This window comes from Streptomyces sp. NPDC002867 (assembly GCF_053591895.1).
On the sequence record NZ_JBSFUR010000005.1, the window covers coordinates 171972 to 225696 of the forward strand.

The 53725-nt window shown below is 72.7% G+C and carries 61 protein-coding genes and 1 pseudogene (1 of these 62 running past the window's edge); 39 read left to right on the forward strand and 23 right to left on the reverse strand.

Annotation, left to right across the window (positions count from 1 at the left end; translation table 11 throughout):
* From ACWD0A_RS06885 to ACWD0A_RS06895, 3 genes are all read left to right on the forward strand, one after another.
* Positions 1–531 carry the final stretch of an acyl-CoA desaturase gene (locus ACWD0A_RS06885; protein WP_451295317.1) on the forward strand. Its footprint begins 582 nt before the window's first position, so only the last 531 of its 1113 coding nucleotides appear in the window; the start codon falls outside the window, past its left edge; its stop codon occupies positions 529–531.
* A gap of 89 nt (positions 532–620) precedes the next feature.
* The gene (locus ACWD0A_RS06890; protein WP_451295319.1) at positions 621–803 is read left to right on the forward strand and encodes a hypothetical protein; all 183 of its coding nucleotides are present in this window, start codon (positions 621–623) and stop codon (positions 801–803) included.
* Between the two features lie 143 nt (positions 804–946).
* Positions 947–1489, forward strand: a complete 543-nt coding sequence (locus ACWD0A_RS06895; protein ID WP_451295321.1) for an MOSC domain-containing protein — start codon at positions 947–949, stop codon at positions 1487–1489.
* 93 nt (positions 1490–1582) lie between these two features.
* Here ACWD0A_RS06895 and ACWD0A_RS06900 read toward each other — a convergent pair whose 3' ends face one another.
* The 3 genes from ACWD0A_RS06900 to ACWD0A_RS06910 all read right to left on the reverse strand — a co-directional run bounded on the left by ACWD0A_RS06900 (position 1583) and on the right by ACWD0A_RS06910 (position 3549).
* Positions 1583–2422 carry a hypothetical protein gene (locus ACWD0A_RS06900; RefSeq protein WP_451295323.1) on the reverse strand — a complete coding sequence of 280 codons (840 nt, stop codon included), beginning with the start codon at positions 2420–2422 and terminating at the stop codon, positions 1583–1585.
* Between the two features lie 74 nt (positions 2423–2496).
* Positions 2497–2817, reverse strand: coding sequence for a hypothetical protein (locus ACWD0A_RS06905; protein ID WP_373429230.1), 321 nt, complete (start codon positions 2815–2817; stop codon positions 2497–2499).
* Positions 2818–2943: 126 nt separating this feature from the next.
* Complete coding sequence (locus ACWD0A_RS06910) at positions 2944–3549, reverse strand: class I SAM-dependent methyltransferase (protein ID WP_451295325.1); 606 nt, start codon at positions 3547–3549, stop codon at positions 2944–2946.
* A gap of 159 nt (positions 3550–3708) precedes the next feature.
* On the opposite strand from ACWD0A_RS06910, the gene ACWD0A_RS06915 reads away from it, so the two are divergent.
* Genes ACWD0A_RS06915 through ACWD0A_RS06930 form a run of 4 tightly spaced genes read left to right on the forward strand, consistent with a single transcriptional unit; the run spans position 3709 to position 8175 of the window.
* The gene (locus ACWD0A_RS06915; RefSeq protein WP_451295327.1) at positions 3709–4575 is read left to right on the forward strand and encodes an MHYT domain-containing protein; all 867 of its coding nucleotides are present in this window, start codon (positions 3709–3711) and stop codon (positions 4573–4575) included.
* A gap of 47 nt (positions 4576–4622) precedes the next feature.
* Positions 4623–7358, forward strand: coding sequence for a nitrate- and nitrite sensing domain-containing protein (locus tag ACWD0A_RS06920; protein ID WP_451295329.1), 2736 nt, complete (start codon positions 4623–4625; stop codon positions 7356–7358).
* The gene (locus ACWD0A_RS06925) at positions 7355–7777 is read left to right on the forward strand and encodes a roadblock/LC7 domain-containing protein (RefSeq protein ID WP_451295331.1); all 423 of its coding nucleotides are present in this window, start codon (positions 7355–7357) and stop codon (positions 7775–7777) included. Before ACWD0A_RS06920 ends, ACWD0A_RS06925 begins: the two co-directional genes overlap by 4 nt.
* Positions 7774–8175 (forward strand): DUF742 domain-containing protein, encoded by a 402-nt coding sequence (locus tag ACWD0A_RS06930; protein WP_451295333.1) that lies wholly within the window; start codon positions 7774–7776, stop codon positions 8173–8175. The genes ACWD0A_RS06925 and ACWD0A_RS06930 overlap by 4 nt, the downstream gene beginning before the upstream one ends.
* Positions 8176–8209: 34 nt before the next feature.
* On the opposite strand, the gene ACWD0A_RS06935 is transcribed toward ACWD0A_RS06930, so the two are convergent.
* Positions 8210–8800 carry a GNAT family N-acetyltransferase gene (locus ACWD0A_RS06935; protein WP_451295335.1) on the reverse strand — a complete coding sequence of 197 codons (591 nt, stop codon included), beginning with the start codon at positions 8798–8800 and terminating at the stop codon, positions 8210–8212.
* A gap of 191 nt (positions 8801–8991) precedes the next feature.
* Between ACWD0A_RS06935 and ACWD0A_RS06940 the strand changes: the two genes are divergently transcribed.
* The 7 genes from ACWD0A_RS06940 to ACWD0A_RS06970 all read left to right on the forward strand — a co-directional run bounded on the left by ACWD0A_RS06940 (position 8992) and on the right by ACWD0A_RS06970 (position 14917).
* Complete coding sequence (locus tag ACWD0A_RS06940) at positions 8992–9597, forward strand: GTP-binding protein (protein ID WP_451295337.1); 606 nt, start codon at positions 8992–8994, stop codon at positions 9595–9597.
* A gap of 135 nt (positions 9598–9732) precedes the next feature.
* A complete protein-coding gene (locus ACWD0A_RS06945) occupies positions 9733–10134 on the forward strand; it encodes a roadblock/LC7 domain-containing protein (RefSeq protein ID WP_451295339.1) in 402 nt (133 codons plus the stop codon).
* Positions 10135–10231: 97 nt separating this feature from the next.
* Entirely contained in the window at positions 10232–11290 is a 1059-nt protein-coding gene (locus tag ACWD0A_RS06950; protein WP_451295341.1) for a DUF6397 family protein, read from the forward strand.
* A 48-nt stretch (positions 11291–11338) separates the two neighbouring features.
* On the forward strand, positions 11339–11557 hold the full coding sequence (locus tag ACWD0A_RS06955; RefSeq protein WP_451295343.1) for a hypothetical protein: 219 nt from the start codon (positions 11339–11341) through the stop codon (positions 11555–11557).
* 136 nt (positions 11558–11693) lie between these two features.
* Complete coding sequence (gene tdh, locus ACWD0A_RS06960) at positions 11694–12722, forward strand: L-threonine 3-dehydrogenase (RefSeq protein ID WP_451295345.1); 1029 nt, start codon at positions 11694–11696, stop codon at positions 12720–12722.
* A 42-nt stretch (positions 12723–12764) separates the two neighbouring features.
* Positions 12765–13964 (forward strand): glycine C-acetyltransferase, encoded by a 1200-nt coding sequence (locus ACWD0A_RS06965; RefSeq protein WP_451295347.1) that lies wholly within the window; start codon positions 12765–12767, stop codon positions 13962–13964.
* 38 nt (positions 13965–14002) lie between these two features.
* Positions 14003–14917, forward strand: a complete 915-nt coding sequence (locus tag ACWD0A_RS06970; RefSeq protein ID WP_451295349.1) for a LysR substrate-binding domain-containing protein — start codon at positions 14003–14005, stop codon at positions 14915–14917.
* 29 nt (positions 14918–14946) lie between these two features.
* Here the strand turns inward: ACWD0A_RS06970 and ACWD0A_RS06975 are convergent, their stop codons facing one another.
* The 3 genes from ACWD0A_RS06975 to ACWD0A_RS06985 all read right to left on the reverse strand — a co-directional run bounded on the left by ACWD0A_RS06975 (position 14947) and on the right by ACWD0A_RS06985 (position 18438).
* Entirely contained in the window at positions 14947–15420 is a 474-nt protein-coding gene (locus ACWD0A_RS06975; RefSeq protein WP_451295351.1) for an EamA family transporter, read from the reverse strand.
* Positions 15421–15507: 87 nt separating this feature from the next.
* Positions 15508–17832 carry a protein translocase subunit SecD gene (gene secD, locus ACWD0A_RS06980; RefSeq protein WP_451295353.1) on the reverse strand — a complete coding sequence of 775 codons (2325 nt, stop codon included), beginning with the start codon at positions 17830–17832 and terminating at the stop codon, positions 15508–15510.
* A gap of 147 nt (positions 17833–17979) precedes the next feature.
* Positions 17980–18438, reverse strand: a complete 459-nt coding sequence (locus ACWD0A_RS06985; RefSeq protein ID WP_451295355.1) for a hypothetical protein — start codon at positions 18436–18438, stop codon at positions 17980–17982.
* Between the two features lie 277 nt (positions 18439–18715).
* Here ACWD0A_RS06985 and ACWD0A_RS06990 point away from each other — a divergent pair, with 277 nt between their 5' ends.
* Genes ACWD0A_RS06990 through ACWD0A_RS07000 form a run of 3 tightly spaced genes read left to right on the forward strand, consistent with a single transcriptional unit; the run spans position 18716 to position 21130 of the window.
* A complete protein-coding gene (locus ACWD0A_RS06990) occupies positions 18716–19483 on the forward strand; it encodes an ABC transporter substrate-binding protein (RefSeq protein ID WP_451295551.1) in 768 nt (255 codons plus the stop codon).
* Entirely contained in the window at positions 19450–20280 is an 831-nt protein-coding gene (locus ACWD0A_RS06995) for an amino acid ABC transporter permease (RefSeq protein ID WP_451295357.1), read from the forward strand. The genes ACWD0A_RS06990 and ACWD0A_RS06995 overlap by 34 nt, the downstream gene beginning before the upstream one ends.
* 43 nt (positions 20281–20323) lie before the next feature.
* Positions 20324–21130 carry an amino acid ABC transporter ATP-binding protein gene (locus ACWD0A_RS07000; protein WP_451295359.1) on the forward strand — a complete coding sequence of 269 codons (807 nt, stop codon included), beginning with the start codon at positions 20324–20326 and terminating at the stop codon, positions 21128–21130.
* Between the two features lie 80 nt (positions 21131–21210).
* Here ACWD0A_RS07000 and ACWD0A_RS07005 read toward each other — a convergent pair whose 3' ends face one another.
* From ACWD0A_RS07005 to ACWD0A_RS07015, 3 genes are all read right to left on the reverse strand, one after another.
* Positions 21211–21861 carry a DUF4360 domain-containing protein gene (locus ACWD0A_RS07005; protein ID WP_451295361.1) on the reverse strand — a complete coding sequence of 217 codons (651 nt, stop codon included), beginning with the start codon at positions 21859–21861 and terminating at the stop codon, positions 21211–21213.
* A gap of 342 nt (positions 21862–22203) precedes the next feature.
* Positions 22204–23103 carry a hypothetical protein gene (locus ACWD0A_RS07010; protein WP_451295363.1) on the reverse strand — a complete coding sequence of 300 codons (900 nt, stop codon included), beginning with the start codon at positions 23101–23103 and terminating at the stop codon, positions 22204–22206.
* Complete coding sequence (locus ACWD0A_RS07015; RefSeq protein ID WP_451295365.1) at positions 23100–24125, reverse strand: SPFH domain-containing protein; 1026 nt, start codon at positions 24123–24125, stop codon at positions 23100–23102. Before ACWD0A_RS07015 ends, ACWD0A_RS07010 begins: the two co-directional genes overlap by 4 nt.
* Before the next feature lie 134 nt (positions 24126–24259).
* Between ACWD0A_RS07015 and ACWD0A_RS07020 the strand changes: the two genes are divergently transcribed.
* Positions 24260–24988: a class I SAM-dependent methyltransferase gene (locus ACWD0A_RS07020; protein WP_451295367.1), complete on the forward strand. Its 729-nt coding sequence runs from the start codon at positions 24260–24262 to the stop codon at positions 24986–24988.
* 37 nt (positions 24989–25025) lie between these two features.
* On the opposite strand, the gene ACWD0A_RS07025 is transcribed toward ACWD0A_RS07020, so the two are convergent.
* A complete protein-coding gene (locus tag ACWD0A_RS07025) occupies positions 25026–25766 on the reverse strand; it encodes a carbonic anhydrase (protein ID WP_451295369.1) in 741 nt (246 codons plus the stop codon).
* A gap of 257 nt (positions 25767–26023) precedes the next feature.
* On the reverse strand, positions 26024–27142 hold the full coding sequence (gene dnaN / locus ACWD0A_RS07030) for a DNA polymerase III subunit beta (protein ID WP_451295371.1): 1119 nt from the start codon (positions 27140–27142) through the stop codon (positions 26024–26026).
* Between the two features lie 141 nt (positions 27143–27283).
* On the opposite strand from dnaN, the gene ACWD0A_RS07035 reads away from it, so the two are divergent.
* Together ACWD0A_RS07035 and ACWD0A_RS07040 are read left to right on the forward strand one after the other, a co-directional pair.
* Positions 27284–27919: a hypothetical protein gene (locus ACWD0A_RS07035; RefSeq protein WP_451295373.1), complete on the forward strand. Its 636-nt coding sequence runs from the start codon at positions 27284–27286 to the stop codon at positions 27917–27919.
* Complete coding sequence (locus ACWD0A_RS07040; protein WP_451295375.1) at positions 27912–28877, forward strand: endonuclease/exonuclease/phosphatase family protein; 966 nt, start codon at positions 27912–27914, stop codon at positions 28875–28877. Before ACWD0A_RS07035 ends, ACWD0A_RS07040 begins: the two co-directional genes overlap by 8 nt.
* On the opposite strand, the gene ACWD0A_RS07045 is transcribed toward ACWD0A_RS07040, so the two are convergent.
* The gene (locus ACWD0A_RS07045; protein ID WP_451295377.1) at positions 28867–29775 is read right to left on the reverse strand and encodes a LysR family transcriptional regulator; all 909 of its coding nucleotides are present in this window, start codon (positions 29773–29775) and stop codon (positions 28867–28869) included. The two genes, ACWD0A_RS07040 and ACWD0A_RS07045, sit on opposite strands and share 11 nt — an antisense overlap.
* 77 nt (positions 29776–29852) lie before the next feature.
* On the opposite strand from ACWD0A_RS07045, the gene ACWD0A_RS07050 reads away from it, so the two are divergent.
* The 3 genes from ACWD0A_RS07050 to ACWD0A_RS07060 all read left to right on the forward strand — a co-directional run bounded on the left by ACWD0A_RS07050 (position 29853) and on the right by ACWD0A_RS07060 (position 32183).
* Positions 29853–30581, forward strand: coding sequence for a CTP synthase C-terminal region-related (seleno)protein (locus ACWD0A_RS07050; protein ID WP_451295379.1), 729 nt, complete (start codon positions 29853–29855; stop codon positions 30579–30581).
* A 90-nt stretch (positions 30582–30671) separates the two neighbouring features.
* The gene (gene tpg, locus ACWD0A_RS07055) at positions 30672–31241 is read left to right on the forward strand and encodes a telomere-protecting terminal protein Tpg (RefSeq protein ID WP_451295381.1); all 570 of its coding nucleotides are present in this window, start codon (positions 30672–30674) and stop codon (positions 31239–31241) included.
* Positions 31242–31337: 96 nt separating this feature from the next.
* Complete coding sequence (locus ACWD0A_RS07060) at positions 31338–32183, forward strand: aldo/keto reductase (RefSeq protein ID WP_451295383.1); 846 nt, start codon at positions 31338–31340, stop codon at positions 32181–32183.
* 136 nt (positions 32184–32319) lie between these two features.
* On the opposite strand, the gene ACWD0A_RS07065 is transcribed toward ACWD0A_RS07060, so the two are convergent.
* Positions 32320–33072 (reverse strand): aquaporin, encoded by a 753-nt coding sequence (locus tag ACWD0A_RS07065; protein WP_451295385.1) that lies wholly within the window; start codon positions 33070–33072, stop codon positions 32320–32322.
* A 410-nt stretch (positions 33073–33482) separates the two neighbouring features.
* Here ACWD0A_RS07065 and ACWD0A_RS07070 point away from each other — a divergent pair, with 410 nt between their 5' ends.
* The gene (locus tag ACWD0A_RS07070) at positions 33483–34460 is read left to right on the forward strand and encodes a glycosyltransferase family 2 protein (RefSeq protein WP_451295387.1); all 978 of its coding nucleotides are present in this window, start codon (positions 33483–33485) and stop codon (positions 34458–34460) included.
* Here the strand turns inward: ACWD0A_RS07070 and ACWD0A_RS07075 are convergent.
* The 3 genes from ACWD0A_RS07075 to ACWD0A_RS07085 all read right to left on the reverse strand — a co-directional run bounded on the left by ACWD0A_RS07075 (position 34435) and on the right by ACWD0A_RS07085 (position 38404).
* Complete coding sequence (locus tag ACWD0A_RS07075; protein ID WP_451295389.1) at positions 34435–35940, reverse strand: DUF6056 family protein; 1506 nt, start codon at positions 35938–35940, stop codon at positions 34435–34437. The two genes, ACWD0A_RS07070 and ACWD0A_RS07075, sit on opposite strands and share 26 nt — an antisense overlap.
* 140 nt (positions 35941–36080) lie before the next feature.
* Complete coding sequence (locus tag ACWD0A_RS07080) at positions 36081–36782, reverse strand: hypothetical protein (RefSeq protein ID WP_451295390.1); 702 nt, start codon at positions 36780–36782, stop codon at positions 36081–36083.
* Entirely contained in the window at positions 36779–38404 is a 1626-nt protein-coding gene (locus ACWD0A_RS07085; protein ID WP_451295392.1) for a protein kinase domain-containing protein, read from the reverse strand. Before ACWD0A_RS07085 ends, ACWD0A_RS07080 begins: the two co-directional genes overlap by 4 nt.
* A 282-nt stretch (positions 38405–38686) precedes the next feature.
* On the opposite strand from ACWD0A_RS07085, the gene ACWD0A_RS07090 reads away from it, so the two are divergent.
* From ACWD0A_RS07090 to ACWD0A_RS07105, 4 genes are read left to right on the forward strand one after another with little or no spacing between them, the layout of a single operon-like run.
* Positions 38687–38818, forward strand: coding sequence for a hypothetical protein (locus ACWD0A_RS07090; RefSeq protein ID WP_451295394.1), 132 nt, complete (start codon positions 38687–38689; stop codon positions 38816–38818).
* A complete protein-coding gene (locus ACWD0A_RS07095; protein ID WP_451295396.1) occupies positions 38815–39255 on the forward strand; it encodes a carbohydrate ABC transporter permease in 441 nt (146 codons plus the stop codon). Before ACWD0A_RS07090 ends, ACWD0A_RS07095 begins: the two co-directional genes overlap by 4 nt.
* Before the next feature lie 12 nt (positions 39256–39267).
* Positions 39268–39651, forward strand: coding sequence for a carbohydrate ABC transporter permease (locus ACWD0A_RS07100; RefSeq protein WP_451295398.1), 384 nt, complete (start codon positions 39268–39270; stop codon positions 39649–39651).
* A gap of 44 nt (positions 39652–39695) precedes the next feature.
* Entirely contained in the window at positions 39696–41297 is a 1602-nt protein-coding gene (locus tag ACWD0A_RS07105) for an alpha-amylase family glycosyl hydrolase (RefSeq protein ID WP_451295400.1), read from the forward strand.
* A gap of 167 nt (positions 41298–41464) precedes the next feature.
* Here the strand turns inward: ACWD0A_RS07105 and ACWD0A_RS07110 are convergent.
* Positions 41465–41749 (reverse strand): annotated as a pseudogene (locus ACWD0A_RS07110) (Orn/Lys/Arg family decarboxylase); the annotation flags it as partial.
* Positions 41750–42066: 317 nt separating this feature from the next.
* Here ACWD0A_RS07110 and ACWD0A_RS07115 point away from each other — a divergent pair.
* Entirely contained in the window at positions 42067–42774 is a 708-nt protein-coding gene (locus ACWD0A_RS07115) for a dihydrofolate reductase family protein (protein WP_451295402.1), read from the forward strand.
* 80 nt (positions 42775–42854) lie between these two features.
* Positions 42855–44270, forward strand: coding sequence for a hypothetical protein (locus ACWD0A_RS07120; RefSeq protein ID WP_451295404.1), 1416 nt, complete (start codon positions 42855–42857; stop codon positions 44268–44270).
* 125 nt (positions 44271–44395) lie between these two features.
* Here ACWD0A_RS07120 and ACWD0A_RS07125 read toward each other — a convergent pair whose 3' ends face one another.
* Positions 44396–44713: a PRC-barrel domain-containing protein gene (locus tag ACWD0A_RS07125; RefSeq protein WP_451295406.1), complete on the reverse strand. Its 318-nt coding sequence runs from the start codon at positions 44711–44713 to the stop codon at positions 44396–44398.
* 174 nt (positions 44714–44887) lie between these two features.
* On the opposite strand from ACWD0A_RS07125, the gene ACWD0A_RS07130 reads away from it, so the two are divergent.
* Both ACWD0A_RS07130 and ACWD0A_RS07135 read left to right on the forward strand, forming a co-directional pair.
* Positions 44888–45274 carry a VOC family protein gene (locus tag ACWD0A_RS07130; RefSeq protein ID WP_365994088.1) on the forward strand — a complete coding sequence of 129 codons (387 nt, stop codon included), beginning with the start codon at positions 44888–44890 and terminating at the stop codon, positions 45272–45274.
* A complete protein-coding gene (locus ACWD0A_RS07135) occupies positions 45261–45902 on the forward strand; it encodes a TetR/AcrR family transcriptional regulator (RefSeq protein ID WP_451295408.1) in 642 nt (213 codons plus the stop codon). The genes ACWD0A_RS07130 and ACWD0A_RS07135 overlap by 14 nt, the downstream gene beginning before the upstream one ends.
* Before the next feature lie 32 nt (positions 45903–45934).
* Here ACWD0A_RS07135 and ACWD0A_RS07140 read toward each other — a convergent pair whose 3' ends face one another.
* Entirely contained in the window at positions 45935–46807 is an 873-nt protein-coding gene (locus ACWD0A_RS07140; protein WP_451295410.1) for an LLM class flavin-dependent oxidoreductase, read from the reverse strand.
* A 223-nt stretch (positions 46808–47030) separates the two neighbouring features.
* Between ACWD0A_RS07140 and ACWD0A_RS07145 the strand changes: the two genes are divergently transcribed.
* A complete protein-coding gene (locus ACWD0A_RS07145; protein WP_451295412.1) occupies positions 47031–47246 on the forward strand; it encodes a hypothetical protein in 216 nt (71 codons plus the stop codon).
* 85 nt (positions 47247–47331) lie between these two features.
* Here ACWD0A_RS07145 and ACWD0A_RS07150 read toward each other — a convergent pair whose 3' ends face one another.
* On the reverse strand, positions 47332–47622 hold the full coding sequence (locus tag ACWD0A_RS07150) for a DUF6355 family natural product biosynthesis protein (RefSeq protein ID WP_307711860.1): 291 nt from the start codon (positions 47620–47622) through the stop codon (positions 47332–47334).
* Positions 47623–47859: 237 nt separating this feature from the next.
* Between ACWD0A_RS07150 and ACWD0A_RS07155 the strand changes: the two genes are divergently transcribed.
* A complete protein-coding gene (locus ACWD0A_RS07155) occupies positions 47860–48588 on the forward strand; it encodes an SDR family NAD(P)-dependent oxidoreductase (protein ID WP_451295553.1) in 729 nt (242 codons plus the stop codon).
* A 33-nt stretch (positions 48589–48621) separates the two neighbouring features.
* On the opposite strand, the gene ACWD0A_RS07160 is transcribed toward ACWD0A_RS07155, so the two are convergent.
* Positions 48622–49374: a sortase domain-containing protein gene (locus ACWD0A_RS07160; RefSeq protein ID WP_451295414.1), complete on the reverse strand. Its 753-nt coding sequence runs from the start codon at positions 49372–49374 to the stop codon at positions 48622–48624.
* A gap of 238 nt (positions 49375–49612) precedes the next feature.
* On the opposite strand from ACWD0A_RS07160, the gene ACWD0A_RS07165 reads away from it, so the two are divergent.
* The 5 genes from ACWD0A_RS07165 to ACWD0A_RS07185 all read left to right on the forward strand — a co-directional run bounded on the left by ACWD0A_RS07165 (position 49613) and on the right by ACWD0A_RS07185 (position 52777).
* Positions 49613–50020 carry a helix-turn-helix transcriptional regulator gene (locus ACWD0A_RS07165; RefSeq protein WP_451295555.1) on the forward strand — a complete coding sequence of 136 codons (408 nt, stop codon included), beginning with the start codon at positions 49613–49615 and terminating at the stop codon, positions 50018–50020.
* Between the two features lie 56 nt (positions 50021–50076).
* A complete protein-coding gene (locus ACWD0A_RS07170; protein ID WP_451295416.1) occupies positions 50077–50523 on the forward strand; it encodes a VOC family protein in 447 nt (148 codons plus the stop codon).
* 63 nt (positions 50524–50586) lie between these two features.
* Positions 50587–51186, forward strand: coding sequence for a CAP domain-containing protein (locus ACWD0A_RS07175; protein WP_451295418.1), 600 nt, complete (start codon positions 50587–50589; stop codon positions 51184–51186).
* A 380-nt stretch (positions 51187–51566) separates the two neighbouring features.
* The gene (locus ACWD0A_RS07180; RefSeq protein ID WP_451295557.1) at positions 51567–51782 is read left to right on the forward strand and encodes a DUF397 domain-containing protein; all 216 of its coding nucleotides are present in this window, start codon (positions 51567–51569) and stop codon (positions 51780–51782) included.
* Between the two features lie 92 nt (positions 51783–51874).
* The gene (locus ACWD0A_RS07185; protein WP_451295420.1) at positions 51875–52777 is read left to right on the forward strand and encodes a helix-turn-helix domain-containing protein; all 903 of its coding nucleotides are present in this window, start codon (positions 51875–51877) and stop codon (positions 52775–52777) included.
* A gap of 31 nt (positions 52778–52808) precedes the next feature.
* Here the strand turns inward: ACWD0A_RS07185 and ACWD0A_RS07190 are convergent, their stop codons facing one another.
* Positions 52809–53621 carry an SAM-dependent methyltransferase gene (locus ACWD0A_RS07190; protein WP_451295422.1) on the reverse strand — a complete coding sequence of 271 codons (813 nt, stop codon included), beginning with the start codon at positions 53619–53621 and terminating at the stop codon, positions 52809–52811.
* Positions 53622–53725 lie beyond the last annotated feature (104 nt).

Below are 53725 nucleotides of genomic sequence, written 5' to 3' on the forward strand. Positions count from 1 at the left end.
GCACTCAAGACGTACGGATTCCGGGCAGTCCTCTCCCGCACGCCCTCGGTCCGCCAGAGCCCGCGTGAACGGGCCGTCGAAGCGGCCCTGCTCCTCGCCCATGTCGCCGCCTACGCGACCCTGCTGCTGACCACCATGCCGCTCGGCCAGGCCCTCGTCTTCGGCCTGCTGCACCAGATGGTCCTCGGGCTCCACCTGGGGATGGCGTTCGCCCCCAACCACAAGGGCATGGAGATGCCCGACGGTGAGCACGGCAAGGACTGGGGCCATCTGCGCCGCCAGGTCCTCACCTCGCGCAACATCCGGGGCGGCCCCGTCACCGACTGGTTCCTCGGCAGTCTCAACTACCAGATCGAGCACCATCTCTTCCCGAGCATGCCGCGGCCCCACCTCGCCCTCGCCCGGCCCCTGGTCCGTGCCCACTGCCGAGCCCTGGCCGTTCCGTACACGGAGACCGGGCTGATCGACTCGTACCGCCAGGCCCTGGGGCATCTGCACGACGTGGGCGAGCCCCTGCGCGCCGACGCGTGACCGCTGCGCACCGGCGCACAGGGAACCGGTGGCCGGGCGCGAACGTTCTTCCCACAGGAGCGGCCACAGCCGCGGAGGAGGCGACGGAAATGTCGACACGCACGAAGATCGTGATCGGGGGAGTGGCTGTCGGCCTGCTCCTGATGCCGCTGCTCGGATTCTGGCTGTCGCTGCTGGTGGTGCTCGGCGTGCCGGCCGTGGCGTATCTGATGCTGGACCCGGGGCAGCGCCGCAGGCTGCGCCGTGTGTCCCGGCGCGAGATCGGCCGCTGACCGGCGGACGAAGACCCCGAGGGGCGGGGCGGGCCGTATCCGTGCGGCCCGCTTCCGTGTGCGGATCCTCATGCTTCCCGGAGGGGCAGGGTCGTGGACGATCATTGACACGGGATCAGTGACAACGGGAGGGGAGCTCGACGATGGGTGCGGCAGTCGCAGCGGTCAGCAGCAACGGGGAGTACTCGTTCACCAAGCCGAACCGCGACAGCATCACGCTGCTCGCGGGGCTCGGGGTGGAGGGCGACGTCCACGCGGGCGTCACCGTCAAGCACCGGTCGCGCCTCGCACAGGACCCGACCCGGCCCAACCTCCGTCAGGTGCACCTGATCCACGAGGAGCTGCTCGCCGAGGTGGCCCGGTCCGGTTTCGAGGTGACCCCCGGCGATCTCGGGGAGAACGTGACCACCACGGGGATCGACCTGCTGTCGCTCCCCGTCGGCACACTGCTGAGGCTCGGCACGGAAGCGGTCGTCGAGGTGACCGGCCTGCGCAATCCCTGCCTGCAGATCGACGCCTTCCAGGACGGCCTGCTCAAGCAGGTCGTCGGCCGCGACGAGTCGGGCGCCGTCGTGCGCAAGGCCGGAATCATGGGCGTGGTCAGGACCGGCGGCGTGGTCCGGCCGGGCGACCCGATCGACGTCGAACTCCCCGAGGGCCCGCACCGCCCGCTCGAACGGGTCTGAGGCCGCCGCGCCCGACACGGGCCCGACACGGGCCCGGTGCCGGCCCGGTCGCGAGTCCGCGGCGCGCCGGTGAGGCCGGGGCCGTGACAGCGGTCACGCCGGGTGGACGGCGACCTTCTCCAACCCCTCGAGCAGCCCCGGCAGTTCGGGCCCGCGGCCCACCGGGATCACCTCGCCGGGCTCCTCGTCGAGCAGGACGAACGCGATGTCGTCCGTCCTCGCGACCATCGACCAGCCGGGACCGTCGGCCCGGATCGTCCGCGCCCCGCCGGGAGCGAACGACGACCGGACCCGTCCGGGCGCCGGGGCCGACTCGGTGTAGGCGCGGGCCTCGCCGAGCGCGCGGCGTACGCCCTCGCTCAGCCCGCCGGACGCCGTCCCGGCGCCTGCCTCCGCCGCGCGGGAGGGCCCTGGCGCCCCGGCGGAGCCAGCGCCGTCCGGTCCGACGAGGCCGGTCTGTTCGCGCCACTGCGCCCACTGCAGGGCGATCTCGTCCGCGCCCAGCCTGCGCTGGGCCGGACCCCAGCGGCGCGTGTCCGGCGGCGCCAGCGGCGGCCGGTCGCCCTCCTCGGGGGCAGGGTCGTGCGGCGAGGGCAGGTTGGGCGCGGCGACGGCCACGGCCAGGGGCCAGCCCGGCAGCGCGGCCACCATCGAGCGCTCGTCGGGGGACAGGTCGTACTCCATGCCGCAGTCCCACGAGGCGATGGCCACCGCGACGAGGGACACGTCGTCGACCACCACCGTCCACCGGGCGCCGTCCGCGTCCTGCCCGAGGACCAGCCCGTACCCCTCGGCGTACGGTTCGAGGCCCAGGGCCCCGCAGGCGGCGGGATAGTCGTCGCCGAGCATGCTGGGGAACTGCGCGGGTGTGAGCAGTACCGCGGTCAGCACATACAGCGCGTCGTCGTCGACGGCCTCTTCCGCCCCGGCCACGGCAACCTCCCCGTCCGATCGTTCGTCGGCGCACCTTAACCAGTGGGTAACCCGTGCGTCGAGGGTTCTCGGAACTAAATCGGCCGGGACGGTTCCGCTCCGGGCAGGCCGAGGAGACCGCGCGCGACGGCCTCCACGGGTTCGTTCCGCTCACGGGCGAGGGCGATGACCGCGCGGCAGGCGAGCTCGTTGATGCCGAAGACCAGCGCGTCGGGCGCGACCCAGCCCGCCGCCTCGTCGATCCGGTCCCAGTCGTCCTCGACGCTCGCCGCCACATAGGTCGCGGCGGCCTCGAACACGTTGTGCTGGGGAGGACGCCCGTGGCCGGACGGCGGGGCCGGGCGCGCGGGACGGGCGACGAACCACTTGCGGAACCGGTCGAACACTCGGACCACCTACCCCTGGGAGAGGGAGCGGCGGATGCCGCCGACCCCTCAAGTGTTCCACTTTCGCAAGCGGTTCGAACGGGATGGAGCGTGTGTCCGAACGGGGCGTTGTCGCCCGAGCCGCTCCCGCCGCCCTCAGGACCCGGCCTCGCGCACCGCCAGAGCCAGGAAGCGGTCGTCCCGGTCCGTGTACGAGGTCAGCCGCCAGCCCGAACCGGCCAGAAGCGGACGGAGGTTGGGCTCCGCCCGCAGGTCGTCGTCGGTGATCGTGCGGCCGTGGCGGGCGGCGAGCGCGGCGCGTCCGATGGGGTGGAAGAGGGCGAGCGCGCCACCCGGCCTCACGACCCGGCCGAGCTCGCGCAGGTTCTCCGCCGGGTCCGGCAGGTGAGAGATCAGTCCCGCGCCGAACACGGCGTCCAGCGATCCGGAGCGCACCGGAAGGCGGGCCACGTCACCGAGCACCAGCAGTCCGCTGCGCCCGCGTCCCGCCCGGGCGGCCTCGTGCAGCATCTCGGGCGTGAGATCGACGCCGATGACGCTGCCGCGCGGGCCCACGGCGGCGCGCAGCGGTTCCAGCGCACGCCCCGTGCCGCAGCCGGCGTCGAGCACCCGGTCGCCGGGGCGCAGGCCGAGGTCCGCGACGGCGGCGGCGTACGCGGGGCCGTCGTCGGGGAAACGGCTGTCCCAGCCCGCGGCACGTGCGCCGAAGAACTCCTGAACCTTTGTGTGGTCGTCGGCCATGCGTCCATGATCCGACACGAGGGGGCGGCGCGTCACCCGGCCGTTCTGTGCACATGTTCGGACGGTGCACGATCGTTCAGGAACATCTCTCCGTCATATTCCATCAGCTTGCGAAGTGCGCCCGGCGCACGCCTCCCGGAGGGCTAGCGTCCCTGGGCCATGGGACACCTGGACCACGCCTCCTTCGGCATGCTGACGCCCGCGCTGTCGTACCTGATGGCCGTCATCGGCGCCGCCCTCGGGCTGCGCTGCACCGTGCGTGCCCTGGGCACGACCGGCCGCTCCCGCCGGAACTGGCTGCTCACCGCCGCGTCCGCCATCGGCACCGGCATCTGGACGATGCACTTCGTCGCCATGCTCGGCTTCGCCGTCCGCGGCACCGACATCCGCTACGACGTGCTGCTGACCGTCCTCAGCCTGCTGGTCGCCATGCTCGTCGTCGGCGCCGGCGTCTTCTGCGTCGGCTACGGCCGCGACCGGCTACGGGCCCTGCTGGTCGGCGGTCTGTCGACCGGCCTCGGCGTGGCGAGCATGCACTACATGGGGATGGCCGCCCTGCGACTGCACGGGAGCGTGCACTACGACCCCCTGCTGGTCGCCCTGTCCGTCGCCATCGCCGTGTCCGCCGCGACGGCGGCCCTGTGGGCGGCCCTCAACATCAAGTCGCCCCTCGCCGTCGCGGTCGCCTCACTCGTCATGGGCGCCGCCGTCAGCAGCATGCACTACACCGGGATGCTCGCCGTCTCCGTGGAGGTGACGCCCGCCGCTGGGCGGCTCCCCGGCTCCGGAGCGATGCAGTTCATCTTCCCGCTCGCCGTGGGGCTCGGTTCCTACCTCTTCGTCACCTCGGCCTTCGTGGCGCTCACCCCGACTGCGGACGAACGCGCCGCCTACGCCTCGGCCGGCCGGTACGAGGAGTCCGACGAAGGCCAGGGCGCCCCGGCCCCGGGGACCACCGCGCACACCGCGGCGCCCGAACCCACCACCGAACCCCCTGCCGCCCCGACCACCACGGCGACCGCCTGACCGGCCGACGGCACAGCCGCCGGTCCCGCATCCGGAACGAGGAGGACATGCGCACACCCCGCAGGAGCCCGGGCGACGAGACCCGGCCCCCGACCCCGCCGCCCACCCGGCCGGCGGCCCGCCGACGGCGCGCACACGCCGGGGCGCCCGCGGTCGAGCACACCGGGCAACGGTCCGGGCAGCCGCGGCCTCCCGCCCGTCCCGCCGGCCGAAGACGCCTCCTCCCGCGGCCCCGTACCGTACGGGCCAAGGTCATCTCGTTGCTGATGGTGCCCGTGGTGTCCCTGCTGGCACTCTGGGGCTTCGCGACGGTGACGACCGCTCAGGACGTGGCGCGCCTGCGCCAGTCGCAGCGCATCGACGAGCAGATCGGTGAACCGGTCGCCGCCCTCGTCGCCGCCGTACAGGCCGAGCGCCGCGCCGCACTCCACCGCATCGCCGCCCGCTCCGCCGACCGCGACGCCGCACTCCGGTCGGCGTCCCGGCGCACCGACGACGCCGCGCGCCGGCTGCGCCTCGACGACGGGAACACGGTCGCCGCAGGCGGCGAGGCGCCGAGCGAAGTGGCCGCGCGCCTCGGTGCGTTCGTCGCACTCGCGGAGAAGCTGGGACCGGTGCGCAGGGCCGCCGAGGGCGACAGGAACGCCTGGAACACCGCGTACGAGACCTACAACGACGTCGTCACCGCCGGCCTCGCCGTCGGCGGTGCCGTCGCCGGCGTCCAGGACAGCGGCCGCGCGTCCGACGCCCGCGTCCTGCTCGAACTCGACCGGGCCGGCGAGATGCTCGCCCGCGAGGACGTTCTCGTGACCTCGGCCCGGCTCACCGGCTCCTTCGACGCGCAGCGACTGCGCCTGTTCACCGGCGCGGCGGCGGCCCGCACGGCACTCACCGACGGTGCGGCCGCCGACCTGCGGGGCCCCGCACGCGCGGCCTGGCACGCACTCTCCGGTCAGCCCGCCTACCGGCAACTGGCCGACGTGGAGCAGCGCGTGGCCGCGGCACGTCCCGGCCGTGCGGCGGCCACGGCCGTGTCCGCGGACGCCTGGGCGAAGGCACGCACCGCCGTCGGAGACGGGCTGCGCGGCATCGGGACCGACGCCCGCCGCAGCGCCACGAGCGACGCCGACCCCGTCGCGGCCGGGCTGCTGACCCCGGCGGGCGCGGCCGTGCTCCTCGGCCTCGCCGCCGTCGCCGCGTCCCTCGTCGTCTCCGTGCGCATCGGCCGGGCGCTCGTCGTCGAACTGGTCTCCCTGCGCAACAGCGCACTGGAGATCGCCCGGCGCAAACTGCCGCAGGCCATGAACCGACTGCGCACCGGCGCGCAGATCGACATCCGGGCCGAGGCACCGCCCGGCGCCGCGACCGACGACGAGATCGGACAGGTCGGCGAGGCCCTCGCGACCGTGCACCGGGCGGCGCTCAGCGCCGCCGTCGAACGCGCCGAACTCGCCGGCGGCATCTCCGGCGTCTTCGTCAACCTCGCCCGCCGCAGCCAGACCCTCGTCCACCGCCAGCTGGCCCTGCTCGACGCCATGGAGCGCCGCGCCGACGACCCCGGCGAACTCAGCGACCTCTTCCGCCTCGACCACCTCACCACGCGGATGCGCCGCCATGCCGAGAGCCTGATCATCCTGTCCGGCGCCGCACCCGGCCGTGCGTGGAGCAGGCCCGTCCCCTTGACCAGCGTCGTGCGCGCAGCCGTCTCCGAGATCGAGGACTACGCGCGCGTGGAGGTCCGGCAGCTGCCCGAGACGGCCGTCCTCGGCGCGGCCGTCGCCGACATCACCCACCTGCTCGCCGAACTCGTGGAGAACGCCGCGCAGTTCTCCCCGCCGCACACCAAGGTGCGCATCACCGGCGAACATGTCGGCAACGGTTACGCGCTGGAGATCGAGGACCGCGGGCTGGGCATGGGGACGGAAGCCCTGGCCGAGGCCAACCGGAAGCTGGAGGAGTCCGAGGCGCTGGACCTCTTCGACAGCGACCGCCTCGGGCTGTTCGTCGTCAGCCGCCTCGCCTCCCGTCACGGCATCAAGGCGCAGCTGCGCACCTCGCCCTACGGCGGCAGCACCGCGGTGGTGCTGCTGCCGACCGCGTTGCTGAAGGGCGCCCTGCCCGCGGACGCGGACGGCCGCGCGCCCGGAGTGGTCTCGCGCGCACCGCAGGGCGGGGAGCGGGTGACCGCGCGCGGGCAGTCGGCCGAAGCCCGGCCCGGCGACCGGCGGACGCCCGGCCTCCCGGCCGAGGGGCCGAGGGCGGGCGAGCCGACGGCGGGCCGCCAAAGGCCCGGGCCGGTACCCGATCCCGTCCGGTTCCCGGCGGACGCCCCGGCCGGGCCAGGGACACGGGCCGCGGCCCCCGGGTGGCCGTCGGCCGGCGTGCGGGACCAGCGGCACGCGCCGCCGGCCGCCGTCCGTCCGCTGCGTCCGCGTGACGTCCCGACGCCGTCCGCCGAGGGTGAACTCCCGCGCCGCGTACGCCAGTCCCACCTGGCGCCCCAGCTGCGGCAGGCGCCGCAGGCGGATCCCTCGCATGCCGGCGGCCCGCCCGCCGACGGCCCTCCCGACCGCAGTCCCGACGTCGTGCGCGAACGGATGAACGCCTACCGCAACGGCTGGGCGAGGGGCGGCGGCGCGGCGCCCGGATCCTCGCACCCGGACGCCACCGAGCCGCCCCGGCCCCGAGAACCCGAGATCTTCCCGGCCGGAGACCTCCACCCCGGCCGTCAGCCCCACCCGGGCCGTCAGCCCCACCCCGGCAGCGAAGGAGACCGAGCATGAGCGAGCACGAGTCAGCCGTGGCCCATCACCGATCCGGCGACCTCGACTGGCTGCTGGACGATCTCGTCCTGCGCGTGGCCGAGGTCCGGCACGCGGTGGTGCTGTCCAACGACGGGCTGCCCGTCGGCGCGTCTGAGGGACTGTGCCGCGAGGACGCGGAACATCTGGCCGCCGTCGCCTCGGGGTTCCACAGCCTCGCCAAGGGCGCGGGACGCCACTTCCACGTCGGCGGCGTTCGGCAGACGATGGTCGAGATGGACGACGGCTTCCTGTTCGTGGCGGCCGCCGGGGACGGATCCTGTCTCGCCCTGCTCACCGCCGTCAGCGCGGACATCGGACTCATCGCCTACGAGATGGCCCGCCTCGTCAACCGTGTCGGTGAGCACCTGCGCACACCGGCGCGCGTCAGCACGCCATGAGCGGCATCGCCGGGCCCACCGGCAGCCAGTGGTACGACGCGGAAGCGGGACCGCTGGTCCGCCCGTACGCGATGACCGGCGGGCGGACCAGACCGGGACCGAACCACGTCCGCTTCGACCTGATCGCCCTGGTCGTCGTGGACGACGACGCGACCGGCTCGGCAGAGGAATCGCTCCTCGGCCCCGAGCACCGCACGCTGCTGGCGCTGTGCCGGAGCGAGAAGCAGTCCGTCGCGGAGCTCGCGGCCGACGCCGACCTGCCCGTCGGTGTCGTACGCGTGCTCCTCGGCGATCTCCTGGAAGCCGGGCACGTGAGGGTCAGCCGCCCCGTGCCGCCCGCACAGCTGCCCGACGAAAGGATCCTGCGTGAGGTCATCGAGGGCCTGCGTGCCCTGTGACGGCGGCGGCCGGTACACGAACGGGCACGGCCGCTCAGTCGGAGTCGCCCCGGCCGTCCAGCCACTGCGCCCTGGTGACGGCGTACTCGACGTCTCCGAGCTCCGAGCCCTCGATGGCGTCCGGCCACTCCTCGAAGAAGGTCCTCACGTAGCGGAGCCCCGCCTTCTCCATCACGCGCCGCGAGCGCTCGTTGACCGTCATCGTGTTGGCCGTCACCCGCAGCACTCCCAGCTCGGTGAAGCCCAGGCGGATCAGCGCCCGGGAGCCCTCGGTCGCCAGCCCGCCGCCCCACGCCCGGCGGTCGAGGCGGTAGCCGAGCTCGACCTCGTCGCGACTGTCGGCGCGCACCGGGCGGAACTCGAACCAGCCGAGGAAGGCGCCCGAGCCCCGGTCCTGGGCCGCCCAGTACCCACGGCCCTCCATGCCCGCCGGGCCGTCCAGGCAGGCGTAGTGCCGCAGGAGAGCCGGCATCGTCTCGCGCAGCACCTCCGCGCGGGTCGTGGGCGCACCGCCGTTGATGTAGCGCATGACCTCGGGGTCGTCGTCGAGGGCGAGCACGTCGTCCGCGTCGGACTCGCGGAAGGGCCGCAGCGTCAGACGGCAGGTCTCCAGGAAGGCGCGCATGCCGGGACCATCGTCGGCTGCCGCCGGGGCCGCCAGCGAAATATCCGCTGCGCGCGCCCACGCGGTGAGCGCGCCGATCGTCCCGCGCAACCCCACCGCCCGCTTCCGTCCCGGGCCGGGAACAGCGCCGCCCGCCCGTCCTCATGCCACCCCACTTCATCCCTGCCCGTCCGTCCCGGGAGAAACGACCGATGTCCTCCACCACCACTGACACCCACGCCGGGGAATCCGTCGACCTCACGCTGAAGATCCTCGTCGCAGGCGGCTTCGGCGTCGGCAAGACCACGCTGGTCGGAGCGGTCAGCGAGATCCGGCCACTGCGCACGGAGGAGCAGCTCAGCGAGGCCGGGAGCACCGTCGACGACACCGAGGGCGTCACCCGCAAGACGACCACGACAGTCGCCATGGACTTCGGCCGCATCACGATCCGGTCGGGGCTGACCCTGTACCTGTTCGGCACCCCGGGCCAGGACCGCTTCTGGTTCCTGTGGGACGAACTGTCCCAGGGCGCGCTCGGCGCGGTCGTCCTCGCCGACACCCGGCGGCTCAGCGACTGCTTCCCGGCCGTCGACTACTTCGAGCACCGCCGCATCCCGTTCGTCGTCGCCGTCAACTGCTTTCCCGGGGCACGCTCCTTCGGAGCCCACGAGGTCTCCCGCGCGCTCGATCTCGACCAGGGCACGCCGGTCGTCCTGTGCGACGCGCGAGACCGCGACTCCGGCAAGGAGGTCCTGGTCCGGCTCGTCGAGTACGCGGGCCGGGTGCACACCGCCCGGATGCTGGACTCCGTCGGATGACCGCCCCTGCGCCGTCACGCAGCGGTCGCCGGCGACGGCACCTCGCCGCGGGCGCAGCCTTGCCGTGGGCGCACACGTGCGAAAGGCTTACGGGCGAACGAGACCACGGGGCGTACGAGCGGGGAGGGGCCGGCCATGGCGTTGGACAAGGGACTCGACTGGCTGCTGGACGACCTGACCGAGCGGGTCGACCACATAAGGCACGCACTCGTGCTCTCCAACGACGGCCTGGTCACCGGCGCGAGCACGGGCCTCGCGCGTGAGGACGCGGAGCACCTGGCGGCGGTCTCCTCCGGCCTGCACTCCCTGGCCCGCGGTTCCGGGCGTCATTTCCGGGCCGGCCAGCCGCGTCAGACCATGGTCGAGTTCGACGAGGCACTGCTGTTCGTGACCGCGGCGGGCGAAGGCAGTTGCCTGTGTGTGCTCAGCGACGCCGAGGCCGACGTGGGCCATGTCGCCTATGAGATGACGCTCATGGTCAACCGGGTCGGCGAGCACCTGGGTGTCGATGCGCGTCAGCCGGGCAACACCGTCTGACCTGCCAAGACAGGGTTATCCACAGGGTCGGCGGGAGATCGCGGCCGAGGGCTATGGTCATCACCGGGAGTATTCACGCTCTACGGGGGAGACCATCATGACCACACAGGACTCGCCGTCGTACGCGGCAGGGGACACGACGTACGCGCCGCGGTGCGGAGTTCGGGATGAGGTGGCACACAGCACGGCACAAGCGGCGGCGCAGAGCCTCGCACTGAGCCGGGCGGCAGGGGAACTGGGCTTGAAACGCGGCGAGTTGGACCTCGCCGTCCAGCTGGGCCAGGTGCGCTCGACGCCGGATGCGAGTGGGGGGCCGCCCAGGATCGCCCGATCCGAGATCGACCGGCTCCGGGCGGCCGAGGGCTTCCCGGACGTGCTGCGGGAGCGCGTCAGGACGGTCGGCACCCGCGAGGCCGCCGAGCTCCTCGCGATCACCGGCCACCGGTTCACCGGTCTCGCCCGCACGGGCCACTTCGTCCCGGTGCGCTTCTACCTCAACCGCTACCGGGCCGTCGTCTGGCTCTATCTGGCCTGCGAGCTGCGCGACTTCGCCCACGACCACGCCGAGCTGTTGACCGGGCGGACCCCGCCCGCCGTGCGGGCGGCGCTCGAGGCGGGCGAGGACCGCCGCCCGCGGAACTGGCGAGGCCGGAAGCTGGGACTCCTGCTGCGGTCCACAGCGGACCCCTGGGTGCGTGCCGCTGCCGTCGCGGCGGTGCTCGACCCGGTGTCGGTCGCCGAGGTGGTCCCCGACCCCTACGAGCGGTCCCACCTGCGCGTGCTCCGGCCCGACCTGCTGCCCGGCGGCAGACCCCAATCCCCGGCAGGCCGTGATCTGGTGGACCGCCTGCTGCTCGCGGACCACCCCGACGAGATCCTGTGGCACCGGGTGAGCCTGGCCGAGGCCCTGCGCGAGGCACGCCAGGCGAGCCCCGCGCCCAGGCCCGCGCCGGCCGCGCGGCCGACGGCCCAGTCGCCGGACGGGCCCCACGGCGCCGTTGTGCCTGCGGGCGTGCCGCGCCCGGCCGGGCACCGGCCGCGGCACGCGGCCCCCGGCCGCCCGACCCGGCGACCCTCGGCACTGCCGCTGCCGCGACGCACCCCCCGCACCCTCCTCGACCGCCTTCGCCGCCGAAAGCGGCAGCCGCAGACGTGAGCCGCTCGCCGCAGCGGGAGCAGCGACCGGCGGTGTGCGGAGTCAGGCGTGCCCCGAAGGCGCGCGTTCGACGACCAGTTCGGTGTGCGGCTGGAGGCGAAGCATGGCGCCCGGTCGGTCGGCGTGCTCGTCGATGCACCCTCGGGGCCGGTGACCGCCCCGCCTGACGACGGCGGTCCGTCCCGACGAAGCGGCTCGCCCGGCGAGGACCGGGCGGCTCCCGGGCTGCCGGACGGGGCGGCACCGGGGGCGAAGGCGGGCGCATGAAGCTGGACTGTGGGCCCGCTTAAGAAAACCTCGATGGACGCGACGCTCCGAGCTGGGCAGATTGGAGCGCGTCCACTGAGCGGGGCCGTATTTTCGGTATCCGGCCAGTACCGTCACCATGCCTGGAGCCGCCCTGATGAAGGCACTTGTCAAGCAGCACGCCGAGCCCGGGCTGTGGCTCATGGACGTGCCGGAGCCCGAGACCGGCCCCGGCGACGTGCTCATCAAGGTGCTGCGCACCGGCATCTGCGGCACGGACCTGCACATCAGGTCCTGGGACGGCTGGGCGCAGCAGGCTGTCACCACGCCGCGCATTCTCGGACACGAGTTCGTGGGTGAGGTCGCGGCGGTCGGTGCCGACGTGACGGACATCGCCGTCGGCGACGTGGTCAGCGGTGAGGGCCACCTGGTGTGCGGCAAGTGCCGCAACTGCCTGGCGGGCCGGCGCCACCTGTGCCGGAGCACCATCGGTCTCGGCGTGGGCCGCGACGGAGCCTTCGCCGAGTACGTCGCGCTGCCCGCCTCCAACGTGTGGGTGCACCGCACGGCGGTGGACCTGGACGTCGCCGCCATCTTCGACCCGTTCGGCAACGCCGTGCACACGGCTCTGTCCTTCCCGCTCGTCGGCGAGGACGTGCTGATCACGGGCGCGGGCCCGATCGGCGTCATGGCCGCCGCCGTCGCCAAGCACGCGGGCGCGCGCAACGTGGTGATCACCGATGTCAGCGAGTCCCGCCTGGAGCTCGCCCGGAAGGCCGGCGCCACCCTCGCGGTGAACGTCTCCCAGACCGACATCGCCGCTGCCCAGCGCCGGCTGGGTCTCAAGGAGGGCTTCGACATCGGTCTGGAGATGTCCGGCCGGCCCGAGGCCATGCGGGACATGGTCGACAACATGACGCACGGCGGCCGGATCGCGATGCTGGGGCTGCCGGCACAGGAGTTCGCCGTCGACTGGTCGAAGATCGTCACCTCGATGATCACGATCAAGGGCATCTACGGCCGCGAGATGTTCGAGACCTGGTACGCCATGACGGTGCTTCTGGAGAGGGGCCTCGACCTGACCCCCGTGATCACCGGCAGTTACGGCTACCAGGACTTCGACGCGGCCTTCGACGAGGCCGCGACCGCACGCAGCGGCAAGATCATCCTCGACTGGACCGTCTGAGTCCCGATCTCGCACCGAGTCACCGCCTCAAGGAGAACCCTCATGTACGCGTCCGTCCGCGACGACCTCCGCACCACCCTCGACGAGATCCGCGACGCCGGTCTCTACAAGCCCGAGCGGGTCATCGGCACCCCCCAGAGCGCGTCCGTCGCCGTCACGGCCGGCGGCGCCCCCGGCGACGTGCTCAACTTCTGCGCCAACAACTACCTCGGTCTCGCCGACCACCGCGACGTCGTCGCCGCCGCGAAGGACGCGCTCGACCGCTGGGGATACGGCATGGCCTCGGTCCGCTTCATCTGCGGCACCCAGGAGATCCACAAGGAGCTCGAGCAGCGTCTGTCGGCGTTCCTCGGCCAGGAGGACACGATCCTCTACTCCTCCTGCTTCGACGCCAACGGCGGAGTCTTCGAGACCCTGCTCGGCCCCGAGGACGCCGTCATCTCCGACGCCCTCAACCACGCCTCGATCATCGACGGCATCCGGCTGTCCAAGGCCCGCCGCCACCGTTACGCCAACCGCGACATGGCCGACCTCGAGCTGCAGCTCAAGAAGGCCGTCGAGGGCGGCGCCCGCCGCCGTCTCATCGTCACGGACGGCGTCTTCTCCATGGACGGCTACGTCGCGCCGCTCGCCGAGATCTGCGACCTCGCCGACCGCTACGACGCCATGGTCATGGTCGACGACTCGCACGCCGTCGGCTTCGTGGGCCCCGGCGGCCGCGGCACCCCCGAACTGCACGGCGTGATGGACCGCGTCGACATCGTCACCGGCACACTCGGCAAGGCGCTCGGCGGCGCGTCCGGCGGCTACGTCGCCGCCCGCGCCGAGATCGTCGAGCTGCTGCGCCAGCGCTCCCGGCCCTACCTGTTCTCCAACTCCCTCGCCCCGGTGATCGCCGCCGCCTCCCTCAAGGTCCTCGACCTGCTGGAGTCGGCCGGCGACCTGCGGGAGAGGCTGGCGGCCAACACCAAGCTGTTCCGCACGAAGATGACCGAGGCCGGTTTCGAGATCCTGCCCGGCGACCACGCCATCGCGCCGGTCATGATCGGCGACGCCGCGGAGGCGGGCCGCATGGCCGAGCTGCTGCTGGAGCGCGGCGTGTACGTGATCGGCTTCTCGTACCCCGTGGTGCCGATGGGCCAGGCACGCATCCGCGTCCAGCTGTCCGCCGCGCACTCCACCGAGGACGTCGAGCGCGCCGTCGCCGCGTTCGCCGACGCCCGCCGGGCGCTGAAGGGCTGACCACCGGAGGGGGCCGAAAGAGCTGGCAAAATGGCCGGGTGATCGACCCCCGACGGCTGCGCATCCTGCGGGCCGTGGCGGACCACCGTACGGTGACCGCCGCGGCCTCCGCGCTGTACCTCACCCCCTCCGCCGTCTCCCAGCAGCTCAACGCGCTGGAGCAGGAGACGGGCCACACCCTGCTGATCCGCAGCGGCAAGGGCGTGACCCTCACGGCCGCGGGCGAGATCCTCCTCGCCCACACCCACGCCGTCCTCGCCCAGCTCGAGCGTGCCGAGGCGGAGCTCGCCGCGTACGCGGGCGGGGCGGCGGGCGAGGTGACCGTCGCCGCGTTCGCCACCGGCATCGCGGAGGTGGTGGCACCGGCCATAGGACGCCTCGCGGCCGAGCACCCCGGCATCCGGGTGCGTGTACGGGACGCCGAGGGCGACGAGAGCCTGCCGCTGGTCCTCGACGGCGAGGCGGATCTCGCGGTCGCCGTCGAGTACCGGGGCGCTCCCGGCGCGGACGACCGGCGGCTGGCCAGGGTGCCGCTGTACGCCGAGCCGTTCGACGCCGTGCTGCGCGCCGACCATCCGCTGGCGGGCGGCGACGAGGTCGAGCTGGCGGAGTTCGGCGACAGCGACTGGATCGGCCCCTATCCCGGCAACCCGTGCCACGACATGGTGCTGCTCGCGTGCGAACTGGCGGGCTTCCAGCCCCGGCTCGTACACCTGTCGGACGACTTCCGTGCCGTGGTCGCCCTCGCCGGCGCGGGAGCCGGAGTCGCCCTCGTGCCGCGCTCGGCACTGCGCGGGATGGAGCTGAGCGACACCGTGGTCCGGCCCGTGTCGGGACCGGCCGCCACGCGCCGTGTGTTCGCCGCGGTGCGCCGCGGCGCGGAGAGCCATCCGCTGATCCGCCCGGTCCTCGACGCACTCGCGCTCACAGCCGAGGGCCTGTCCACCGGCTGACGGCACCGGAGTTCACCCACGACCGCTCTTCAGCGCACCGGGCCGCGAGCCACGTCCCTGCGCCACGTCGTCCGACCGGGCCGGACCGCAGGGGCCTTGCTGCGGGTCAGAGCGACCCCCACCAGCACCACCGCCATGCCCGCCACCACCCGTGCGCCGAGCTCCTCGTCCAGCACGAGCGCGCCGAGCGCGACCGAGACGACCGGCACCAGGTAGCCCACGGTGGCCGCCGTGGTCGCGCCCTCGTCCGCGATCAGCCGGTTGGTGAGGGCGAAGGTGAATCCGGTGGCGAAGATCCCGAGCATCACGACGGCGACCACACCGCTCACTCCGACGGATCCGGTCGCCGGACCGGCGACCGGGACGGCCACCGCGCCGAACCCCGTGGCGGCGACCAACTGCGCCGTGGCCAGCGCGAGCGGGTCGCCGCCCCGGCCCGCCGGCGTGCGCCACCACCCCGGCGTGCGGGTCGAACTCCCGCGGGGGCCGTCCGTGGACGTCAACCCGCGTCGGCCGCCGGGCAGACCGGGCCGCCGGACCGCACAGGCCGGCTCACGCCCCCGCGGCCGCGGCCCGCGGATCAGCGATCGTCAGACGACCGCCCCGCTGCGATCGCCGGAATGAGCCGGGCGCCCGCCGCGCGGCCGCCCGGCCGAGCGGGACCGCTCCGGGCGGCGGGACTGGAGGATCACGGTCACCGGCATGGCCGTGAACACCGTGGACGCCATCCCCACCACGACGCCGGCGAGCAGCGCCACGGAGAAGTCGGTCAGCGAGTCGCCGCCGAGGACGGCGAGCGCGACGAGCACGAACAGCGCCCCCATGCCCGTGTTCACCGTACGCGGCAGGGTCTGCGCCACCGCCCGGTCCGCGAGGTCCGCCCACGGAAGTGACGTGCCGGTACGGCGCAGTTCGCGCAACCGGTCGAGCACCACCACCGTGTCGTTGACCGAGTAGCCGACCACGGTGAGCAGCGCCGCCAGGAAGACGCTGTCGACCGGCCTGCCCAGCCAGGCGAAGAGCCCCACCACCAGGAGCACGTCCTGAACCATCGCGACGACCGCCGCTGTCGCGAAGGTCCACCGGAACCGCACGCTCAGGTACACCAGTTGGGCCGCGACCGCGAGGCCCAGGGCGATCAGCGCGTGCGTGCGCAGCTCGCTGCCGAGGCTGGGGCCGACCAGATCGTCCCGTTCCACCGTGACGTGCCCGGCCGGCCCCTCCAGCGCCTCGCGGATCCGCTCCTGCTGCCGGTCGCCGGTCTCCTTGGTGCGGACGGACACACTGTGCTCACCGGTCTTCTGCACCACCGCCTGCGGGAAACCCGCCTCGACCACGGCCGCGCGTGCCGCGTCCGCGTCCACCGGCCGCTCGGCCGCGTACTGCACGCTGCGTCCGCCGGTGAACTCGACCCCGAACTCCAGCCCGCGCACACCGATCCCGCCGACGGCGAGCAGCAGCGCACCCGCGCACATGCCGAGCCAGCGCCGTCGGCGCCGCATCAGCCGGGGCGTACGCCGCGCGAGTCGCGCCCGCAGCCGCCCGGTGGTCGCCATCCCGGTGAGAGCCGGCCGCCGGCGCACGAAGGACGTGCGCACGGCCCACTCGGCGAGCAGCCGGGTGATCAGCATCGCGGAGAGCATGGAGGCCAGCACACCGATCGCGAGGGTGACGCCGAAGCCCTTGACCGGGCCGGTGGCGAACACGAAGAGAAGACCGGCGGCGAGCAGCGTCGTCACGTTCGAGTCGGCAACCGCGCTCCACGCCTTGGCGAACCCCGTCCGCAGGGGCGGGCGCAGATCGCGGGGCCCCTTGGTCCGCCGGCCTCCGGGACGCGTGTACTCCTCCCTCGCCCTTTCGAACACGAGCACGTTGGCGTCCACGGCGATGCCGATCGCGAGGACGAACCCGGCCAGGCCCGGCAGCGTGAGGGTCGCGCCGAGTGCCACGACGGCGGCGTACGAGACGAGCCCGTACAGCGCGAGCGCGACGGTGGCGAGGAGACCCAGCAGGCGGTACACGACGATGATGAACAGCCCCGTGCAGACCAGGCCGATCACGGCGGCGAGCGCGCTCGCCCGGATCGCCTCGGCGCCGAGCGTCGGTCCCACGGTGCTCTGCTCGACCGTCGTCACGGGAACGGGCAGGGCCCCGCCTTTGACCAGCGCCGCCAGGTCGCGCGCCTCGGCGGCGCCGAAGCCGCCGCTGATCTGTGCGGAGCCGCCGGTGATGCCCGTCCCGCACGGCACGCTGTTCTGCATGCCCGGCGCGGACACGATCCGGTCGTCCAGCACGATCGCCACGCGCCGGGCCGGATCCGCCGGCGCCGCGCACGCGGCCTCGCCCGTCAGGCGTGCCCAGGTCTCGCCCGCGCCGCCGCGGAACGACAGATCGACGCTCCAGCCCCGCCCCGTCCGGGTGTCGAGTACGGCCTCGGCGTCCTCGACGCCGTCACCGGTCAGCGCCGTGGGACCGAGCCGCAGATGGCCGCCGGGCGTGTCGGGGTCGGCGAGGACGCGCGACCCGTCCGCGGCGGGGCGGTTCGCCGGTCCCGACGCCGCCCCGGTGACGGCGTGGAAGGTCAACTGGGCGGTGCGGCCGATGACCTCGGCTGCCTTGCGGGGGTCCCGCACCCCGGGCAGTTCGACGACGATGCGCCGCTCCCCGGAGCGGGCGAGGGACGGTTCGGCGACGCCGAGACCGTCGACACGGCGGCGCAGCACCTCCAGCGCGCGGTCGGTCGCCGCCGCGTCGGCACGGGCGGTGGGGGAGTCCTCGGTCTCCAGGACGATCCGGGTTCCACCGCGCAGATCGAGTCCGAGGCGGGCGGGGGTGGTGAGAGCGACGCCGAGGGAGACGGCGACGACGGCGAGCGCGATCAGCGCACGCCACAACGTGGTACGGCGAGATGACATGAAGGCTCCACATACGGTCCGCGGGGCCGGGGCGCGCCGCTCGGTGGCGTACGCCCGCGCCGGCGGACGGGGACACAGGGAAGGGCGCCTCGTGTCCGGGATGGCGCGGGCAGGCCGCGGCGCCCCGGAACGGCGGGCGCGGAAACGTCAGCTGTGCCGGGCGGAGGGAGGTCCGCGGGTGTGCCGCGGGTCGTACGCGTCGCGCGGCGGAGCGCGCTCCTGACGTGGTCCGGCCGTCAGACCCCCACGCAGCGGGAGGGGCTGCACGGCGGTCACGGGAGCGCTCATCAGCGGAGGGGCGCCGGACAGCCGCACCGAGTGCTCGGCGGCCGCCTCGTGCTGCACCGCCTTCTCGGGCCCGGGCGGCGTCGGCGGGACTGCCCGTACCGTCTCGGCACCGCCCGCTCCGGCCCGGGCGACCGCGGGAAGCTGCTGCGCTGCCGCGGGCATCGCGCGGGCGGCGAGGCCGGGCGACGCGCTCTGTGGGCCAGGAGCCGTACCGGCGAGTGACAGGAGCAGCGACAGGACGCCGAGGAGCACGGACGGCAGGGCCGCCGCGAGGGCCCGGTGCGTGCGCTCGCGCATCCCCGCCCCCTCGCTGCTCATTCCGCTTGCCATGTGGCCTGCCGCGGCTCAGCGTAGGCGACACGGACGGGCCACGGGGGCCGGCACGTGCGACCGCCCGCCGGCCCGGGCGGCGAACGCGTCTGGACCGCTGCGACACGGCACGGCCAGGTTGGCTTACGATCACGGCGGGCGGCCGCGCTCTGGCGGTCGCCAGCCCCAACCCCTGGAGGTCACCGTGTTCGGGACGGTCCGCGGACACCGCACCCACCGAAGCAGCTTCCGCTTCCGCGTCACCGCAGGTGCCGCGGCGGCCGGCATGTTCCTCGCCGTCGGCTGTACCTCCTCCGACGACGGACCCGGTGAGGCGGCGGGGGGCGTCCCCGTGGTCGAGAAGGGCAAGCTGACCACCTGCACGCACCTGCCCTACCCGCCGTTCCAGTTCGAGCAGGACGGGAAGATCGTCGGCTTCGACGTCGCCCTGGTCGACCTCGTGGCCAAGAACCTCCAGGTGGAGCAGAAGATTCTCGACACCCCGTTCGAGAACTTCAAGACCGGTGCCTTCCTCAACTCCGGCGAGTGCGACCTCGCCGCTGCCGGTATGACGATCACCGACGAGCGCAAGAAGAACGTGGACTTCTCCGTCCCCTACTTCGACGCGACCCAGGCGCTGCTCGCGACGAAGAAGAGCGGCGTGAAGACGCTCGCCGACATCAAGTCGCAGAAGAAGAAGCTGGGCGCGCAGGCCGAGACCACCGGCGAGAGCTACGCCAAGAGTGAGGGCTTCGACCCCGTCGCCTTCGAAAGCTCCGACGCCGTCCTCAACGGCCTGCGCACCGGTCAGGTCGACGCCGTCGTCATCGACTACCCGGTCGTCCAGGGCTGGCTGAAGGACAAGGCGAACGCCGCCCAGTTCGTCCTCGGGGAGAACATCGAGACCGGTGAGCAGTACGGCTTCTCGGTGAAGAAGGGCAACGACAAGCTGCGTGCGGCGATCGACAAGGCGATCAAGGACGCCCGCGCCGACGGCACGTACGACAAGCTGTACGAGCAGTGGATCGGTCCGCTGCCCAAGGACGGCTCGTGACCTCACGTCTCACCCGGCGCCAGCGGCGCAGGGTCTCGCAGGGCATTCAGTACGCGCTGTTCGTCGCGGTCCTGGTCGTCATCGGTGTGCTGGCCGACTGGGACCGCCTGCAGAACCAGTTCGCGCAGAAGGCCCTCGCCGAGGAACTGTTCCCGGACATCATCACCATCGCGCTGCGCAACACGGTGGTCTACACCGTGTCGGGCTTCGTCTTCGGTCTGGTCCTCGGACTGGTCATCGCGCTGATGAGGCTCTCGTCCGTCGCCCCCTACCGGTGGGTGGCGGGCGTCTACATCGAGATCTTCCGCGGACTGCCCGCGCTGCTGATCTTCATCTTCGTCGGTGTCGCGGTCCCGCTCGCGTTCCCCGGCACGGAGATCCCGGGCGGTACGTACGGAAAGGTCGCCCTCGGCCTCGGCCTGGTCGCTGCCGCGTACATGGCGGAGACCATCCGGGCGGGCATCCAGGCGGTGCCCAAGGGACAGATGGAGGCGGCCCGTTCGCTGGGCTTCTCGCACGCCAGGGCCATGGTCTCCGTGATCATCCCGCAGGCGTTCCGCATCGTGATCCCGCCGCTGACCAACGAACTGGTGCTGCTGTTCAAGGACTCGTCGCTCGTGCTCTTCCTCGGCGTCACGCTGCAGGAACGAGAACTGACCAAGTTCGGCCGGGACCTGGCGAGCCAGACGGCCAACTCCACGCCGATCCTGGTCGCCGGCCTGTGCTATCTGCTGGTGACCGTGCCGCTGAGCTTCGTGGTGCGCCGCCTCGAAGCCCGCGCCGACAGGGCGAAGTGAGGATCGGATGCCCAAGAAGCCGACACAGGCGGGGAGCGGGAGCATGAACGCCACGGGCCGTCCCGAGATCGAGATCCGGGGGCTCCACAAGTCCTTCGGCGACAACGAGGTCCTGCGCGGCATCGACCTCGACATCGCGGCGGGCGAGGTGGTCTGCGTCATCGGCCCCTCGGGGTCCGGGAAGTCGACGCTGCTGCGCTGTGTGAACCTGCTGGAGGAGCCGACGAAGGGCCAGGTCTTCGTCGGCGGCACCGAGGTCACCGACCTCGATGTCGACATCGACGCGGTACGCCGCCGGATCGGCATGGTCTTCCAGCAGTTCAACCTCTTCCCGCACGTGAACGTGACGGAGAACCTGACGCTGCCCCAGCGGCGCGTACTGCGCCGGGACAAGGCGAAGGCCGCCGAGGTGGCGCGGCGCAACCTGGAGCGGGTCGGTCTCGCGGACAAGGCCGACGCGTATCCCGCGCAGCTGTCCGGCGGTCAGCAGCAGCGGGTGGCGATCGCCCGCGCGCTGGTCATGGACCCCGAGGTCATGCTCTTCGACGAGCCGACCTCGGCGCTCGACCCGGAACTGGTGGGCGACGTCCTCGCGGTCATGCGCCAGCTGGCCGCCGAGGGGATGACCATGATGGTCGTCACGCACGAGATGAGCTTCGCCCGGGAGGTCGCCGACCGGGTGGTCTTCATGGACGGCGGAGTGATCGTCGAACAGGGCCCGGCGGAGCAGGTCGTGGGGAACCCCCAGCACGAGCGGACGCGCAACTTCCTGATGCGGCTGCTCGATCCGGCGGCGGCCGAACAGCCCGGCGCCGAGGGAACGGCGGACGGTCCGGACAAGGAACGCTGACGCCCGGTCCGACGGACCGGACGGCCCCGGCCGGGAGGGGGATGCCCGGCCGGGGCCTTCGCGGTGGTCCGTTCTCCCGGTCAGCGTCCGGGGCACTCCTTCCACGCCAGGTGGTAGATCGTGCTGATGTCACCGTCCGTCGAATCCATGGTCATGTAGCTCGTCGCCGCGGGGGCCGACGCGCCCGCGCTGACGCGGAGCTCGGTGTTGATGTTGAAGTTCCGCTGCACCCCGCACGGCGCCCACACCAGCTGTGCCCAGTCGGTCTCGTCCGTGGCCTGCCAGTTGTCCTCGTACGGGCCCTGGAACGTGTGCGACCGCGAGGCGGTGCTCGGCGACCCCTGGAAGTAGTACGAGGCCTTCTCCGTACCGCTCGCGCCGGCCTGCAGCGAGGCGTAGCCGCGATAGTCGGCGCTGGCGACGGCGTAGGTGAAGCCATGGGGGACGTGGACGACGAGGTTGAGCTGACAGTTCTTGCGCGACGCGGTCGGCGAGGAGCCGCCGCCCACCTGGGCCAGGTAGTCGCTGTACGTCACGGTGAAGGCGGTGTTGTCCTCCGAGACGGCGACGGCGGCGGTGCCCAGGGGGCATCCCGAGCCGTTGACGGTCGCGACGTCGATGACGATCTTGTCGGGCGGCGGGTCGGTGATGCCCGACGGGCTGGCCTGCGCGGGCAGCGCGGAGGCGAACAGAGCAGCGACCGCTCCGCTCACCAGTAGACCGGCTTTCATGGTTCTCCCATCCATTGCTTTCGGTGCCGGGTGCCGGGCGCGCGCGAAGGCGCCCGGCGCGAGGTGGGGGGTGCGGCCGGCGGTGGTACGCGCCGACCGTCACGGACCAAGTGCGTTGGATCGAGCTGCGGTTCAGGGAACGCGTCGAACGGCGGCGAGACTGCCAGAAGTTGAAAAGTCATGCACATGACAGTCCGAGCCGGTACTGCACGGTCGGTGCGGACCGGGAGTGGTCGAATGGTACAAACCAGTGACAGGGGCGAACAGTCGAGGACCGGCCATTGAACGGGGTGCCGGATGGTCCGTTCGTGACCGGGTCCCGACTCTGCGGCCCGGCACGCCTCAGTCCAGCAGGCGCAACGCGGTGTCGCTCACGCCCACGTGTACGGACTGGCCCCAGATCACCTCCAGTGCGTCGGACTCCATGCCGTCGCCGAACACGACGAGCCGGTCCGACTCCACCGTGATCCGCAGCCGTTCCGCAGCGCTCAGCGCCCCGGCGACCCGCGCCGTGCCGGTGGCCGGCGACGGCCAGGCCTCCCGGACGAACCAGATCAGCCGGCGGTCCGCCGGTGACGGCAGCGCGAGGGTGCTGCACCGCTCCTGCCACACCGAGCGCAACCACCCCGTGGCGCCCGTGCCCGTGCCCACGAGCACGCCCGACGACGCCTGGGTCTCGGCACCCTCCGTGTCGCCGTCCGGGCCGAGCCGGTAACGGGCCGTCCGATGGCCGGGCCGCCCGAGGTAGATCTCGTTGAGGGCCACCAGGCGCTGGGTGTCGTCGGTGACCGCCTCCACCATCGTCAGGTCGTCCGTCCGGCGGCCCGGCAGCACCGCGGAGCGCAGCAGCCGGGCGGCGTCCGCTGCCCGGTGGCGCACCAGGACGCCCGGGTTGCGGCCCGGTTCGGTGTCGATGCCGATGACGGGCTGTCCTGCCAGGTACTTCGCCGTGTTGGCGACCAGCCCGTCCGGGCCCACGACGACCACCACGTCCTCGGGCGCGAACAGGAAGCGGTCCAGGTCCGATCGCTCGACCCGGGCGCGGCGCCACGGGAGCGGCACCGCCCCCGCGACGTCCGCCAGCGCCTGCCGCGTCCGCCGGTGCCGCTCGGCCACCTCCCGGATGCTCCGGCCGCGCGAGGAGAGGAAGAAGTCCGCCTGACCGTGCGTTCCGTGCCGGGCGAGCAGTTCTTCGTACTCAGTGGCGCGGTGGACGAGCACGGCACGCGGCGCGAGGCTCATGCCCCGGCCGCCGTACCGCCGACCCCCGGCCCCCCGGCGAGCCTGGCGAGCGCGGAGGTGACGACGTCGGGGGAGAGGGTGAGGCTCTCGATGCGCGGCAGGTTCTCGGCGAGGCGGGTCACCGCCAGCGCGTGCAGCGTCGAGGGGTCGACATCGGCGTGCACCCGCAGCCACGCGGCCTGGGCTTCGGCGCGCGCCGCGCCCACTTGCTGCGCCGCTTCGGCCTCCGCGCGCGCGAGCCGGACGGTGCGGGACGCCTCGGCGTCCGCCTTCACCGCGTCGGCGGCAGCGCTCTCCTCCGCCCGGCGTCGTGCGTTGGTGCCGTTCTGCTCGACCAATTGCTCCTCGCGGCGCGCCAGTTCGATCTTGCTGGCCAGTTCGTTCTCGGCGATGGCGCGCTCGCGCTCCACGGCCACGGCCCGGCGTTCGTACGTCGCGCGGTCGGCCTCCTGCTGGATCTGTTCGCGGGCGGGGGTGCGCAGCGCGCGCTCGACCTCGGGCTCGGGCCTGATCGCGACGACGCGGACCGCGACGACCTCGATGCCGGTCGCGGGCAGCCGGGGCTCGTCGGCGAAGCCCGCGCCGATGCGATCGCGTACCGAGGCGACACCGTCCGCGAGTGCGGACGCCAGTGAGGTGCGGGCCAGCACGTCCAGCGCGTGCTGCTGCGCGGTCTCGGTGAGCAGGTTCGCGATCTGCTCGAGCGGTGTGCCGCGCCAGGCGCCGGTGTCGGGGTCGACGGAGAAGTCGAGGCGGGCGGCGGCCGTGGCGGGGTCGTGGATCCGGTACGTCACCGTGGCCTGGACGCCCACGTCCTGGAAGTCCGAGGTGCGCGCGTGGAAGGACATCGCCAGTTCGCGGTCGTCGACGGGCACTTCCGACAGGGCGGCGGTCAGCGCCCGGAACCAGAAGCTCAGTCCCGGTCCCTCGTGGATGAGCCGGCCGCGCCTGTGGTGACGGATGTGCGCGGTAGGTGCGGCGCGCAGGTGGCGCCAGCCGAGGCGTGCGGTGATGTCGGCCATGGGAGTACCCCCTCTTTTCGTCACTGTGACGATAGTGGCTCGCGCCCTTATCGTCAACCAGACGAGATTGGGTTCTGGGTCGGTGCGGGACGATCCGGTGACCCGTGGCGCCCCGGCCGTTAGGCTGATCACCGATGTTCACCGCACACGGGCCCACCCTCAGGGAACTGGCCGTCCAGGCACTGTCCTCGACGCAGCGGGGCTACGACCTGCTCGCGCCGAAGTTCGACCTGACCCCCTTCCGGACCCCGGACCCGATCCTCGACTCTGTCGCGCGGTCCCTGCGGCCGCTCGGCCCGTTCGCCGCCGGCCTCGACATCTGCTGCGGCACCGGCGCGGGAACCGGGATGCTGCGCGCGCTGTGCACCGACCGCGTCACCGGTGTCGACTTCAGCGCCGGCATGCTCGACACCGCGCGCGCGACGACGGCCGCGAGCGGCCCGCCGGCCGTCTCCTGGGTGCGGGCGGACGTACGTGCTCTGCCCTTCGAGCGGGACTTCGACCTGGCCGTCAGCTTCGGCGCCTTCGGGCACTTCCTGCCCGAGGAGCGGCCCCTGCTCTTCGCCGGCGCTTACGCCGCCCTGCGGCCGGGCGGGCTCTTCGCCTTCCCGGTGCTCGCACCGCCGGGCCCCCGGACCCGGCTCTACTGGACGCTGCTCGCCTTCGACGTCGTCATGCGGGTACGCAATGCCCTGTGGCGGCCGCAGTTCATCATGTACTACCGCACCTTCCCGCTCTCAGGGGTGCTCGCCGACCTCGAACAGGCCGGTTTCGACGTCCGGTTGATCCCGCTCGTAGACCTCGGCCGGCTGCCCGGCGGCGCGCCGCGCGCCCGGCTCGTGGTCGCGCGGCGGCGCGACTGACGGGCCGCGGCGTACGAATGCCCTGCCGGGCTACGCGTCAGGTGAGGATGTGCACCCGCTGCGAGGTCAGCTCGTAGCGCGCGCCGACGACCGCCAGGGCGCCGGTGGCGATCCGGGCGGCGAGGTCCGGCTCCTCGGCCAGCCGGCGGGTGACCATGGCGACATTGCGGTCGATCGTGGAGTCGATCCGCGCATCGCCCTGCTGACTGTGGTCGATGGCCGGCCGTATGCGATCGGCTATGTACTGGATGTGGGCGGGCAGTTCCTCGCCCGTCTCCTCGGTCCGCACCGCCGCGCTCACCGCTCCGCACGCCTGGTGCCCGAGCACCACGACCAGCCGTGTGCCGAGCTCCAGGACGCCGTACGCCACGCTGCCGAGCACGGCCTCGTCCAGCACCTCGCCCGCGGCACGCACCGTCATCAGGTCGCCGAGACCCTGGTCGAATATCAGCTCAGGGGGTACCCGGGAGTCGATGCAGCCCAGGATCACGGCGAACGGGTGCTGCCCGCCGACCAGGGTCTCGCGCACGGCTCCGCTCTCGTGCGGGTGCTGCTGGTGGAAGGTCCGCCAACGGCGGTTGCCGGCGGCCAGTTCGCGCAGCGCGGCGGACGGCGTCGTGGGCCGCGGGCGTGGCGGCGCGGTGCGGGGCGCCGCGGACGCCGGTACGGCTCCGAGGGCCAGGCCTCCGGTGGCGAGCGCCCCACCGGCGACGGCAGCGCGCAGCAGGGTTCGGCGGCTCTCGCCCACCGGCTTGTCGGTCTGTCGGATGACTGTCACGCACGTGAACGTAGAGTGCCGACCCGGTCACGTGTTCGTCGCGTGAAGTTCTTTGCGCCTGCTTGGACAAACCTTGGCCGGTGCCGTAAGAGGCCGAGGGTTCGCCTATATGAATCGCGCGGGCATCGCGCCGGGCCGACCGGTCGGAGTGGCCGACTCCGGTCCGCTCCTGCCGCGATCCCTTCACCTCGTCGCAGGGAGCCCCGCGCCGGGAACCCGGGCGGGATCGCAGCCCCTCCGGGCACTCGGCCGCCGGGTCACACCAGCGGCTTCACCGACATCAGCAGATGACGGTGCGCGGGTGCCGGGGCCTTGTCGTCGGCAGACGCCAGGCCGGTCAGCAGGGCCCGCTGTCCCGGACCGAGCAGGTCGAAGCGGACCACGGGTGCGTCGAAGGACGACAGCGCGTCCACGAGATACGACGGGTTGAAGGCGACCGTCATCTCCGGTGTGCCCTCCAGCGTCGACGGCAGCCGCTGCGAGGCCACGTCGTCCTCGTACCCGGCGCGCAGACACACCCAGCCGTCCGAGAAGTCGAGCTGCAGCGGGCTGTCCCCCTCTGCGACGACGGCCACCCGCCTCGCCGCCTCCAGCAGCGTCTCGCGGTCGGTGACGGCGACGGCTGCCGGGGTGAGCCCGAACAATTTGTCGTGACGCGGCAGTTGCCCCTCCAGCAGCCGGGTCGTGATCCGCATGCCGCCGTTCTCGAAGCCGATCGAGCCCCTGTCGAAAGCGATCCGGACCATCCCCGAACGGGCAAGGGAGCGGGCGATGTGGGTGAGGCGGCGCGCCGAGACGACGGCCTCGCCGGACGTGTCCGGCGCCTGCGGCTTCCAGCCGAGCGTGCGCACCGCGTACCGGTACCGGTCGGTCGCGGCCAGCGTCATCGTCTCGCCGTCGAAGGCCACCCGGATGCCCGTGAGCACCGGCAGCGCGTCGTCACGACCCGCGGCGACCGCCACATGACCAACCGCCGCGGCGAACACCTCGGCGTCCACCACTCCGCGGAACTCCGGCAGCGCAGGAAGGGCCGGGTAGTCGTCGAACGGCAGTACCGACAACCCGAACCGCGCACCGTCGCTCACCACCGAGAACCGCGACCCGTCGACCGAGCACTCCACCGTGCCCGCGGGAAGCACCTTGCAGATGTCGACCAGTCTGCGCCCCATGACCAGCACCCGTCCCGGGCGCACCACGTCCGCCTCGACCTCGATGCGCGCCGACGCCTCGTAGTCCAGCCCCGAGATGCGCAGCGTCCCGGAGCCCGCGTCCAGGAGGAGGCCGCCGAGCACGGGAACCGGTGAACGGGCGGGCAGCACACGGGCCGCCCACGCGACCGCTTCGGCCAGCTCACTGCGTTCGATCCGGAACTCCATGCGAACCCTCTCCTCGTCGACGGCGACGCTTCGACGCTATCGGCCACCACTGACAACGCCCTTGTCACAGCGGCCTGGCAGGATCGTGGGCACCGGAAGAGGCGAGGGGCCTCGCGGGACGAACGGGTACAGGGGGGTGTCGTGGGCGACACGGAGGACGCCGGCGCGGCAGCGGGGACGACGGCACGGAATGCGGAGGAGCGCCCGCCGGACGGCCGGCGGAGCAGGTGGCCGCGCCGGCTGCTGTGGGCGGTGGTCGCCTTGCCCGTCGTCGTGGGCGGCCTGGTGGCCGGGTGGTTCGCGTGGGTGATGGTCTCGTTCATGGTCAGCGACGATCCCTTCGGCACGCATTCCACGATCAGCTGCTCGGCGGCGATGGAGTTCGCCCACGGCACGCTCCCGGAGAGGACCACCGACGAGGACTGCAGCGTCGACGACTGGATGGACGACGTGGTCCGGGGCACGTTCCGGATGCCGCGCGAGGACGTGGACGAGTGGCTGGCGTCGGCGTACCCGAATGCCCGGCCGCAGGAGCACTGCGCCGAGGACATCTGCATCGAGATCGGCGGGAGCGACGACCCCGCGGGACCGTTCGCCGACCCCACGCCCTCCGCCACGGCCGCCACCGCGACGCCGTCCGTCACGGCCGCCGTCCCCGGCGCATCGGCCACCGGTACAGGAACTGACGCCCCCACCGGCGCGGACGTCGTCCGGCTGACCGTGCGCCACGAGAACGGGACCACGGCGCTCGTCACCCTCGAGGCCTTCGATGCCTGAGCCCGGATCGGCAGTGCGCTCCTGGCGGCGCATCCGGCTGCCGCGCCGCGGGCGCGTGGTCGCCGCGTGCGCCGTCGTCACGGCGTTCCTGCTCACCTTCCACCGGGCCGTACCGAACACGCCCGGCCGGATCGGCAGTCTGCTGGAGACCTTCCTGCCCTGGCTCGGCCTCGCCGTGCCGGTGCTGCTCGTCCCCGCTCTGCTGCGGAGGTCGGTCACGGCCCTGGTCGCCCTCCTGCTGCCCACGGCCGCATGGCTCGGCCACTTCGGCCCGTTGCTGCTGCCCGCCGGCGACGAGTCCCACGACATCGTCGCGGTGCAGCACAACGTCAGCGATGTGAACGCCGACCCGGCAGGCACCGCGAGGGCGCTGCTGCGGGAGCGACCCGACATCGTCGCCCTGGAGGAGGTGACCCCCGAGGCGCTGCCCGTGTACGCGGAGTCGCTCGCGGCTCACTTTCCCCACCGCGCGGTGGTCGGCACCGTGGGCCTGTGGTCCGCCCATCCCCTCGACGACGTACGGCCGGTGGACATCAGGCCCCGTGGCATCGGGCCGGACTGGAACAGAGGGATGCGCGCCACCGTGCGGACCTCCGAGGGCGACGTCGCGGTCTACGTGGCCCACCTGCCCTCGGTGCGCCTCGGGGTGCCGCACGGGTTGGGCTCCGCCCGGCGGGACGAGAGCGCGGCCCTGCTGGCCAAGGCGATCGCCGCCGAGGAGGTGGACCGCGTGATCCTGCTCGGTGACCTCAACGCCACCGTCGACGACCGCGGCCTCGATCCGCTCGGCTCCCGGCTGCGCGTGGCGGGACCGGGCATGGCGTTCAGCTGGCCTGCGGCGTTCCCCGTGGCGAGGATCGACCAGATCATGGCCCGGTCCGCGACCGTCGTCGACGTCAGGTCGCTTCCCGCGACCGGCAGCGACCACCTGCCCCTCGTCGCCCGTATCAGGCTCTGACGGCGTCCGCCGCCCCGCCCGGCAGGGACGCGAGCCGGGCTGTCAGAAGAGCCGCCGGCCCCGTCCCGCCGTGCAGCGCCTCGATCCGGTGCACCGTGCGCGGCATCGTCACCGCGGCCCCCGCCACGCCGCACGCCCCTTCCAGCACGGAGCGCGGCAGGAGCGCGAGGCCGTGCCCGGCGGCGACCAGAGCGATCAGCCCGCGCACGTCGGTCCCCTCGTACCGCAGCGACACGGGGAACCCCTCGTACCCGCACAGGGTGCTCAACCGGTCGCGCCCCACCGCGATCTCCGGGGCGTCGATCCACCGAGCGTCGCCGAGATCGACGAGCCGGACGCCGTCACGGCCGGCCAGCGGATGCCCGGCGGGCAGCGCGACGGCCGACGGCTCCTCGGCGACACCCGTGGCCGTGAGCGGTCCCGCCTCCGGCAGGTACAGGGGATCGCTCGGTGCGGCCATGCCGTCGACCAGCGCGAGATCCAGCTCTCCGGTGGCGGCGTCCCGCACGGCCGCGGAGTGACTCGTGACCCGCACGGCGACCTCCAGCCCCGGCTGCTCGCAGCGCACTTCGGCGAGCGCCCGGCTCAGGCGTGACGACATGGCCAGCGGCGTGACCCCGAGCGTGAGCCGGCCGGCCGGCGCGGACAGCAGCCGGGCGATGTCGGCGCGTGCGGCGTCGAGCCGCAGGAGCAGCGGCCCCGCGTGCTCCAGCAGACGTGCCCCCGCCTCGGTGGGGACGACGGGTCGGCGCAGCAACAGCGGGGCGCCCAGATCGTGCTCCAGGGCGGCGATGTGCTGCGACACCGCGGACTGGGTGTAACCCAGTTCGCGCGCTGCGGCCGAGAACGAGCCGACACGGACCACGGTGACGAACGTGCGCAGCAGATGCGGATCCATGACCCATCAGTATCGCTGATGGAAGGGTCATGAATCATCGTTGGTGCTGAACGTGCCGGGCGGGCCAGGATGTTCTCATGTCCACTTCGTACCGCACCTCATCGGCCCGTCTCGCCCTCCTCGGCGACCGCTCGTCGGGCGTCCGCGCCCATGCCCGTATCCCCGCGCTGCTGCAGGCCCTCGCAGAGCGGGACCAACTGGTCCTGGACGCCTACTGGATCCCGACCCCGGACGCCGAACAGCCCGGCGCCCTCGACGGTTTCGACGCCGTCTGGCTCGTTCCGGGCAGCCCGTACGCCAGCGAGGCGGGCGCGATCGCTGCGGTGCGCACCGCGAGGGAGCGGGGCATCCCGTTCCTGGGGACGTGCGGGGGATTCCAGCACGCGGTGCTCGAGTACGCCCGGTCCGTGTGCTCCCTGAAGGACGCCGCCCACGCGGAGAACCGCCCCGGCGCCGAGGACCCGTTGATCGTCCCGCTCGCCTGCTCGCTGGTCGGACACGAGGGCGCGGTCGAGGTGGAGCGCGGCTCGCTGGCCGAACGCGTCCTCGGCGCCGGGCGGACCGTGGAGCGCTACCACTGCTCGTACGGCACGAGCCCGGCGTATCTCGACGTGCTGCGGGACCACGGCCTGCGCTTCAGCGGATGGGACGAGACCGGCGACGTCCGCATCGCGGAACTTCCGGGCCACCCCTTCTTCCTCGCCACGCTCTTCCAGCCCGAACTCGCAGGCGACGGCACGCGCCCGCACCCGGTCGTACGAGCCCTCGCCTTCGCGGCCGCGGAGCACGCGGGTCAGGGGACGTGACCTCGGGGTCGTCCGCGGGGTCGGTGTGTTCGGTGTGCGATCCGGGGTGCGATCGGGGCCAGGGTGGGCGCGGAGGAGCAGGAACAGGCCATGGGACACATCGGTGACAGCCGGGACCGGGCCGCGGAGAACGTCACCACGCGTCCGATCCCGGTGGGCGCACAGGCCCGTGTGCGGTTCCTCGTCAAGAGCGCCAAGGGCTCCACCAGAGCGGTCGCCGAACAGCTCGGCGTCTCCCAGCGCACGATCGAGCGGTACCTGAAGGGCCAGATCAAACGGCCGCGCAAGGAACTCGCGGACCGGATGGCCGCCGAGGTGCGCCGCCTGTGGCAGCCGCGGGTGAAGCAGCGTGCGCGCCGGCAGGCCGCGACGGACCGCGGGCTGGTGATCGAGACCCGGGCCCGCTTCGGATTCACGGCGGCGCCCGGCAGCACCGACGACAGCCGCATCCGCCGCATCCGCCGCATCACCCAGCACCTGCCCCCCGACTACGCGGCCCGCCTGTTCGCTGCCCAGGACGCGGGCGCGGGGGAACGGCAGTTGCAGCAGATCGCGGCGGAGGGGCTCCAGGAGATCTACTTCAAGGACCGCGGCCGCCGCGCGGAGCACCTGCAGGTGGAGTTCACCGACATCGACTACGTCGAGACCGACTACAGCTGACCCGTTCCGGCGCCGGCGCGGCGTCGTTGTGACCGGGGTATCGTCGGGGCGGCGAGGGGGAAACACATGACTTCGGGGACGACGGACACTGCGGGCATGGCGAGCACGTTCTCCATCGGAGGCGAATTCCGGGTCGCCCGGCTCGGGTTCGGTGCCATGCGCCTGCCGACCGAGCCCGGCTCCGCGCGGGCAGCCGCCATCGCGGTTGCCCGGCGCGCCGTGGAACTGGGCGTCACGTTGATCGACACTGCCCATCCGTACGGATGGGGCGCGAACGAGGAACTCCTGGCCGAGGCCCTGCATCCGTACCCGGACGACCTGTTGATCACCACCAAGGTCGGCGTCACCCGGACCGGGCCGGAAGGGTGGGCGTACGACGCACGACCGGAGAGCCTGCGCGAGCAGGTCGAGCAGGGCCTGCGCCGGCTCCGGACCGAGCGCGTCGGCCTCCTCCAACTGCACAGGATCGACCCGAAGGTTCCGATCGCCGAACAGGTCGGTGCCCTCCGCGAACTCCAACGGGAAGGCAAGATCGGGCACATCGGGCTGTCCGAGGTCACCCCCGCGCAACTCGCCGAGGCTCGGCGGACCGCCGGGATCGCGAGCGTACAGAACCGCTACAACCTCCTCGACCGGGACCACGAGCCGGTTCTGGAAGCATGCGAGGCCGCCGGCATCGCCTTTCTTCCGTGGCGCCCCGTCGCCGCGGCAGCCGACTTCGACCGGGCATCCGCGCACGCCACCGTTGCCACGGTCGCCGTCGAGCTCGGCGCCACCGCCCCCCAGGTCATGCTTGCCTGGCTGCTGGCACGTTCCCCAGTCCTCCTGCCGATCCCCGGTACCGGGTCGCTCGCTCATCTGGAGGACAATGTCGCTGCGGCAGGCCTCCGGCTCACCGACTCCCAGCGGCAGCGCCTCGACCGTACGGCCCTGCCTGCCTGACGCGCCGACCACCGTTCGGCGCGTCACCTGAGTGACCCCATGCCGTCAGGCCGCAGCGACAGCGGCCGATGCGGTGACCGTCAGCCCCTGAGCCGCGCTTCGGCCGGCCGGACCGGCCAAGAGGAGTCACAGCCGTTCACGACGCCAGATCGAGCGTGCCGCAACGGCAGGCGCGTTGCGCGGGCCGCACGGACGCGGCAGTCCTCCTCCTGGGCCGTCCGTACAGCAGCACGGAAAGACCGGCTCCCAGCGCGCCGCCGACGAGCTGCGCGGCGACGAATCCGCCCAGCGACGACGGTGCGATGCCCGTGAAGGAGTCCGAGAGTGATCTGCCCACGGTGGCAGCCGGGTTGGCGAACGAGCCGGACGAGGTGAACCAGATCGCCGCGGCGATGTACGCGGCGACCCCGACGGGCGCGAACCGGGCACGGCCCGTCCGCCGCAGTCCCGTGATCAGCAGCACGAGTCCCGCCGTGGCGACGGTCTCGCCGAGGAGCAGGTGCCACTCCGATCGCGTGTGCGTGGACCACACCCCGGGCCGCCGGCCGAACATGACGTCCGCCAGGACGGCGCCCGAGGCCGCGCCCGCCAGCTGCGCCGCGAGATAGGCCAGCGCCTCCCGGCCGGCCGTACGGCCCCGCCGTCCCTCGTACCACCAGGTGCACAGGGTGACCACCGGGTTGAGATGGGCACCGGAGACGGGGGACAGGAGGGCGATCAGCAGACCGAGTCCGATCGCGGACGCCAGCGAGTTGGCCAGCAGTGCGGTCCCCGGATCCGGGCTGAGCCCCGCGGCCCGGATCCCGGAGCCGACGACGACGGTCACGAGTGCGGCGGTGCCGACAAGTTCGGCCACCGCCCGGCGCGGCAGCGCCGCCTGTGCAGTCACGATCCTTCTCCCCACCCCATGTCGTTTTACGGAAAGTGTATTCCGAAAGGCGGAATGCTTGAGAGGTGGGTCGGCTTGCCGCGGCCGGCCGCCGCGCCTCGCGGAACGCCCGGACGCGTGATGGCGCCCCAGGCCGCCCCGTACCGCCGTGAAGATCCTGCGCGTCCGCTGCCCGCGCGGCAGCTGCCGCAACGCCACGGTGGGCGGGCGCCAGTTCTGACGGCCGTCAACCCGTCCCAGAGAGCTACAGCCGAACGGGGCAGCCGACACGCGCCGGGGGCGGGCCGCTCCGCGCGACGGACCGGCACCGTTACCACCATGGAGGCAACCTCGGAGGACGGACGGCCATCTTCCCCCAGTGCAACGGGCGCAACGCCGCAGCCCGCCCGCATCACAGCGCATGGAGTGAGATGACAACGGTCCATACTTCGGTCGTCGTGCCGTGCTTCAACGAGAGCGAGGTCATCGAGGAGTTCCACAAGGCCCTCGTCGTCGCTCTGGAGCCGACCGGGACGACCTTCGAGATCTGCTACGTCGACGACGGCAGCGACGACCGGACCCGGGTGCACCTCAAGGACCTGGCCGCCGCGGACGCCCGCGTGCGGTACACCTCCTTCAGCCGGAACTTCGGCAAGGAAGCCGCGATGCTCGCCGGACTGCGCATGGCGCAGGGCGATGTCGTCGTCCTCATGGACGCCGATCTCCAGCACCCGCCCGAGCTGATCCCGCGGATGCTCGAACTGCACCGTCACGGCTACGACCAGGTCGTCGCCCAGCGCGACCGCACCGGCGAGGGCGTGGTCCGCACCGCGCTCAGCCAGGCGTACTACCGCCTCGTGCGCCGGTTCATGGATGTCGAAATCGTCGACGGGGCAGGCGACTTCCGGCTGCTCTCGCGCCGCGCGGTCGGCGCGATCCTGTCCCTGCCGGAGTCCAACCGCTTCTCCAAGGGACTCTTCTCCTGGATCGGATTCGACACCGTCAGCTTCACCTACACCAATGTGCAGCGCGCCGCCGGCCGGTCCAAGTGGGGCGGCCGGCGGCTGCTGAACTACGGCATCGACGGCCTGCTCTCCTTCAACAGCCGCCCGCTGCGCCTCGCGATCCACACCGGCCTGTGGCTGCTGCTCTCGGCCCTCGCGTACGCGGCCTGGATCGTCGGCAACTCCCTGGTCAACGGCGTCGACACGCCCGGCTACGCCACGCTGATCACCGCGATCGTCGGACTCGGCGGCATCCAGCTCGTCACGCTCGGGGTGATCGGCGAGTACGTGGGCCGGATCTACCACGAGGCCAAGCGGCGGCCCCACTACGTGATCCGCGAGACCGACGAGACGGCCACCGCGCGGCAGGAGGCGTCCGTCAGGGAAGCCGCTTCGAGTAAGTGACCTTCTCCAGGTGGTAGTAGTCGGCGACGCACTGCGCGGGCCACACCCGGCGCCCGTTGTTGCTGAACGGCTCCAGCATCCTCGCCACCGACACCGGCGTGTACGGGAGTTCCGTCTCGCCCCGCGCGGCGCCCGCACGCAGCGAGAGGTCCTGGCGGTCCCACCGCTCGGCCCGCACCTGCATGTCGTGGCCGAGGGAGACGAGGGGGGCCACGAGCCCGAGCACGGCCGCGGCGCACAGCGCCGCGGCCGTGGCCGTCGCGGCGCCCGGACGGTAGCGCCGCAGCCTGCGGCCGAGGACTGCGCCTGCGGTCACCAGCAGCACGATGTACAGCAGCAGATAGTCGTTCCAGGTCCGCTCCGTGGTCACCACCTGCGCTCCGAACACCGGATAGGTGATGACGGTGCACAGGTAGCCCGAGACCAGGAACGCGAGGGCGCCCAGCGCGAGGAGCGGCAGCGGCCGCCACGGGAGGAGGAACGACCGCCGGTCGGACCGGTGGCTGCGTGCCACGAGTCCCAGCAGCACACCCGCGGCCACCGCGCCCACGTACTGCCAGGTCGAGAACACCGTGGCCAGGATGTGCGCGAAGCCGCGCAGGGAGCCCAGCAGTGATTCGGGGGCCAGCATGGACGTGCTCTCGGCGCCGTACCGCTCACGCCGGTTGCGCGACCCCGGCGACGTCACCAGCAGCAGCGTGCCGGCGCCGACACCGGCCATGCCCGCGAGCGACCAGAGGCGGGCGAACCGCCGAGCGCCGGGCGTGAAGAGGGACGAAGCGAACAGCACGGCGCCGGACAGCACGACCAGGGCGACGACCGACGCCTCCTCCGACAGCGTTCCCATGAACACGCCCGCGACCGCCACCGTCACCACGGCGGCGACACGCCCGGCGCGGCTTCGGGCCCGCAGCAGAGGCAGCGCGGCGGCGCACGCCAGGACCGGCGCCAGGGTGTGCGAGACCGACGCGGCGGGCCAGTAGAACGTCTTGTACGTGTTCGGCGTGGCGAACAGGAACACCGCCATGACCATGGCGGCCACGAGCAGCGGCACACCACGCGGAACGGACTGGCCCGTCCTGCGCAGCACCTGCGCGGTCAGGGCCCACAGCAGCCCCAGCATCAGGACGCCGCTGACCAGGCCGAACCACTGGTGCCCTGCGACGGGGAACTTGGCGTACAGACCCACCATCAGGCCGTTGCCCAGACGCCCGTTGTCGGTGTACCAGAACTTGCCGATCAGGCCCGAGACGCCGTGGTCGCGGACCACGGGGAGGAAGCACCACTCGTCGGCGCTGGGCCGCACATGGCGTCCGAACCACGATGCCAGCCCGAGCAGACCGAGCGGCAGCGCGGCCAGGGCGAACGGCCAGGCGGCCCACCAGGACGCCCGCGCACGCCGAGGGCCGTTCCGCCGCTCCGGAGCGCCGAGCCCGCCCGGTTCTCGCGCGACGGTGACGCCGGATGCGTCGACGGCCATATCATCCCTGCCCTTCGGAAAACTGATGGTCCGGCATCCAAGAGGTGAATCCCGGGTGCGCCGTTCCATCTTCCGCCGGGCAAGATCGGCGGGCCGCCACGACAGGCCCGGCCAGGCGTCGAGCCGGGTCCGCCGCCGGCTCAGCGGCAGGCGTACACGAACCGCGCCGACGCCGTGTGCCGTGACGGCGAGACGATGCGCAGCTCGGCGCGCGCCCGGTACTCGCCGCGGCCGTGGAAGGTCCACAGCAGGTGCAGCGTCGCCTGCTTCTGCCCTCGCGCCACCTTCTCGTGGAGGGGCTGCGACGCCGTGCCGTCGCTGCGCACCCAGCGGTAGGTGAGGGTCCCGGGCCTGCCGTCGGTCCTCACCACGGCCACGACATCGGCGGTGCCGTCGCAACCGGGCCCCTCGGCCGGCGTTTGGACGGCGACACCGCGTATGCCGACACCGGGACCGTACTGCCAGGCCAGGAACGCGAGCGCGGCCAGCAGCACGACGGCGAACAGCGCCCAGCCGCGGAGCCGGCGGCCGTGGCGGCGCGCACGGCCACCGGCCGGTGGCCGGCCGGCGAGGGCGCCGTGCCACACGTCGACCGCCGTCGCGTCGCCGCCGGCGCGCCGTACGGCCGCGGTCACCCCGGGCCCGAACCGCAGGACGTCGCCCTCGATCCGGTCCGGCGCGGCGTCCGGCGTCCGGCGGCCGAGCACGGCGGTGGGTGTGCCGGGGGCGTCCTGGCTCTCCGGGCGCGTGAACCAGTGGCTGCCGAGGACGGTCCCGCTGTACTCGTCGGCTCCGGCGCCGTCCTGCCCCTCGCCGGAGCGGGGGCCGAGCTGACCGTTCATGCGACCGGGCACCCCCTTCTGGTCAGGAGCTGCCGGGTGGACGTGCCGTTCGCGGCACCCGGGGCCGTGGACGCCTGGACACCCCAGTAGCAGCCCTGGCCCTGGAACGTGTGGGTGAGCGGGAGGGTGTACCGCGTGGCGCCGCTGCGCTCGAACGTCTGCGTGCCGTCCGGCGCGCCGGGCTGTCCCATGGTGTCGCCGGCGTTCCAGGACACGACGATCGTGACCGGACCCGTGCCGTCCGTGGCGACGTCGACGGAGGCGGCTCCGGTCGTCGTGCCGGTCTGGCGGAAGCTCGTGACGGAGACGGACCGTACCGACACCGGGGCGGACGTCGGCGTCGTCGGCTCGGGGGACGGCTCCGTGGACGGTTCGGTGGTCGGCCACGTGGTGGGCCCGGCCGTCATCGGCGGGGCACTCGTCGTGGGGGAGCCGGTGGGGCCGGGCGCGGGGCTACCCGATGGGGAGGGCGAAGGCGTTGCGGCCGGTGGCGACGGTGCCGGACCGACGGACCCCTCGGGCCCCGGGGCCGGCGTGTCGGGCACGCCGGGAAGCGCGCTCGTGGTGGCCACGGCCTCGGCGGCGGCCCGGCCTCCCTCGTCGGTGCCCGCCCGTGCGGCGACGGCGACGAGGGCGGCGACCACGGCCGCGACGATCCCCGCAAGTACCCGGCGCAGGCCGGGAGTCAGCCATCCGCCGGGCCCCGCGCCTAGGGAGGTCGTCGCCACCGCGGTGGTCCCGGCCCCGCTGCCCCCGGCCGACGGGAACAGCAGAGGCAGCAGCGCGGCGAGCGCCGCCAGCCGGCGCCGTCCGCGCTCTTCCCAGCCGGGCCCGTACGCAGCCCCGGCGATCTCGTCCAGCTCGGCCACGAACGCCGCCGCGTTCTGCGGACGGTCCTCGGGCGCCTTCGCCAGCCCTCGCCGGATCAGCGGCCTGACTGCCTCGGGTGTGTCGTCCTCGGGGACCGGCGCGCCGATGTGCTGAAGGGCCAGCTCGGCGAAGTTCTCGCCGGGGTAGGGCTTGCGGCCGGTCAGGCACTCGTAGAAGGTCGCGGTCGCCGCGTAGACGTCGGCCGCGGGCGAGGCCGGCTCACCGTGCCACTGCTCCGGTGCCATGTACGCCGGAGTGCCTGCCACGCCCGGGGTGCTGCCACGGCCCGCCGCGATGCCGAAGTCCACCAGCCTGGACGTGCCGTCGGCCGAGACCAGCACGTTCTCCGGCTTGTAGTCACGGTGCACGACACCGGCGCCGTGGGCGGCGGCGAGTCCGAGAAGGGACCCCTTGAGCACCACCAGGGCCGCCTCCGGACCGGTCGCTCCCTCGCGGGCGAGCAGCGACCGCAGGGCGATTCCGTCGATCAGCTCCATGACGATCGCGGCACCGTGCGGCGCCTCGACGTATTCGTAGAGCCGCACGACATACGGCGAGTCCAGTGCGCCGAGCACTCGCGCCTCCGCCCGGAACTCGCGGACGAAAGCCGCGTCGCCGCGCAGCCGTTCCCCCAGGTACTTCACCGCGACCGGCACGCCGGTGGCGTCATGGACGGCGAGGACGACACGCCCGCCGGCCCCCGATCCGAGTTCCCGGGACTCGGTGTATCCCGGCACCGACCACACGCTCATCGCGTCCCCCTGTCTGGCGGACGTCCCCGCCGGTGCCGTCGTCGTCGGCTCCGGCTCACGGACTGTCCTCAGCACAGACACATTTCCCTCACGGCTGGTTCCCGCAGGGATCGGGACAAGATCTTCTGGCGCGTCCGGCTCCCGCTGCTGCGGCCCACCCTCGCCATCGCCGTCCTCTTCCGCATCCTCCAGGCCTTCGGCATCTTCGACCTGCCGTTCGTCCTGACCGGCGGCGGACCGGGCGACGCCACGCAGTCGCTGGCGCTGCTGGGATGGCAGGTCATGTTCCAGAACCTCAGTTTCGGCCCAGGAGCCGCCGTCGCCGCCTCCACAGCGGCGCTCGTATTCGCCGGCTGTCTCGTCTTCCTGCGGGCCTTCCGTACCCAGGTCGGCGAAGCGGAGGAGACCGCATGAACACGATCCGACGGCGCCCGCGGCCGACCTGGACGCATGCCGCGGCCCTGCTGATCGCCGCCTTCGTCGCGGCCCCGCTGTACTGGATGTTCGCCGGGTCGGTGAAGTCCCGCACGGAGATCGCCGCCGACCCGCCGACGCCGTGGCCGCAGGACCTGACGTGGGAGAACTACGAAGAGGCGTTCGGCCGCTACGACTTCGGCACCTACATGGCCAACTCGGTGATCGTGTCCGTGATCGCCACCGTGATGGTCCTGGCCCTCGCCACGTTCGCCGGATACGCGCTCGCACGGCTGCCGGTGCGCGGAAAGACGCCCATCATGGTCGCCCTCCTGATGATCTCGCTGTTCCCGACGATCGCGCTGGCCGCACCGCTGTACCTGCTGATGCGCGAGACGGGCATGCTCAACAGCCACCAGGGCCTGATCGTCGTCTAGGTCGCCCTCAACGTGCCCTTCGCCATCTGGATCCTGCGGAACTACTTCCTGTCCGTTCCCAAGGAGATGGAGGAGGTCGCCTGGATGGACGGCGCCTCCCCGGTCCGTACCACCGTCTCGGTGACCCTGCCGCAGGCCACGCCGGGCGTGTTCACGGCCGGCGTGTTCACCTTCACGGCGTGCTGGACGGAGTTCCTGATAGCCGTCACGCTGAACAGTGCTGACGCCTACCGCACGATCCCCGTCGGCATGGCCCTGTTTGGCGACCAGTACGACGTCCCCTACGGCACGATCTTCGCCGCCGCGACCGTATCCGTCCTGCCCATCGCCCTGTTGGTCCTCGTCTTCCGCAAGGCCGTCGTGTCCGGCCTGACCTCCGGCGCCGTCAAGGGCTGACCCGGCCACGGCACACCGCCGCAACGAAAGGCTGCACCCTCTCCATGACCACGTTCCGACCCGCCCCCGCCTGGCTGGCCGACGCCGTCTTCTACCAGATCTACCCGCAGAGCTTCGCCGACTCGGACGGTGACGGCATCGGCGACTTCAACGGCATCACCGACCGCCTCGACCACCTCGCCTGGCTGGGCGTGAACACGGTCTGGCTCAACCCGTGCTTCTCCTCGCCCTTCCGCGACGCGGGCTACGACATCGACGACTACCTCGCCCTCGCCCCCCGCTACGGAACCGACGACGACCTCGCCCGGCTCGTGGCCGAGGCGGCCCGCCGGGGCATCCGGGTCCTGCTCGACCTCGTCGCCGGGCACACCTCGGACCGCCACCCCTGGTTCCTCGCGTCGGCCGACGACCCCGCCGACCACCGCTACATCTGGACCGACGGCGACCGCCCCGAAGGCTTCGTCGCCTCGCCGGGCCGCCGCCCGGGCGCGTACCTGCCCAACTTCTTCGACTCCCAGCCGGCCCTCAACTTCGGCTACGCGCGCCGTGACCCGGCCGAACCGTGGCGGCATAGCCCCGACGCCGAAGGGCCGCGCGCCAACCGGCAGGCCCTGCGCGACGTCATGGACCACTGGCTGCGGCTCGGTCTCGCGGGTTTCCGCGTCGACATGGCCGCCTCGCTCGTCAAGGACGACCCGGACAAGCGGGAGACCGCCGCGATCTGGACCGAGCTGCGGCAGTGGCTGGACCGCACCCATCCCGAGGCCGTGCTGCTGTCCGAGTGGGGCGACCCCGCCGTCTCCGTCCCGGCGGGCTTCCACGCGGACTTCTTCCTCCAGTTCGGCGGACCGACCAACGGCCGCCCCCTGCGCTCCCTGTGGAACAACCGCACGGGCACCGACAACGACGACTGGGACCCCGTCGACTGCTTCTTCGACCCCGAGGGCAAGGGGACACCCGCCCACTTCGTCGAGGCGTGGCAGTCGGCCGTGGAGGCCATCGGCGACAACGGCTTCACCGCCCTGCCCACGGCCAACCACGACTTCTCCCGCCTCAACTGCGGCCCGCGCACGCCCGAGCAGCTCCCGGCGGCCTTCGCCTTCCAGCTCACCTGGCCCACCCTCCCCGCCGTCTACTACGGCGACGAGATCGGCATGCGCTTCGTCCCCGATCTGCCCGACAAGGAGGGCAGCGTCCTCGGCCCGCGCTACAACCGCGCCGGCTCCCGCACCCCCATGCAGTGGGACGACACCGAGAACGCCGGCTTCTCCACCGCACCGGCCGACGCGCTCTACCTGCCCCTCGACCCCGACCCCGCCCGCCCATCGGTCGCCTCCCAGCGCGCCGACGGCGGCTCGCTGCTGAACCTGGTCCGCCGCCTGATCGCGCTGCGCCGCGGTTCACCGGAGCTCGGTCCCTCGGGGTCGGTGGAGATCCTGCACACCGGCTACCCGTTCGTCCACGTACGCGGCGGCCGGTACCTCGTGGTCGTCAACCCCGCCGCGGCCCGGGCGAAGGTCACGGTCGACGAGTCCCGCACCGCGGGCGCCCGCCCGTTGGAGGCGCGGGGCATCCGCATCGCGGACGGCACGATCACGGCGGAAGGCTTCGCGTACGGCGTGTACAGTCTCGCGCCCGGGTCCTGAACCGCCCGGCCCGCGCCGGTTCGTCCCGCGAGGGCCGGGCGGCTCGGCCGCCGGGCCGATCAGCCCGTGCCGGTGCGCGTCGACCGCGGCCACGGGAGGCCCTTCCGGACCCCGGACAGCAACGCGCCGCAGCCGAGGGGACTTCCGCACACGGCAGCGGTCCGCTGTCACGCCGCCACGACCCGCAGGCTCTCCATCGACGGGTCGGCGGCGTCGGGTACCAGCAGCCCGGCGGCCGCACCGCTGCGCAGATAGTCCAGCACCTCGGCCGTGATGAGCTCGCCGGGGGCCACGGCCGGAACACCGGGCGGGTAGGGGCTGACCATCTCCGCCGCGATCCGCCCCACGGCCTGCGAGGCGGGAACCTGTTCGGCGGGGCCGAAGAACGCCGTGCGCGGCAGCATGACCTGCTCCAGCTCCAGCGCACCCGGCGGCGGCAGAGCCACCGGAGGCCCGCCGCCGACGGCACCGGCCCCGGCGGCCTCGGCCAGCCGCCAGCACCCGGGGGTCGACGCCTCGGCCCTGCCGGTGTCCGGGCGGTCCGTAGACGGTGTCCCCGCGCCGGTGGAAATCCGCCAGGGCTTCGAGAACGGGCACACGGGACTGGTCCATGGTGCGGCTCCTGGTCTCGCGTCGGCGTACGGCGGTACGACTGCCCGAATCGGGTTGCCGTCAGGGGGGAATCTCAAACCGGCGTCGTCCCGCGTGGGGCGCGGGAGCCAGGAGGACTCCTGCGGGACGATGCCGGACGTCCTGTCGAAACGGGCGCATGCCGATCGACGTTACGAGGGGGAACCCGCGCACGACGCACGGCGCGTACGGCGCAACCGAGCATTCGAGCCCTGGAGGAGCGGCACATGACCCTTGTCACGGCGGACCTCGCCATGTCCCTGGACGGCTTCGCCGCCGGCACCGACGTCAGCGTCGACAACCCCGGCGGGCACGGGGCCGAGCCCCTGTTCCACTGGATCCACGACCTGGCGAGTTGGCGGGAGCGTCAGGGCATGACCGCGGCGGTGAGGAGAACCGCGATTCGGACATCATGCGGGAATGGTTCGACGCCACCGGCGCCGTCGTCATGGGCCGCCTCATGTACGACACGGGGGAGAAGCCGTGGGGCGACAATCCGCCCTTCCGGGCGCCGGTGTTCGTGCTCACCCATCGCCCCGCCCCGTCCCTGGTCAAGCAGGGAGGCACCAGCTTCACGTTCGTGACCGACGGGATCCACAGCGCGCTGGAGCAGGCGAAGGCGGCCGCCGGCGGCCGCAACGTCGCCATCGCGGGCGGCGCACGCACCGTTCAGCAGTTCCTGCGGGCAGGTCTCGTCGACGAGCTCCAACTGCACGTGATTCCGGTGCTGTTGGGCGGCGGCCTGCGTCTGTTCGACCACATCGGTCCGGAGCAGCGGAAGCTGGAGGTGATCAGGGTCGTCGACACGCCGCGCGCGACGCACCTCACGTACCGGGTGCTCGACTAGAGAGCCGAGTTCCGGCCGGGTCGGCCGGCCCGATGTGCGCCGCTTGGCCAGAACGTCCGGACAGCGGCTACGGTGCTGAGGTGGTGATCACTGGGGAGAACTCGGCGCCGGGTACCGCGTTGCTGCTGGCAGCGGCGCCGGCCGGCAAAGGCCGACTTGTGGACGCGGCGTCCGTGCTGCCCGCGCTCGCCGCCGTACCCGCCTCTGTGCTGACCGGTACGACGGGCGCGGCGGCGACCGTGATCGAGCTCGCCGACCCGCTCGATCCGCAGACCGTGCTGACCCGCATCCGGGCGGCGGCCGCGGCTCCGGGGCCGCTGTTCCTCTACCTCGCGGGGCAGCTGCACGTCGACCGCAAGCAGCAGCTGCTGCATTTCGCGCTCGCCCGCACGACGCCCGCGACCGTGCGGTACACGGCGCTGCCGTGGCACTGGCTGGCCGGGGAACTCAGGACCCGCCGGCTGGGGACGACCACGGTGGTCGTCGACCTGGTCGCGGACGGCGAGGCATGGCAGCAGGTGCGTGAGGGCCGTGCCGGGCTCGGCCCGGGCACGCTGTTGTACGGCAGGATCGCGCCGGCTCCGGGCCGCCGTACGGTCGCGCCGCCGGCGTACCTGAAGGCGGTGGCCGCGATCTGGCGCAGCGGCGCGCGGCCGCCCTTCGCGCAGCTGCACGAGCAGGCCGCGTCACAGTCCGACCACCCGGCCGGCGCCCTGCTGTTCCCGCTGCTGATGCCGACAGTGACTCATGGCGCGACGGAAACGTCGCATCGCCCCGTGCCCGTCGAGGCCCCGGCGGCCACGCCTCCGTCGGCGGCCCAAGCGCCCGTGCCCGGGGCCGTGTTGCGCGAGACCTGGCCCGCTCCTGCGCCCGGCGCGGACTCGGCGCCCGGCGGCGAGTCACCCGCGACGCCCGTGGCCGTGCCCGCCCCGGTGCCGCTGCCCGCCGCCCAGCCACCCGCCACGCCCGCGGCCGAGACGCGCACCACCCCGTCACCTGCACCTGCACCTGCAACCGCACAGCCGCCCACGCCCCCGGCCACCCCTTCCTCGGCCGCAATCGGCGTGCCCCGAGACGACGACGGGGATCCGCATCCGGCGATCCTCGCCGCGGCACGCGCCGGGCGGCACACCGAGGCCGCCGCTGCCGCGGCCGCATGTGAGGGCGAGGCCCTGCGGGTGTATGGACCCGGTTCGGTGCAGGCACTGCACTGGCTTGAGGTACGGGCCGACCTCGCCCGCCTCGCCCGTGATCCCGCGCGTAGCTGCGAGTTGTGGATGGCGGTGGCCGACGCCCGGCTGCGACGGCAGCAGACCGCAGACGACCCGGACGTCGAGGGGGCCGTCGACCGCGCGCACCATCAGTGGGAACAGGTCCGCGACGCCGCGCGGGCGCGTCGGCTCGCGCCGGAACTCGTCCGGTTGCGCCGGCGCGTTCCGGGCCGTCAGCGCGGCGCACTGCAGTTGCTCCAGCGCAGGCTGGAGCAACTGCAGTAAGGGCGGCGGCCTCGCTCCTCGTACGGCCTCCGGCCGCACCGCGGCGCCCGAGCCGTCCTGTCGGAGGTGCGTGTCGTACCGGCCCGGGCCGGCCCTGTCGGGACGGTTCGCTGCCAGGCGGCGTCTCAGCCGATGCTGTAGTGCCGGTACAGGCGCTCCTCCTCCTGGCGGGAAAGGTGCCCACGGGCGTCCACGTCGACGTGGGGGGCTTCCTTGATCTTGCTCTTGGGGTAGGGCACCTCGAGATGGTCCTCGACCATCGTGGCGTCCCGGATGGGCACGAACGACTCGCTGGTCCCGAACAGGCCGGTCTGCACGCTGACCCAGTCCGGCTGTCCCGTGGCGTCGTCGACGAAGACGTGTTTCGCGTTGCCGACCTTGTGGCCCTCGGCGTCGTACACGGGGTGATCCAGCACTTGGGGGATCTGGTCTCGGGTGATCACTCTCTGCCTCCCTTTCCGCGACGTCCCTCCGGCGCGGGTAGCCGAATGAAGAACCGCTAAACGGTCATGAAAGGGGTGATTGATCAGTGGGGCGGCGGGACCGCGGCCCTTTCCGTACGATGCCGAGCCTGTTACGATCCGTTCCGGGACGGAATGAAAACAGGGGAGTCAGGGATGCGAGTCAAGGATTTCGACCACCTGGTGCTCAACGTCCAGGACGTCGAGCGCGCGCTGGAGTTCTACTGCGGACCGCTCGGGCTGGAGCCGGTCAGAGTGGAGGAGTGGCGCGAGGGCAAGGCGCCCTTCCCCTCGGCGCGGATCAGCCCGACCGCCATCATCGACCTGGTCAGCCGGCCCCGGGGCGAGTCCAACGTCGACCACATCTGCCTCGTCGTCGATCCGCTCGACTGGCAGGAGGTCGTCGACTCCGGTCGGTTCACCGTTCTCGAAGGCCCGGTCGACCGCTACGGCGCCCGTGGCAGCGCGCAGTCGATATACGTGCAGGACCCGGACGGCAACACGGTCGAACTGCGCTGGTACCCGCAGGATGCCGCGGACTGAGCCCCGCCGGGGGCGGCCCCGGGACCCGGAGATCGACACCGCCGTACTCTCCGCGACCCTCGACGTCCTGCGTGAGCAGGGGTACGCGGGATTCGCCCTGGAGCGGGTCGCCGCCAGGGCGGGCACGACGAAGCCGACGATCCGGCGCCGGTGGCCGGTCCGGCAGGACCTCGTCATCGACGCCCTCGGCTCGGTCCTCGTCACGCCCCCGGTCCCGGACAACGGCTGCACCCGCTGCGATCTGACCGAGAGCGTGAGGCTGCTCGCCGAGGCGCTGCACGACCGGCTCCCGCCCGGCGTCCTCGCCCCGCTCCTGGCCGACTGCGCGCGCGAACCGGCGCTTCACCGCCGTCTGATCGAGACCGTCGTGCAGCCCAGCAGGCGAGCCGCGGCGGTCGCCGTGCGGCGCGCGGTCGACCGAGGTGATCTGCACGACGACGTCGATCCCGAGCTGCTCGTCGACCTGCTCGCGTCGACGGTCTACCAGCGGGCGCTGCTCGGTGACGGGCCGATCGGCGAGACGTCCGCACGCCCGCTGGTGGACCTGCTGCTGCGCGGGGTCGCCGTCGACTTCGACCGGCTGGTGCGGATCAGCCAGCAGCCCCCCGGCGCCCGGCACCGCCACTGACCCCAGGACCCCGGAGGCTGCCACGGCCGGCGTCACGGCACGAGCGGACGGACCTCCTCCGCGGCGAACCGTACGAAGCCCTCCGGGTCCGGCTCGTCGGCGGTCGGCTGCAGCACCACCGTGTCGGCCCCGGCGTCCACGAGCCGCTGAACGGCCTTGGCCACCGCACCCGCGTCCCCGGCGACACCCAGCTCGGACACCGACTCCCCCCGGGAACCGGCCAGTTCGCCCCGCAGCCGGTCGGCGGCCCCGGGGCCGGTCGCGGTGTGCAGGTAGACGACCACGGGGTGGGGCCCGGTGCGTCCGCCCTCAGCCCTCCCCTCGTCGATGAGTTCCCGGGCCCGGCGCACGCCGTCGGCCGGCACGCTCGCGTCCAGGACCGTCCCGTCGGCGGCTTCGCCCGACAACCGCAGCGACTTGGGCCCGCGGGCTCCTGCCAGCACCGGCGGCGCGGCAGGCGGCGGCCAGTCCAGGGCGACGCCGTCGAGCTTCACGTAACGGCCCTCCACCGTCAGCCGCTCGCCGCCCAACAGGGCGCGTGTCGCCAGCAGATGCTCGCGCAGCAGCGTGAGGGGTGACTCGACCCGCGCACCGACCTGGCCCATCCAGTCCTGTACACCGTGCCCGAGCGCCAGCTTGATGCGCCCGGGGAAGAGGCGCAGCAGCGTGGCGGCCTCCATCGAGGTCAGCGCCGCGTTGCGCAACGGGACCGGAAGCAGGCCCACGCCCACGCACAGCCGCTCCGTCCAGGCGAGGGCGGCCGCCGCGGTGGCGATGCCGCTCTCGAGGAAGCAGTCCTCCCAGAGCCACAGCTCCTCCAGACCTGCCGCGTCGGCCGCACGGGCCATGCCACGGAGCCGTTCGGGAGGCAACTGCGGCCGGAACACCACACCGAGAGTAGTCATGGGCCTTTCCTGCCCACCTGTTCCGGGGCCCACAAGGTCGGCGCTCCAACCCGCAGGGCAATGAGAACCGGGCTCCGGCGGACGGGGTCCGTGGGGTGCGTGACTCTGTCCGCCGGGGCCGGAACAGCATGTCGGACCTGCTCATTTTTGGGTGGACATGCGATCGATGTCGGGTCGTGCGAGGCTGAACGCGCCCAGATCCCCCACCTCGAAGGAGAGACTGATGGGTATCAAGGACCAGTTCCAGGACAAGGCCGAACAGCTCAGGGACGAGGCGCAGAAGCGCATGGACGACGCCAAGTCGCGTGGCCGGCAGTCCCAGGAGCGCGGCCGGCAGCAGTCCGAGGAGCGCGGCCGGCAGGAGCGGGAGCGCGGCCGGCAGGGCCGTGAACCGCGCCAGGAGATGCTGGACGAGGATGAGGACCGCTACCGGAGCTGATCCGGGCTGTCATGTCACAGGAAGGGGCGCACCCTGTCCGGGTGCGCCCCTTCGCTTGCGCCACGGCGCGTACAGGGCAGCCGGATCAGCAGGTGCGGCCCGTGTAGAACGCCCCGTCGATCGTGCTCGACGCGCCCAGCCAGGTGCCGCCGGGCCCCACGCACCACTCGTAGTTCGGCCCCCACACCTCGACCTCGATGATCACGCGCGAGCCGTCGCCCGTGCAGTGGTTGTAGAAGGCGTCGCTCGACGTCTCGTAGAACCCGCACGGATTCATGGCGGCGACCGAGGGCGAAGCGGCGGCCGAGACACCGGACATGCCGAGCACGAGGGTCACGGCGCCGACGACGGCGGACAGGGAGCGGCGAAGGCTCATGCAGAACTCCTGGGTGAGAACGAGATGCCCCGTGGCGGGGCTCCTGATCAAGGAGCATCCATGATCGTTCCGCTGTGACGCCCGGTTCCGCCCGTGCGGAGCGCATGGTTCACGCGGACGGACGGCACGTCGGCCCGCCCGGGGTCGCGTCACCGCCCCGGCCGTGGGGCCCCGGCCGAGGGCCGCGGACCCCCAACTACAGTCGTGGAGCAGCTCGCTCGCATCCCGGAGGCTCCGTTGACCCAGCACCTCACCGTCGTCACCGGCGGCAGCCGCGGCATCGGCGCCGCGATCTGCGAACGCCTCGCCGCCGAGGGCCACGACGTGGTGGTCGGCTACCGGTCCGGCGAAGACGCCGCGCTGACCGTCGTCGAGGCGGTCAACGACGCCGGAAGGCGCGCGCTCGCCGTCCCCGTGGACACCGCTGACGAGACGTCCGTGGACCGGCTGTTCGACCGTGCCGCCGAACTGGGCGTGGTCACCGGCCTCGTCAACAACGCCGGTATCAGCGGCCCCAACGGCCGTCTCGCCGACGCCGACGCGGAGGGCATGCGCCGTGCCCTGGACGTCAACGTGCTCGGCTATCTGCTCTGCGCGCGCCGCGCCGTGCGGGACATGACCGGTTCCGGCGGCGGGGCCATCGTGAACATCTCCTCGGCGGCCGCCACCCTCGGCAGCCCCGGCCAGTACGTGCACTACGCCGCGACCAAGGCCGCGGTCGACGCCATGACGGTGGGCCTGGCCAAGGAGGTCGCCGTCGACGGCATACGCGTCAACTGCGTGGCGCCCGGCGTCATCTGGACCGAGTTCCACGAGGATCCGCAGCGCCCCGCCAAGCTCGCGGGCGCGATTCCGCTCGGCCGGGCGGGACGGCCCGAGGAGATCGCCGGATCGGTCGCCTGGCTGCTCTCCGAGGACGCGTCCTTCACCACGGGCGCCGTGCTGCGTGTGGCCGGCGGCATGTAGGCACGCCGTCGCGCGCGGTGCGCGTCCACGACATCAGCGGGCGGGCTCGGCCTTGCGCAGCACACCCACCTTGTCGATGCGGTGCTCGGGGTTGCCCCGGTCGTCACGCCAGAAGTTCCCGGCGGCGTTGTCCTCAGGCGTCGCGCAGGTCGAGATCGTGATCATCGCGTCGACCGGCCGCTCGCCGGGACGGCCGGGGACGGCCGCCCGCTGCTCGGCCAGGGAGCGCTCGGAGCGGAAGGAGGTCGTCCGGGTCTGTGTGATCTCGTACTCGTACACGCGGCCGCCCACCCGGACGAACACCGATTCGCCCTCGTCGAGCGACGGCAGATCACGCAGCGGGCCTCCAGCGGAGAGGCGGTGGGCGGTGACCAGGTAATTGCCGACCTCGCCGGGGCCGACGCCGCCGTTCTCCCCGTACGGGCTGGCGCCGACGCCGCGGTTCTGGATCCGGGTGCCGGGCCAGTCGTCGGTCGTGCCCTCGTACGGGACGACCTTCAGCTCCTTCAGTCCGATCGACGGTATGGACAGCAGCGCCGTCTCCGTCCGCGGCCGGGGCGGCTCGGGGGCCGGCGTCGCGGACGCCGTCCCCGTCGCGGGCTCCGTCGGTGTCGTGGCGGGGACGGAGGGGAAGGGGGCTGCAGGGCGCTCGACCGTGGCCTGCGCCCCGCCGGCCGTCCGGGGCTCCGCGGAGGCGCCGACCGAGTCCGCGGCCGCGGTGCATCCGGCGAGCACGGTCACGAGCACGCCGGCGAGAGCAAGGGGAACAGCTCGGAGAACAGTCATGGGAATCCGGATCGTCAGCCGGGCGGAACGACCGGCGCTCCGGCGGGGGCACGCCGATCACGCCAATGGCCTCTTTTCGGACACAACGACGATATCCGACCGGATGTTCCCTCCGTCCGGCCGGCGGGCTGTCTCCATGCGATCTGTGCAGGTCAGGACCAATGTCAGTGTCGCGTGCCAGCATGAGCACGTGACGAACCCGGCCCACCTGAAGCAGCTGAGGCTCGCCAAGGACGCGATGGACCGCGACTGGATGGAGCCACTCGACCTCGACGCGGTCGCCGCCCACGCGGGGTATTCGCGCTATCACTTCGTGCGCGCGTTCAAGGCGGTCTACGGGCAGACGCCCGGCCAGTACCTGTCGGGCCGCCGCATGGAGCGGGCCGAGGAGATGCTCCGCACGGCGAACCTCTCCGTCACCGAGATCTGCACCCTCGTGGGATTCACCAGCCTCGGGACGTTCTCGGCCCGTTTCAAGCGGCAGACCGGTGTGTCCCCCAGCGAGTACCGCGCGCGGCACGTCGGCCGCGGCGCCGCGCTCATACCGGGGTGCTACGCGATGCTGTGGGCCGGCGGCTTCTCCCCGGCGAAGGAGCCGTCCGGGCAAAGGGGCGCGGGAGACCGCAATTCTGAAGAAGCGGGCTGAGCGGGCCACTGCCTACCGTGGCAGGGCAACGGACACCCCTTCCCCAGGAGTACGTCATGATCAAGGGTCTCGCCATCGCCACCGTCTGGGTGCTGGACCAGGACCGGGCCAAGGAGTTCTACACCGAGAAGCTGGGCCTCGAGGCGAGGACGGACATGACCATGGGCGAGGGCGGCATGCGCTGGCTCACCGTCGGGGCCGCGGACCAGCCCGACGTGGTGCTCACCCTCATGGTGCCCGGCCCGCCCGCCATGGACCCCGAGTCCGCCGAGGCCATGAAGAAGCTGGTCTCCAAGGGCATCCTCGGCGCGGGCGTGCTGGCGACGGACGACATCCACGGCGACTACGAGAAGCTCAAGGCACGCGGTGTCCAGTTCCTGCAGGAGCCGCAGGAGCGCCCGTACGGCACCGAGGCCATCTTCCGGGACGACTCCGGCAACTGGTTCTCCTTCACTCAGGCCCGCAAGGGTGACCTCGACCTGGACAAGGGCTGGGGTTGCTGACGGCGGGCAGGGAAGGGAAGCAGACTCTGCACAGGCCCTCCTCTCCCCGAAAGCGAGACGCCCATGCGCCACGAAGACGCCGCCCTGCCTGTAGGCGATGACGACCGGCCGCGCGGCCCCGCCGCGGTACGGACCACCGCGACAGCGGCGGTGGCCCTCGCCGTCGCCGTGAGCGGGCTGCTCGGCGGGTGCGTCGCCGTCGTCCAGGAGTCGCCGCCCTCCTCCGGCGGCGCGGCGCCGGAGGGGGCCGCTCACAGCGACGACGCGCCCGGGAAGGCCACGGAACACGCGCGGAGGATCGTCTCCCTGGTGAACGTGTACCGGAAGCGTGCCGGATGTGCGCCGCTGCGCATCGACGACCGGTTGCAGGCCGCGGCCCAGGCACACGCCGACGACATGGCCGCCCGCGGCTACTACGCACACGAGAGCCCTGAGGGCCGCGACGGCGGCGACCGGATGAAGGCCTGGGGCTACGCGTGGAGCCGCTGGGCCGAGAACATCCACCGCGGCCCCGCCGGGCCCGCCGCGACCGTCGCCGGGTGGATGGGCAGCGCGGTCCACCGGGAGAACGTCATGGACTGCCGGCTCGAGTACACCGGCGTCGGCATCAGCCTCAAGGGCAACGGCCCCTGGTGGGTGCAGGAGTTCGCCACCCGGGACTGAGCGGACAAGGCACCGGCTCGGCGGTCGCGGACTGCCGTCGAGCAGACCGCAGGCGGTCGTGACAGCGCGGCGGCCGGCGGGCCGTCAGGCCGGACCGGGAGGCGCGCCGCGTGTCGGACGGCAGGTGCCGACAGCGGCAGCGTCGTCCCAGACGTCCTGCCGCGAGGGGGAGTCGGGCACCATGACCACACGTCGCTCAACGCGCTGATCAGAACGAGCCGGTCATGTCACCCTCCAGGGTGGGCTGTTCGACAGATGACGCAGGACGAGTATTGTCGAGCACGGCCCCGATGATGCAATTGCAGCTGGGATTGCATGCGTGGGCGGGGTGACCGGATCCGAGCGGCGAGGGGTTGGTGGGAGTGGAGTTCGTCAACGGCATGGGGGCCGGAGCGCTGACCGCGGTGACGTGGATCAAGAGCAGTCACAGCAACGCCACGGGAAACTGCGTGGAGTTGGCCGCCCTGCCGGGAGGCCGGATCGCCGTCCGCAACTCCCGCGACCCGCAGGGGCCCGCGCTCGTCTACACCCGCGACGAGATCGCCGCCTTCGTGGCAGGCGCCCGCGACGGTGACTTCGACGGGATGGTTGGCTGAAAATCCCACCTTTTGGGATGTCCGGCCCATTGGTGTGCGCTGACCTGCGCTGGGATACTGGCGCCTTCCCATAGTCTCCGCAGGAGTGTGTGATGACTGCCGCCGATCCGAGCCCGTCGTTGTTCGTTCGGCCGCTGGGAGCGGTCGAGAGCAACCCGACCGCCCTGAAGCTCATTCTGGGCGGCAAGTTGCGCGAACTGCGGACGAGCGCGGGGCTCGACCCCGCCGACGTGGACGGCAAGCTCGGCTTCTCACGATCGAAGACCAGTCGTATCGAGCTGGGCCGGCACGGCTGCAAGCCCTCCGACGCGGTGGCCCTGCTGAGCCTCTACGGGGTGCAGGACGAGGACCAGGTCGCCGAGTTCATGCGCCTCGTGCAGCAGTCCCGCCGCTCGGACTGGTGGCGATCCTTCAGCGACGTCCTCTCGGACTTCTTCACGCCGCTCGTCGCCCTGGAGGGCGCCGCCGCCACCATCCGTACCTACGAGCCCTTCTATGTTCCCGGTCTGCTCCAGACGCCCGCGTACGCGCGCGCCGTCGTCCGGTCGGGGCCGGGACAGCCGCTCGCCCATGACGTCCAGCGCCGCGTCGAACTGCGCCAGGAGCGGCAGCGGCAGCTCGACCAGCCGGACGCGCCGCGTCTGTGGGCGGTCATCGACGAGTCCGTACTGATGCGCTCCGTCGGAGGCCCGCAGGTGATGCGCGATCAGCTGCGCCACCTCGTCACGATGATGGGGCGCTCCCACGTCACCCTGCAGATCGCACCGCTCGACGTGACGGCCGCCGTGGGCGTGGGCACGGGCGTGAGTTATCTGCGCTTCGCGCTCCGTGACCTGAAGGACGCGGTGTACATCGAGCACCTCACGGACAGCACCTTCACGCAGAAGCCGGCGACCGTCGAGCAGTACCGCGACATGCTCGACCGGCTCTGCGCGTGCGCGCTCACACCCAAGGAAACGCTGCAGACGCTCCAGGAGCGTCTGGCCGCGATGTGATCCTCCGCCGGGGCCGTCGGCCGGAGCCGGCTCAGGCGAGCCGGCCCACGCCGCCCCACTCGATCCACTCGTCCGTCTGCTGGACGGGCGCCAGGTCGGTGTCGGGCCGCCAGGTGGAGACCTCCACCAGGCCGGGCTCCAGAATCTCCATGCCGTCGAAGAACCGGCGGACCTCGTGCTCCTCGCGGACCCGGCCCCAGTTGCCGCCGGTCGCCTCGGCCATGTAGTCGGTGACGAAGGTACGGATCTCCGGACGGTCGCTCACCAGCTGACAGACCACCAGGTAGCTGCCGGGCACGAGCCGTTCGGCCACGCGCCGCACCAGCGCGCCGGGATCGTCCTCGTCCGGGATGCAGTGCAGCACCGAGACGAACAACGCGGCCACCGGCCGGCTGAAATCGATCAGCCGGGTCGTCTCCGCGTGGCCGAAGATGTCGTCGGTGTCGCGCATGTCGGCCTGGATGACGGCCGTGCGGTCGTTCTCGTCGAGCAGAGCCCGGCCGTGGGCGAGGACGATCGGGTCGTTGTCGACGTAGACGACGCGCGAATGGGGGTCGACGGCCTGGGCCACCTGGTGGACGTTGTCCTGGGTGGGCAGACCGGAACCGTGGTCGACGAACTGGCGGATGCCGTACTCGCTGGCCAGCAGACGCACCACCCGCCGCAGGAAGTTGCGGTTGTTGACGGCCAGGACCTTGGTGCTGGGGACCTGTTTCAACAGCTCTTCACAGGCGTCGCGATCCGACTGGTAGTTGTCGTCGCCCCCCAGGAAGTAGTCGTACATACGTGCCACGCTGGGCACCTTGGTGTCGATGGCGTCCGGGCGCCACGACTCGCGTCGCATCCAGTCCTCACCCGCGTCCGTGGAAATCAGGCTGTGGGACGGACATGCTAGGGAGCGCACGCGCGGCGGTACAGGTGAAGCGTCAAGTGACGCACTGTGCACGG

Bases quoted from the DNA above. Each gene is read 5' to 3' on its own strand.
- ACWD0A_RS06890 (WP_451295319.1), top strand. From the start codon at position 621: ATGTCGACACGCACGAAGATCGTGATCGGGGGAGTGGCTGTCGGCCTG.
- ACWD0A_RS06895 (WP_451295321.1), top strand. From the start codon at position 947: ATGGGTGCGGCAGTCGCAGCGGTCAGCAGCAACGGGGAGTACTCGTTC.
- ACWD0A_RS06910 (WP_451295325.1), bottom strand. From the start codon at position 3,549: ATGGCCGACGACCACACAAAGGTTCAGGAGTTCTTCGGCGCACGTGCC.
- ACWD0A_RS06915 (WP_451295327.1), top strand. From the start codon at position 3,709: ATGGGACACCTGGACCACGCCTCCTTCGGCATGCTGACGCCCGCGCTG.
- ACWD0A_RS06920 (WP_451295329.1), top strand. From the start codon at position 4,623: ATGCGCACACCCCGCAGGAGCCCGGGCGACGAGACCCGGCCCCCGACC.
- ACWD0A_RS06925 (WP_451295331.1), top strand. From the start codon at position 7,355: ATGAGCGAGCACGAGTCAGCCGTGGCCCATCACCGATCCGGCGACCTC.
- ACWD0A_RS06930 (WP_451295333.1), top strand. From the start codon at position 7,774: ATGAGCGGCATCGCCGGGCCCACCGGCAGCCAGTGGTACGACGCGGAA.
- ACWD0A_RS06935 (WP_451295335.1), bottom strand. From the start codon at position 8,800: ATGCGCGCCTTCCTGGAGACCTGCCGTCTGACGCTGCGGCCCTTCCGC.
- ACWD0A_RS06940 (WP_451295337.1), top strand. From the start codon at position 8,992: ATGTCCTCCACCACCACTGACACCCACGCCGGGGAATCCGTCGACCTC.
- ACWD0A_RS06945 (WP_451295339.1), top strand. From the start codon at position 9,733: ATGGCGTTGGACAAGGGACTCGACTGGCTGCTGGACGACCTGACCGAG.
- ACWD0A_RS06950 (WP_451295341.1), top strand. From the start codon at position 10,232: ATGACCACACAGGACTCGCCGTCGTACGCGGCAGGGGACACGACGTAC.
- tdh (WP_451295345.1), top strand. From the start codon at position 11,694: ATGAAGGCACTTGTCAAGCAGCACGCCGAGCCCGGGCTGTGGCTCATG.
- ACWD0A_RS06965 (WP_451295347.1), top strand. From the start codon at position 12,765: ATGTACGCGTCCGTCCGCGACGACCTCCGCACCACCCTCGACGAGATC.
- secD (WP_451295353.1), bottom strand. From the start codon at position 17,832: ATGTCATCTCGCCGTACCACGTTGTGGCGTGCGCTGATCGCGCTCGCC.
- ACWD0A_RS06985 (WP_451295355.1), bottom strand. From the start codon at position 18,438: ATGAGCAGCGAGGGGGCGGGGATGCGCGAGCGCACGCACCGGGCCCTC.
- ACWD0A_RS06990 (WP_451295551.1), top strand. From the start codon at position 18,716: ATGTTCCTCGCCGTCGGCTGTACCTCCTCCGACGACGGACCCGGTGAG.
- ACWD0A_RS07000 (WP_451295359.1), top strand. From the start codon at position 20,324: ATGAACGCCACGGGCCGTCCCGAGATCGAGATCCGGGGGCTCCACAAG.
- ACWD0A_RS07005 (WP_451295361.1), bottom strand. From the start codon at position 21,861: ATGAAAGCCGGTCTACTGGTGAGCGGAGCGGTCGCTGCTCTGTTCGCC.
- ACWD0A_RS07010 (WP_451295363.1), bottom strand. From the start codon at position 23,103: ATGAGCCTCGCGCCGCGTGCCGTGCTCGTCCACCGCGCCACTGAGTAC.
- ACWD0A_RS07015 (WP_451295365.1), bottom strand. From the start codon at position 24,125: ATGGCCGACATCACCGCACGCCTCGGCTGGCGCCACCTGCGCGCCGCA.
- ACWD0A_RS07020 (WP_451295367.1), top strand. From the start codon at position 24,260: ATGTTCACCGCACACGGGCCCACCCTCAGGGAACTGGCCGTCCAGGCA.
- dnaN (WP_451295371.1), bottom strand. From the start codon at position 27,142: ATGGAGTTCCGGATCGAACGCAGTGAGCTGGCCGAAGCGGTCGCGTGG.
- ACWD0A_RS07040 (WP_451295375.1), top strand. From the start codon at position 27,912: ATGCCTGAGCCCGGATCGGCAGTGCGCTCCTGGCGGCGCATCCGGCTG.
- ACWD0A_RS07045 (WP_451295377.1), bottom strand. From the start codon at position 29,775: ATGGATCCGCATCTGCTGCGCACGTTCGTCACCGTGGTCCGTGTCGGC.
- ACWD0A_RS07050 (WP_451295379.1), top strand. From the start codon at position 29,853: ATGTCCACTTCGTACCGCACCTCATCGGCCCGTCTCGCCCTCCTCGGC.
- tpg (WP_451295381.1), top strand. From the start codon at position 30,672: ATGGGACACATCGGTGACAGCCGGGACCGGGCCGCGGAGAACGTCACC.
- ACWD0A_RS07060 (WP_451295383.1), top strand. From the start codon at position 31,338: ATGGCGAGCACGTTCTCCATCGGAGGCGAATTCCGGGTCGCCCGGCTC.
- ACWD0A_RS07070 (WP_451295387.1), top strand. From the start codon at position 33,483: ATGACAACGGTCCATACTTCGGTCGTCGTGCCGTGCTTCAACGAGAGC.
- ACWD0A_RS07075 (WP_451295389.1), bottom strand. From the start codon at position 35,940: ATGGCCGTCGACGCATCCGGCGTCACCGTCGCGCGAGAACCGGGCGGG.
- ACWD0A_RS07080 (WP_451295390.1), bottom strand. From the start codon at position 36,782: ATGAACGGTCAGCTCGGCCCCCGCTCCGGCGAGGGGCAGGACGGCGCC.
- ACWD0A_RS07085 (WP_451295392.1), bottom strand. From the start codon at position 38,404: ATGAGCGTGTGGTCGGTGCCGGGATACACCGAGTCCCGGGAACTCGGA.
- ACWD0A_RS07090 (WP_451295394.1), top strand. From the start codon at position 38,687: ATGTTCCAGAACCTCAGTTTCGGCCCAGGAGCCGCCGTCGCCGCCTCC.
- ACWD0A_RS07095 (WP_451295396.1), top strand. From the start codon at position 38,815: ATGAACACGATCCGACGGCGCCCGCGGCCGACCTGGACGCATGCCGCG.
- ACWD0A_RS07105 (WP_451295400.1), top strand. From the start codon at position 39,696: ATGACCACGTTCCGACCCGCCCCCGCCTGGCTGGCCGACGCCGTCTTC.
- ACWD0A_RS07115 (WP_451295402.1), top strand. From the start codon at position 42,067: ATGCCGATCGACGTTACGAGGGGGAACCCGCGCACGACGCACGGCGCG.
- ACWD0A_RS07130 (WP_365994088.1), top strand. From the start codon at position 44,888: ATGCGAGTCAAGGATTTCGACCACCTGGTGCTCAACGTCCAGGACGTC.
- ACWD0A_RS07135 (WP_451295408.1), top strand. From the start codon at position 45,261: ATGCCGCGGACTGAGCCCCGCCGGGGGCGGCCCCGGGACCCGGAGATC.
- ACWD0A_RS07140 (WP_451295410.1), bottom strand. From the start codon at position 46,807: ATGACTACTCTCGGTGTGGTGTTCCGGCCGCAGTTGCCTCCCGAACGG.
- ACWD0A_RS07145 (WP_451295412.1), top strand. From the start codon at position 47,031: ATGGGTATCAAGGACCAGTTCCAGGACAAGGCCGAACAGCTCAGGGAC.
- ACWD0A_RS07150 (WP_307711860.1), bottom strand. From the start codon at position 47,622: ATGAGCCTTCGCCGCTCCCTGTCCGCCGTCGTCGGCGCCGTGACCCTC.
- ACWD0A_RS07160 (WP_451295414.1), bottom strand. From the start codon at position 49,374: ATGACTGTTCTCCGAGCTGTTCCCCTTGCTCTCGCCGGCGTGCTCGTG.
- ACWD0A_RS07165 (WP_451295555.1), top strand. From the start codon at position 49,613: ATGGACCGCGACTGGATGGAGCCACTCGACCTCGACGCGGTCGCCGCC.
- ACWD0A_RS07170 (WP_451295416.1), top strand. From the start codon at position 50,077: ATGATCAAGGGTCTCGCCATCGCCACCGTCTGGGTGCTGGACCAGGAC.
- ACWD0A_RS07175 (WP_451295418.1), top strand. From the start codon at position 50,587: ATGCGCCACGAAGACGCCGCCCTGCCTGTAGGCGATGACGACCGGCCG.
- ACWD0A_RS07180 (WP_451295557.1), top strand. From the start codon at position 51,567: ATGGGGGCCGGAGCGCTGACCGCGGTGACGTGGATCAAGAGCAGTCAC.
- ACWD0A_RS07185 (WP_451295420.1), top strand. From the start codon at position 51,875: ATGACTGCCGCCGATCCGAGCCCGTCGTTGTTCGTTCGGCCGCTGGGA.
- ACWD0A_RS07190 (WP_451295422.1), bottom strand. From the start codon at position 53,621: ATGCGACGCGAGTCGTGGCGCCCGGACGCCATCGACACCAAGGTGCCC.